This is a genomic window from Gemmatimonadota bacterium, from assembly GCA_021295815.1.
In the GTDB taxonomy this organism is placed as follows: Bacteria; Gemmatimonadota; Gemmatimonadetes; order Longimicrobiales; family Gaopeijiaceae; genus JAGWBQ01.
In genome coordinates this window covers 1-57,671 of the sequence record JAGWBQ010000016.1, presented here as the reverse complement: position 1 = coordinate 57,671, position 57,671 = coordinate 1, and the positions used below count along the sequence as shown (strand labels likewise).

At 65.7% G+C, this 57,671-nt stretch carries 46 protein-coding genes and 17 tRNA genes (1 of these 63 running past the window's edge); 37 read left to right on the top strand and 26 right to left on the bottom strand.

Going from position 1 to position 57,671, the window contains the following annotated elements; all coding sequences use genetic code 11:
* The 4 genes from J4G12_07960 to J4G12_07945 form a co-directional block, all read right to left on the bottom strand.
* Window positions 1–247: the 5' end (the start) of a (2Fe-2S)-binding protein gene (locus tag J4G12_07960; protein ID MCE2455730.1), read on the bottom strand. It extends 299 nt beyond the left edge of the window; only the first 247 of its 546 coding nucleotides appear in the window; its start codon is at window positions 245–247; its stop codon lies beyond the left edge, outside the window.
* A gap of 45 nt (window positions 248–292) precedes the next feature.
* Entirely contained in the window at window positions 293–3,088 is a 2,796-nt protein-coding gene (locus tag J4G12_07955) for a TonB-dependent receptor (GenBank protein ID MCE2455729.1), read from the bottom strand.
* 102 nt (window positions 3,089–3,190) lie between these two features.
* A complete protein-coding gene (locus J4G12_07950; GenBank protein MCE2455728.1) occupies window positions 3,191–4,042 on the bottom strand; it encodes a hypothetical protein in 852 nt (283 codons plus the stop codon).
* Window positions 4,030–5,721, bottom strand: a complete 1,692-nt coding sequence (locus J4G12_07945; GenBank protein ID MCE2455727.1) for an amidohydrolase — start codon at window positions 5,719–5,721, stop codon at window positions 4,030–4,032. The genes J4G12_07950 and J4G12_07945 overlap by 13 nt, the downstream gene beginning before the upstream one ends.
* A 208-nt stretch (window positions 5,722–5,929) precedes the next feature.
* Between J4G12_07945 and J4G12_07940 the strand changes: the two genes are divergently transcribed.
* From J4G12_07940 to J4G12_07925, 4 genes are all read left to right on the top strand, one after another.
* Complete coding sequence (locus tag J4G12_07940) at window positions 5,930–6,346, top strand: BrxA/BrxB family bacilliredoxin (protein ID MCE2455726.1); 417 nt, start codon at window positions 5,930–5,932, stop codon at window positions 6,344–6,346.
* Between the two features lie 86 nt (window positions 6,347–6,432).
* Window positions 6,433–7,485, top strand: coding sequence for a hypothetical protein (locus J4G12_07935; GenBank protein MCE2455725.1), 1,053 nt, complete (start codon window positions 6,433–6,435; stop codon window positions 7,483–7,485).
* Between the two features lie 10 nt (window positions 7,486–7,495).
* Window positions 7,496–8,389: a carbohydrate-binding family 9-like protein gene (locus J4G12_07930; GenBank protein ID MCE2455724.1), complete on the top strand. Its 894-nt coding sequence runs from the start codon at window positions 7,496–7,498 to the stop codon at window positions 8,387–8,389.
* Window positions 8,386–9,492: a hypothetical protein gene (locus J4G12_07925; GenBank protein ID MCE2455723.1), complete on the top strand. Its 1,107-nt coding sequence runs from the start codon at window positions 8,386–8,388 to the stop codon at window positions 9,490–9,492. Before J4G12_07930 ends, J4G12_07925 begins: the two co-directional genes overlap by 4 nt.
* Window positions 9,493–9,502: 10 nt before the next feature.
* Here J4G12_07925 and J4G12_07920 read toward each other — a convergent pair whose 3' ends face one another.
* From J4G12_07920 to J4G12_07910, 3 genes are all read right to left on the bottom strand, one after another.
* The gene (locus J4G12_07920; GenBank protein MCE2455722.1) at window positions 9,503–9,958 is read right to left on the bottom strand and encodes a DoxX family protein; all 456 of its coding nucleotides are present in this window, start codon (window positions 9,956–9,958) and stop codon (window positions 9,503–9,505) included.
* 112 nt (window positions 9,959–10,070) lie between these two features.
* Window positions 10,071–12,641: a zinc-dependent metalloprotease gene (locus J4G12_07915; GenBank protein MCE2455721.1), complete on the bottom strand. Its 2,571-nt coding sequence runs from the start codon at window positions 12,639–12,641 to the stop codon at window positions 10,071–10,073.
* Between the two features lie 50 nt (window positions 12,642–12,691).
* On the bottom strand, window positions 12,692–13,396 hold the full coding sequence (locus tag J4G12_07910; GenBank protein MCE2455720.1) for a thioredoxin domain-containing protein: 705 nt from the start codon (window positions 13,394–13,396) through the stop codon (window positions 12,692–12,694).
* A gap of 18 nt (window positions 13,397–13,414) precedes the next feature.
* On the opposite strand from J4G12_07910, the gene J4G12_07905 reads away from it, so the two are divergent.
* From J4G12_07905 to J4G12_07895, 3 genes are read left to right on the top strand one after another with little or no spacing between them, the layout of a single operon-like run.
* The gene (locus tag J4G12_07905) at window positions 13,415–14,110 is read left to right on the top strand and encodes an alpha/beta hydrolase (GenBank protein MCE2455719.1); all 696 of its coding nucleotides are present in this window, start codon (window positions 13,415–13,417) and stop codon (window positions 14,108–14,110) included.
* 4 nt (window positions 14,111–14,114) lie between these two features.
* Entirely contained in the window at window positions 14,115–14,375 is a 261-nt protein-coding gene (locus tag J4G12_07900; protein ID MCE2455718.1) for a hypothetical protein, read from the top strand.
* On the top strand, window positions 14,372–15,046 hold the full coding sequence (locus J4G12_07895; protein ID MCE2455717.1) for a cob(I)yrinic acid a,c-diamide adenosyltransferase: 675 nt from the start codon (window positions 14,372–14,374) through the stop codon (window positions 15,044–15,046). Before J4G12_07900 ends, J4G12_07895 begins: the two co-directional genes overlap by 4 nt.
* Here the strand turns inward: J4G12_07895 and J4G12_07890 are convergent.
* Window positions 15,028–16,323 (bottom strand): carboxypeptidase regulatory-like domain-containing protein, encoded by a 1,296-nt coding sequence (locus J4G12_07890; GenBank protein MCE2455716.1) that lies wholly within the window; start codon window positions 16,321–16,323, stop codon window positions 15,028–15,030. The two genes, J4G12_07895 and J4G12_07890, sit on opposite strands and share 19 nt — an antisense overlap.
* A gap of 129 nt (window positions 16,324–16,452) precedes the next feature.
* On the opposite strand from J4G12_07890, the gene J4G12_07885 reads away from it, so the two are divergent.
* Window positions 16,453–16,689: a ferredoxin family protein gene (locus J4G12_07885; GenBank protein ID MCE2455715.1), complete on the top strand. Its 237-nt coding sequence runs from the start codon at window positions 16,453–16,455 to the stop codon at window positions 16,687–16,689.
* Window positions 16,690–16,845: 156 nt separating this feature from the next.
* Here J4G12_07885 and J4G12_07880 read toward each other — a convergent pair whose 3' ends face one another.
* Window positions 16,846–17,013 carry a hypothetical protein gene (locus tag J4G12_07880; GenBank protein ID MCE2455714.1) on the bottom strand — a complete coding sequence of 56 codons (168 nt, stop codon included), beginning with the start codon at window positions 17,011–17,013 and terminating at the stop codon, window positions 16,846–16,848.
* Between the two features lie 183 nt (window positions 17,014–17,196).
* On the opposite strand from J4G12_07880, the gene J4G12_07875 reads away from it, so the two are divergent.
* Window positions 17,197–18,390: a M20/M25/M40 family metallo-hydrolase gene (locus J4G12_07875; GenBank protein ID MCE2455713.1), complete on the top strand. Its 1,194-nt coding sequence runs from the start codon at window positions 17,197–17,199 to the stop codon at window positions 18,388–18,390.
* Here J4G12_07875 and J4G12_07870 read toward each other — a convergent pair.
* Window positions 18,374–18,751, bottom strand: coding sequence for a hypothetical protein (locus J4G12_07870; protein ID MCE2455712.1), 378 nt, complete (start codon window positions 18,749–18,751; stop codon window positions 18,374–18,376). The genes J4G12_07875 and J4G12_07870 overlap by 17 nt on opposite strands.
* Window positions 18,752–18,904: 153 nt before the next feature.
* Here J4G12_07870 and J4G12_07865 point away from each other — a divergent pair, with 153 nt between their 5' ends.
* Together J4G12_07865 and rocF are read left to right on the top strand one after the other, a co-directional pair.
* Window positions 18,905–19,612, top strand: a complete 708-nt coding sequence (locus J4G12_07865) for a DUF1707 and DUF2154 domain-containing protein (protein MCE2455711.1) — start codon at window positions 18,905–18,907, stop codon at window positions 19,610–19,612.
* Window positions 19,609–20,526 carry an arginase gene (gene rocF, locus J4G12_07860; protein MCE2455710.1) on the top strand — a complete coding sequence of 306 codons (918 nt, stop codon included), beginning with the start codon at window positions 19,609–19,611 and terminating at the stop codon, window positions 20,524–20,526. The genes J4G12_07865 and rocF overlap by 4 nt, the downstream gene beginning before the upstream one ends.
* Before the next feature lie 123 nt (window positions 20,527–20,649).
* Here the strand turns inward: rocF and J4G12_07855 are convergent, their stop codons facing one another.
* A complete protein-coding gene (locus tag J4G12_07855) occupies window positions 20,650–22,047 on the bottom strand; it encodes a carboxypeptidase regulatory-like domain-containing protein (protein ID MCE2455709.1) in 1,398 nt (465 codons plus the stop codon).
* Window positions 22,048–22,230: 183 nt separating this feature from the next.
* Here J4G12_07855 and J4G12_07850 point away from each other — a divergent pair, with 183 nt between their 5' ends.
* The gene (locus J4G12_07850) at window positions 22,231–23,079 is read left to right on the top strand and encodes a helix-turn-helix transcriptional regulator (protein MCE2455708.1); all 849 of its coding nucleotides are present in this window, start codon (window positions 22,231–22,233) and stop codon (window positions 23,077–23,079) included.
* Window positions 23,080–23,148: 69 nt separating this feature from the next.
* Window positions 23,149–26,508, top strand: a complete 3,360-nt coding sequence (locus J4G12_07845) for an AAA family ATPase (protein MCE2455707.1) — start codon at window positions 23,149–23,151, stop codon at window positions 26,506–26,508.
* Window positions 26,509–26,556: 48 nt separating this feature from the next.
* Here J4G12_07845 and J4G12_07840 read toward each other — a convergent pair whose 3' ends face one another.
* Complete coding sequence (locus J4G12_07840; GenBank protein MCE2455706.1) at window positions 26,557–28,047, bottom strand: alkaline phosphatase family protein; 1,491 nt, start codon at window positions 28,045–28,047, stop codon at window positions 26,557–26,559.
* A gap of 383 nt (window positions 28,048–28,430) precedes the next feature.
* Between J4G12_07840 and J4G12_07835 the strand changes: the two genes are divergently transcribed.
* The 22 genes from J4G12_07835 (at window position 28,431) to J4G12_07730 (ending at window position 39,083) form a co-directional block, all read left to right on the top strand.
* Window positions 28,431–28,504 (top strand) — tRNA-Met (locus J4G12_07835).
* A gap of 197 nt (window positions 28,505–28,701) precedes the next feature.
* A tRNA-Phe gene (locus tag J4G12_07830) sits at window positions 28,702–28,774 on the top strand.
* 26 nt (window positions 28,775–28,800) lie between these two features.
* Window positions 28,801–28,874, top strand: a tRNA-Trp gene (locus J4G12_07825).
* A gap of 19 nt (window positions 28,875–28,893) precedes the next feature.
* Window positions 28,894–28,965 (top strand) — tRNA-Glu (locus J4G12_07820).
* 65 nt (window positions 28,966–29,030) lie between these two features.
* Window positions 29,031–29,104 (top strand) — tRNA-Asp (locus J4G12_07815).
* Between the two features lie 46 nt (window positions 29,105–29,150).
* Window positions 29,151–29,223 (top strand) — tRNA-Ala (locus J4G12_07810).
* Between the two features lie 37 nt (window positions 29,224–29,260).
* Window positions 29,261–29,344, top strand: a tRNA-Leu gene (locus J4G12_07805).
* A gap of 14 nt (window positions 29,345–29,358) precedes the next feature.
* Window positions 29,359–29,442: transfer RNA gene (locus J4G12_07800), tRNA-Leu, on the top strand.
* Between the two features lie 6 nt (window positions 29,443–29,448).
* Window positions 29,449–29,522, top strand: a tRNA-Arg gene (locus tag J4G12_07795).
* A gap of 4 nt (window positions 29,523–29,526) precedes the next feature.
* Window positions 29,527–29,600, top strand: a tRNA-Val gene (locus tag J4G12_07790).
* 27 nt (window positions 29,601–29,627) lie between these two features.
* A tRNA-Ala gene (locus J4G12_07785) sits at window positions 29,628–29,700 on the top strand.
* Between the two features lie 9 nt (window positions 29,701–29,709).
* Window positions 29,710–29,782, top strand: a tRNA-Thr gene (locus J4G12_07780).
* Between the two features lies 1 nt (window position 29,783).
* Window positions 29,784–29,856: transfer RNA gene (locus J4G12_07775), tRNA-Gln, on the top strand.
* Between the two features lie 2 nt (window positions 29,857–29,858).
* Window positions 29,859–29,943, top strand: a tRNA-Ser gene (locus J4G12_07770).
* 11 nt (window positions 29,944–29,954) lie between these two features.
* Window positions 29,955–30,038: transfer RNA gene (locus J4G12_07765), tRNA-Ser, on the top strand.
* A gap of 156 nt (window positions 30,039–30,194) precedes the next feature.
* Window positions 30,195–30,268 (top strand) — tRNA-Pro (locus J4G12_07760).
* Window positions 30,269–30,285: 17 nt separating this feature from the next.
* Window positions 30,286–30,368, top strand: a tRNA-Ser gene (locus J4G12_07755).
* Between the two features lie 62 nt (window positions 30,369–30,430).
* Entirely contained in the window at window positions 30,431–31,753 is a 1,323-nt protein-coding gene (locus J4G12_07750) for a hypothetical protein (protein ID MCE2455705.1), read from the top strand.
* A gap of 115 nt (window positions 31,754–31,868) precedes the next feature.
* The gene (locus J4G12_07745) at window positions 31,869–32,831 is read left to right on the top strand and encodes a hypothetical protein (protein ID MCE2455704.1); all 963 of its coding nucleotides are present in this window, start codon (window positions 31,869–31,871) and stop codon (window positions 32,829–32,831) included.
* Window positions 32,828–34,519 (top strand): ATP-binding protein, encoded by a 1,692-nt coding sequence (locus J4G12_07740; protein ID MCE2455703.1) that lies wholly within the window; start codon window positions 32,828–32,830, stop codon window positions 34,517–34,519. Before J4G12_07745 ends, J4G12_07740 begins: the two co-directional genes overlap by 4 nt.
* Entirely contained in the window at window positions 34,441–35,685 is a 1,245-nt protein-coding gene (sbcD, locus tag J4G12_07735; GenBank protein ID MCE2455702.1) for an exonuclease subunit SbcD, read from the top strand. The genes J4G12_07740 and sbcD overlap by 79 nt, the downstream gene beginning before the upstream one ends.
* 2 nt (window positions 35,686–35,687) lie before the next feature.
* Window positions 35,688–39,083 carry an SMC family ATPase gene (locus J4G12_07730; GenBank protein ID MCE2455701.1) on the top strand — a complete coding sequence of 1,132 codons (3,396 nt, stop codon included), beginning with the start codon at window positions 35,688–35,690 and terminating at the stop codon, window positions 39,081–39,083.
* 234 nt (window positions 39,084–39,317) lie between these two features.
* On the opposite strand, the gene J4G12_07725 is transcribed toward J4G12_07730, so the two are convergent.
* From J4G12_07725 to J4G12_07695, 7 genes are all read right to left on the bottom strand, one after another.
* A complete protein-coding gene (locus J4G12_07725) occupies window positions 39,318–40,487 on the bottom strand; it encodes a DUF2236 domain-containing protein (GenBank protein ID MCE2455700.1) in 1,170 nt (389 codons plus the stop codon).
* A 17-nt stretch (window positions 40,488–40,504) separates the two neighbouring features.
* A complete protein-coding gene (locus J4G12_07720; GenBank protein MCE2455699.1) occupies window positions 40,505–41,902 on the bottom strand; it encodes an FAD-dependent oxidoreductase in 1,398 nt (465 codons plus the stop codon).
* A 31-nt stretch (window positions 41,903–41,933) separates the two neighbouring features.
* The gene (locus J4G12_07715; GenBank protein MCE2455698.1) at window positions 41,934–42,680 is read right to left on the bottom strand and encodes a succinate dehydrogenase/fumarate reductase iron-sulfur subunit; all 747 of its coding nucleotides are present in this window, start codon (window positions 42,678–42,680) and stop codon (window positions 41,934–41,936) included.
* Complete coding sequence (locus J4G12_07710) at window positions 42,680–44,524, bottom strand: fumarate reductase/succinate dehydrogenase flavoprotein subunit (GenBank protein ID MCE2455697.1); 1,845 nt, start codon at window positions 44,522–44,524, stop codon at window positions 42,680–42,682. Before J4G12_07710 ends, J4G12_07715 begins: the two co-directional genes overlap by 1 nt.
* Complete coding sequence (locus tag J4G12_07705) at window positions 44,524–45,327, bottom strand: succinate dehydrogenase (protein ID MCE2455696.1); 804 nt, start codon at window positions 45,325–45,327, stop codon at window positions 44,524–44,526. Before J4G12_07705 ends, J4G12_07710 begins: the two co-directional genes overlap by 1 nt.
* A gap of 10 nt (window positions 45,328–45,337) precedes the next feature.
* Window positions 45,338–47,395 (bottom strand): elongation factor G, encoded by a 2,058-nt coding sequence (locus J4G12_07700; GenBank protein ID MCE2455695.1) that lies wholly within the window; start codon window positions 47,393–47,395, stop codon window positions 45,338–45,340.
* A 189-nt stretch (window positions 47,396–47,584) separates the two neighbouring features.
* Window positions 47,585–48,538, bottom strand: coding sequence for a rhomboid family intramembrane serine protease (locus J4G12_07695; GenBank protein MCE2455694.1), 954 nt, complete (start codon window positions 48,536–48,538; stop codon window positions 47,585–47,587).
* A gap of 858 nt (window positions 48,539–49,396) precedes the next feature.
* Between J4G12_07695 and J4G12_07690 the strand changes: the two genes are divergently transcribed.
* A complete protein-coding gene (locus J4G12_07690; protein ID MCE2455693.1) occupies window positions 49,397–49,720 on the top strand; it encodes a hypothetical protein in 324 nt (107 codons plus the stop codon).
* Window positions 49,721–49,980: 260 nt separating this feature from the next.
* On the top strand, window positions 49,981–50,427 hold the full coding sequence (locus J4G12_07685) for a hypothetical protein (protein ID MCE2455692.1): 447 nt from the start codon (window positions 49,981–49,983) through the stop codon (window positions 50,425–50,427).
* A 106-nt stretch (window positions 50,428–50,533) separates the two neighbouring features.
* Here the strand turns inward: J4G12_07685 and J4G12_07680 are convergent, their stop codons facing one another.
* From J4G12_07680 to J4G12_07650, 7 genes are all read right to left on the bottom strand, one after another.
* Window positions 50,534–51,520, bottom strand: coding sequence for a D-alanine--D-alanine ligase (locus J4G12_07680; GenBank protein MCE2455691.1), 987 nt, complete (start codon window positions 51,518–51,520; stop codon window positions 50,534–50,536).
* A gap of 14 nt (window positions 51,521–51,534) precedes the next feature.
* A complete protein-coding gene (locus J4G12_07675) occupies window positions 51,535–51,906 on the bottom strand; it encodes an energy transducer TonB (GenBank protein ID MCE2455690.1) in 372 nt (123 codons plus the stop codon).
* Window positions 51,899–54,586, bottom strand: coding sequence for a DNA mismatch repair protein MutS (gene mutS, locus J4G12_07670; protein MCE2455689.1), 2,688 nt, complete (start codon window positions 54,584–54,586; stop codon window positions 51,899–51,901). The genes J4G12_07675 and mutS overlap by 8 nt, the downstream gene beginning before the upstream one ends.
* Before the next feature lie 71 nt (window positions 54,587–54,657).
* A complete protein-coding gene (locus tag J4G12_07665) occupies window positions 54,658–55,593 on the bottom strand; it encodes an SPOR domain-containing protein (GenBank protein ID MCE2455688.1) in 936 nt (311 codons plus the stop codon).
* A gap of 12 nt (window positions 55,594–55,605) precedes the next feature.
* Complete coding sequence (holA, locus tag J4G12_07660) at window positions 55,606–56,616, bottom strand: DNA polymerase III subunit delta (GenBank protein ID MCE2455687.1); 1,011 nt, start codon at window positions 56,614–56,616, stop codon at window positions 55,606–55,608.
* 8 nt (window positions 56,617–56,624) lie between these two features.
* Window positions 56,625–57,191 carry a hypothetical protein gene (locus J4G12_07655; protein MCE2455686.1) on the bottom strand — a complete coding sequence of 189 codons (567 nt, stop codon included), beginning with the start codon at window positions 57,189–57,191 and terminating at the stop codon, window positions 56,625–56,627.
* Window positions 57,192–57,315: 124 nt separating this feature from the next.
* Window positions 57,316–57,671, bottom strand: a 356-nt coding sequence (locus J4G12_07650) for a sigma-70 family RNA polymerase sigma factor (protein ID MCE2455685.1), incomplete at its 5' end; no start/stop codon positions are given.

Sequence of the window (57,671 nt, the reverse complement as noted above, 5' to 3'; positions counted from 1 at the left end):
CCAGACCTTCGACGGTGACGACCCGTCTGCCTTCGACTTCCCATACCGGCGTAAGGCAGGCGAGGGTGGGCATGCCGTCCACCAGCACCGTGCACGCCCCGCAGTCTCCCTTGTCGCAACCCTGCTTGGACCCGGTCAGGGACAGTCCGTAGCGGAGCGTCTCGAGAAGGGTGAAGTGCTCGGGTACGGCGACCTCTGCCCGGTCGCCGTTGACCTGAATCCGAACGATCTTCTTGGAAGAGTACACACTTGAAGCTCAACCCGAATCGCCGATTCGGCAAGATGGGTGCCGTTAACCCGCCCCACCCAGGGCGATTGCCGCCTTGGCGTAGACGTAGCCTCCGTTCGACCCGAACGGCGAGTTCGGGCTGTAGAGGTTGCCGGCGATTCTCGCGTTGGGGTTCCGTTGGGGATAGAGGTTCAGGGCGTTGTCGGCGCCGACGGTGACGGCGGTCCGCTCGTCCACGCGGTAACGTAGCTCGAGGTCGACGAGGTGGGCTCCGGGGTAGCTCCGGCCGTCGCGAGAGTCGAACCAGCCCGCATAGTAACTTGCTCGGGCCCGGGCCGAGAGCGAACGCCAGTCCCGCCGCACCGAGGCGGTCCAGCGCGTGGACGGGAGCGCGTCTTGGAGCTGCATGATGCGCAGCTCGTTGACGATCTCGGGGTTGAAATCGGTCACCTCGGTGTCCGTGTAATTGAGGGCCAGACTGAGTTCGGTCCCGGATTCGGGGCTGTCTCGGCCCGCGACCAGGGAGGCCACCAGGTCGAATCCTTGCGTGCGGGTGTCGAAGTCGTTCGCGAAGAATCGAAAATTGACCAGATTCCGCGCACTGGTTATGCCCTCGGAGATGAGACGCTCCGCCTCCTCAGGGCTGAGCTCGAATTCCTGACTCAGCGCGAGCCGATCTGTGACGTCGACCCGAAAGCCGTCGAGCGATAGTGTGAATCCGCCGGTGTTCATCACGAGCCCGACGCTCGCGCTAGCTGAATTCTCGGAGTCGAGCGGCTTGCCTCCCTTGAGCTCAGCCACCCTCGAGGTCGACGGAATCGTTCCGTTGTTCACGAGCTCGCGCAAATCCGGGTTCCACTGGGTCGATACGTTGAAGGCGTTTTGCTGCCCCGGAGTGGGTGCCCGAAACCCGGTGCTCGCACTGGCGCGAACGGCAAGTTGCTCGACTATGGAGATCCGGCCCGCGAGTTTGCCGTTCAGAGTCGTCCCGAAGTCCTCGAAGTCTTCGATCCGCAGCGCGGTGCCCGTGCTCCAACCTCCATCCTCGCCTTGAAGCTCCATGTCGGCGTAGCCGGCCCAGTTCTGGCGATGCCAGCCTCCCGCCGCTATGTCGCTGAAGCCCGGGAAGCCGTTCGAGCCTGAGCTGAAGCCTTGCGGTGCGAGCGGACCTAAGGCCCATGAGCTCTCCTCGCCGATCCCGATCTCAAAGTACTCGTCGCGATACTCCGCCCCGCCCGCGACGTTGAGGCGGTCGTTCACGGCGTAGCTCAGGTCGAGGTTGGCGTTGAGTTCGCGCTGCAGATAGAGACCGGGATCGAAGGTGGTGGGTGACTCCGGCCCGAGGGAGGCGTTCACCGTCTCGCTGATGAAGAAGTCCACGGAGTGCCGGCCCAGGCCTAGGCTGAAGTCCCACTGCGGACCGCCGTGAAAGTGACCTCGCACTCCCGCCAGGATGGAAGCGTCCTGGGTGTCGCCTCCGTACTGAGGCGTGAACCCTCCGGGAAAGAGCTCCTGGAAGGTGAAGCAGTTGGGGTCGGCGAGCACCTGCGAGAGAGCCGTCGGGTCGGGCACCGAGTTGGTGATGGCGACCGTCGGACATGCCGCCGAGCCGTCGAGCACGCCGTCCTGTGCGTCGAGCATGTCTCCAACCAGCAGGGTTTCGCCCCCGTCGATGCTGAACACGCCCTCCCGGGTGTTGGGGTTGCGGAAGAAGAAGCCGCCCTCGACGGTTTCGCTTGCATAGCCTGCGTGACCGTAGATCTGGACGCCGTCGGCGACGAAGCCGCCGAAATTGCCCCAGAGCTTCAGGTCGTCATCGACCGCGTACGATCCCCAGATTTGAGCCGGATCGCGCACATTCGCGTTGCCTGCCGCGATCAGGGCCGCCGCGTCGTCGCGCTGGATGCTGCGGTCGGTGGGATTGGAGGCCCCGAACTCGGCGCTTAGGTTCGCGAAGCCGGTCTCGCCCAGGGGAAGCCCGACGTTTCCGGCCAGCGTGTAGCCGTCACCGCCACCATCCAGGAAGCGTCCGGAACGGAGCTCTACCGAGCCGCCGGAGCGGGCATCCTTCAGGGCCACGTTTATGACCCCGGCGATGGCGTCCGAGCCGTACTGCGCGGAGGCGCCGTCCCGAAGCACCTCGGCCTGCCGCACCGCTATCGACGGAATGACCGAGATGTCCGGGCCCTGGGCCCCGTCGGCGAAGCCGTTTCCGATCCAGGTGATGACCGACGCCCGGTGCCGCCGCTTGCCGTTGACGAGTACTAGCGTATGATCGGGTGCGAGGCCGCGCAGGCTCGCGGGACGCACGAGGCGGGCGGCATCGCCGGGTGCCTGGGGATTCACGTTGAAGGATGGAACCACGGTGCGCAGCAGGTCGCTCAGGTCGGTGTCGCCCTGCTCGATGAAGTCTCGCGCCGGGATCGCGTCGATGGGAACCGCCGATTCGACGACGGTCCGGGGCCGAGAACGGCTGCCCACCGCGACTATGCCTTCCAGCAGAATTGCGGTGCCGAAGAGCTCCGCGTCGAGATGGACGCTAGCGCCGTTCGGTACTTCCACCTCGCGGATCGCTCTGGAATAACCGAGAAGCGTGATGGTGATCTGATGAGGACCCGCAGGGATCCCGGATATCTCGTAGTGACCGCCCACGTCGGTCACGATGCCTCTGCTCAGGGCTTCGATCGACACCTGAGCTCCGGCCAGAGGAGCTCCGGTCGCGGCGTCGCGAACGCTTCCCTCCACCGTTCCGCTCTGTGCTTGTAGGTCGGGCGTCGCCCACGCGAGCGCGAGTCCAGTGAGAAGGGCGATGGGGACGGACGAGATGGGATGAAAGTCACGAGGACGACGGGTCGCCATGGTTTAGCTCCTTGCGCGGTTTGCAGTGGAGGTTTCCGGGTCATCAGGAGCAGCGTCGCGCCAGCTCGGCGGAAGCGCGTCCAAAGTTAAGACGGAACGGCGCTAAGCGGAAAGGTGCGCCGACTCGAACACGGATTGAAGCTCTCCCAGCGGCACGTAAAACCGAAGGTACCGGCGTCCGTCCGACCAGAGCTCGCCTTTTGGGTTTTCGACCAGGACAGTGGCCCGCTTCGTGATCCGGTTGACCCGGCCTTCAAGGCGCTCTCCCCGGTAACTGAACCGCACCTGAGCTCCGACCCCGATTCCCAGCTTCGCCGCCCGAGCGCGGCGGGTCACGAGCTGGTGCGTATGCGCCCTGTGCGCGAAGAGCCGTTGGGCGATCCCCTGGAAGCGTTCGCGGCTGCAGCGGCTCTCGTCCCAGCACAGCCATTCGGCGAGATGGACAAGCTCGTGTTCGAAGAGTCGCTGGAGCGCCTCCAGCCGGTGGCGGCAAGGCAGCCCGCCGACGGTGACCTCCGGGTCGCCCGCCCGAAAGCCGTCGAAGAGGACGGATGCGGCGACTGCAATCTCAAAGCGGGTCGTCCCGTCCGGGCGGCGATACCGGGTGGTTTTCCCGCCCGCGCGCGACATCCTTGTGGAAAGGCGGAATCCCACGCCGTCCGGCCCGAGCAGAGTTCCGCACTTTCCGTCGAGGAAGCGCGCATCGTATGCACGGAACAGGAATTCGATGTCTTCGGCATGAAGGCGCGTGAAGTCGGGTTCGGTGGCGAACCGGGACGCCTCGAGAAGCCGGCGGCCGATGTCGCGTGTCCAATCGCTAATTCTGACCTGCCCCGGATCTCTCGTGAGGAGAATCCGCTTGAGATCGGTCTGTGGCGCAGGCGCCTCTGCCGCCGAAGGTGGAGGCGCATGCCGGCTCTCCGGCGAATTCGGGAGCTCGCCTAACTCTCCCAAGTCACCCTTCCTCCCGCCACCGTGCGTAGAACCGGGATCTCCTTAATCGAGTCCGGATCGGCGTCGTGCGGATCGGCTTCGAGCACCACGAAGTCGGCTAGCTTGCCAGGCGTGACCGAACCCTTCATCTCCTCCTCGAAGGAAGCGTAGGCCCCGCCCATCGTACAGATGCGCATCGCCTCGGCGACGGTGATGCGCTGGCTCGGACCCCAGACTCGACCCTCGAAGTCCTTCCGAGTGACCATGCTCTGGATCGCCATGAGGGGCTCGTAGGGGCCGGGCGTGTAGTCGGACGCGGGCGCGACCGGAATGTCGTAGTCGAGGAAAGAGCGGTGGGCGAACATCCACTCCATCTTCTCGGGGCCGTACTCGACCCACTTGTTGCCGTGGTAGTGGGCGTAGGTGTAGAAGGGAGTGGGCACCGCGCCGGCGGCCTTGATCCGTGCGAGCAGATCGGGGTTGACCAGGGAACAGTGCTCGATCCGATGCCTGGCGTCCGGTCGCGGCCAGAGCTCCTGGACTCGTTCGTATGCGTCCAGCACCATTCCGATGGCGACATCGCCGTTGGCGTGGATGCCGACCTGCCACCCTGCCCGGTGGGCGACCTCGACGGCATCGCGGACAGCCTCGCGGGTCATGGTGAGGATGCCGTAGTCGTCGGGTCGTCCCACGTAGGGGGTGCTCATGCGCATGGTCCGCTCCGACGCCGAACCGTCGGCACCGTACTTGACGCCGCCCACCCGCAGCCATTCGTCTCCGAAGCCGGTCGACACCCCGGCGCGGCGCAGGTCTTCGTAGGGGCCTCGCATCATCATGTAGACGCGGCAACTGAGCTCCTCGTTCCGGTAGGCCGCGCCGTAGGCCTTCACGCTGTTGGCCGAGGTCCCGGCGTCGTGGAAGGAGGTCAGGCCCGCCTGCGCCATCAGCTCCGTGATCAGCTTGACTCCCGCCCTACGGTCGTCATCGGTGTGAACGTTCGGGATCAGCCGCGAGATGACGTAGTTGGCTCGCTCCGCAACCAGGCCGGTGAGCTCGCCGTCCTCGCGGTAGAACTTTCCACCCGGCGGATCGGGGGTTTCCACCGTCACCTCCGCCAGCGCGAACGCGTGCGAGTTGTAGACGCTGGTGTGCCCGCCGCGATGCCCCACGACCGCAGGATGGTCGGGGACGGCCTCGTCGAGGTCGCGCCGGTTGAGGGGCCGCCCCTCGGCGAGCTTGGTGTCGTCGTACTTGAAGCCCCGGATCCACTCGCCTTGAGGCGTCGTGCGCGCACGCGCCGCCATGCGCTCCTTGATCTCGGCGACCGAGCGCACATCGACGTTCACGTCCTTGAGTTCCCTGACGCCCGCTCCCGCCGGATGCGTGTGGGCGTCGACGAACCCGGGAGCGATGACGGCGTCCTCGTGGTCGAAGACCAGGGTGCCTTCCCCTCGCAGAGCTTCGATGTCGGCCCGCGAGCCCACCGCCATGAAGCGGCCGTCTTTCACGGCAAGCGATTCCGCAATCGGATGGGCCTCGTCCATGGTGTGGACGATGCGCCCGTGCACGATCATGTCGGCGACGTCCGCTGAGACACCGGCTCGGGTCCCGAAACTCGACCCGCCTTCGCATCCCGTAAGGAATCCGGCGCCTACCGCGCCGGCGGTCGTTCCCAGAAACCTGCCTCTCGTCAACTTCATGGCGACTCTCCGAAATCACGCGCTCCTCCGTCCCCGGCTCGGCCCTGCGGCGCGTTCGCTGGCCGCGCAACGCCTTGAACTTCTCGAAATCCGACGCACGGAGCAAGCTCAGGCGCGTTGAGGTGCGCGGAGGCGTCGAGCGTCCGGAGGGAACAGCCGTCGCGCCGACCGGTAGTGGTGTGCGAAGTCCCTTCCCCAACCAGACGACATGCCTTATCCCGAGATGATGGTCGCTCCGATGCGACAGGACTTGGTGCGCATCGGTTTCCAGGAACTCCACACCGCCCAGGACGTCGATGATGCACTGGCGCCCGACGGTCAAACCACGCTGCTGGCCATCAACTCCGTGTGCGGGTGTGCGGCAGCGATGATGCGCCCCGGCGTCTACTTTTCTCTCCAGGGCGCCAAGCGACCGCAGAGCCTCACCACGGTCTTCGCCGGCCAGGACCTCGATGCCACCGCCCGCGCCCGCGACCATATAGTGGGCTACCCCCCGTCGTCGCCCGCCGTGGCCCTTTTCAAGGACGGCGAGCTCGTCTACTTCATGGAACGCCATCAGATCGAAGGTCGCCGTGCGGAAGACATAGCTCACGATCTCGGCGTGGCGTACGAGGAGCACTGTTAGAGGAAGCCGGTGGCGACTTGAAGAGCGCCCATCTCACGTTCCAGCCGCAGGAAGCTCGCAGGCAAGCCGCGACTACCCGTTTGGCATTGGCTACCATCGCGCTCATCGCCACATCCTCTCATCTGTCGGCCCAACCGGCTATCACGGTACGCGACTCGATCTTGCTCCAGGAATCCGGCGCCGACTACCTCGTGCTGCCGAGTCGCGTCGTGCCCGATGAATCGGGCGGCTACCTGGTGGCCGACCACGGACAGGCAGGGGTATTCCACTATTCGAACAACGGGAGTCTGATACGGCGATACGGCCGCCAGGGCGAGGGCCCAGGCGAATGGAAGGAAGCCGGTGTCGTCCTGCCTTGGGGAAACGAACACGTCATGGTGCTGTCGTGGAGTCCGTATGCCATCCAGCTCTTCCGGCGGAGCGACGGGCATTTTGAAGAGAGACATCCCCTCAACACTCCGGTCGAGTCGGTGGTACCCGGCCCGGAGGGTCTGTGGTTGAGCGGTGCGCACCACGGGACCTCGAGCGCGATCCGCCGGTTGAGGCTCGGCGAATCCGAGGCCCGTCCCGTCCTCCGCCTCCCCGGCGAATATACGGAGGGTGGTCCTGTCGGTGGCATATTCCCCGAAATGCCGTTCGCGATGTGGGCCGACACGCTGCTTGTCGGGTTCATGCCACTTCCGTATCTGATCGTGGCGGACACCACCGGTCGGGAACTGGACCGTTTTGAGGTCCCTGCGGCCCGACGGAAGGGCGGCACGGCTGACCCTGCAACCGCAATCGACGAGGTTCTCGCAGGCGGTCGCGCGTACTCCGAAGTCTTTGGCCTCTTCTCCGTCGCCGGGGGAGTCCACCGCCGGCCGAACGGTACAATAGTGGTGGTCCATTTCGACATGGGTACCGAAGTCGGACCTGTGAGCACGGTGGGTTTGTGGGTGACTGTGATCGACGAGTCGCGGAAGTCGGCGTGCGTGGATGCGGAGATACCCCTGGAGCCGGGTTCGCGCCCGGCCATCGGATTCGAGGGGGATCTGTTTCTGGTGCTGGAGTCGGTGGTACGGCGGGGAGACTCCGTGACGGTGTTGAGACGGATCGAGGTGGACGTGGACGGCTGTGACTGGATGCCGATCAGCCGTTGAAGTTTCGGAGGTGGCCGGCCGGTCGCTGCTACCGCTCGCGTTGGTAGCGTGGGGGTGCGGCGGCTCGGAGGACTATCGGGTTTCGAGCGCTGCGGACGACCATCCCGTATACGAAGCCCATTGGACCGATGAGCCGGTGGACGTGGACGGTTCGCTCGACGACGAGGCCTGGCGGGCTGCGGAGCCGACTGCGGATTTCATCGACATTCGCGGAGAAGGCTGGCCGGTTCCACCATCCCGAACCCGAGCCTGGATGACCTGGGACGAAGATGCGCTCTACGTGGCGGCGGAGATCGAGGAGCCGCATCTTTGGGCGACCCTCGCCGAGCGCGACCAGATCGTCTGGAGGGACGACGACTTCGAGATCTTCCTTGATCCTGACGGCGACGGTCTGAACTACTTCGAGATCGAAATCAACGCCTTGGGCACCGTGCTCGACCTATTTCTCGCCCGTCCTTACGACCAGGGCGGGAGCGCTCGAATCGATTGGGACCTGGAAGGACTCGAATCCGCCGTGTCGCTGCGCGGGACCCTGAACGATCCGTCGGACGAAGACGAAGGCTGGACCGTGGAGATGGCGATACCCTGGGCAGGGCTCGTTCCACCGCCCGACACGTCGGCAGGCGTTGGCGAAGCGGTCGCTCCTGGGGCTCCGCAGCCGATGGACGAATGGCGCGTCAACTTCTCCAGGGTGGATTGGCCGCTTCTGATCGAAGCCGACGGATACGTCAAGGAGCGGGAGCTCGTGGACTGGAACGATCACCCCGAAGAGAACTGGGTGTGGGCGCCGCAGGGCCGGATCAACATGCACGCCCCGGAGAGCTGGGGGCGGTTGCGCTTCGTGGACGTCGGCCCAACCGGCGCGGACGACGGTTCCACCCTCGAGGAAGGAGGGGACGAATGAAACGCCGAGAGTTTGTCCGGACGATGGGTGGCGGGGCGCTCGGCCTCACCGCGCTGGGCGGATGCGGAAGGGGAGACGAGTCGGCGCCTCAGGCCGGAATCGAGCTTCCCGACCACTGGTCCGCCCTGCCCGCTTTCAGCGTCTGGGCCTGGGTCCACGGCTCGAGCGAGCGCGATCTGAACGGCTGGAGGGAGCACTTTGGCCCGTTGCGCGCCGCCGGAGTCGATGCGGTCCTGGTGGGCGGGGGAGAGGTCGGGCTGGTGTCGGAGGCAGCTCGCGCGGAAGGGCTGGCATACCATCGCTGGTTCTGGACCCTCAACCGGAACGGCGACGGATGGGTGCAGGAGAACCGCCCCGAGTGGTTCACGGTCAGCCGAAACGGCGACTCGTCGCTCGAGATGCCGCCCTACGTGGGCTACTACAAATGGGTGTGCCCGTCGCGAGCGCCGGTGCGGGAGTACCTTGCGCAAAGAGTCGCCGAGATCGCCGCGACCCCTGGAGTGGAGGGCGTTCATCTCGACTACGTGCGTCACTGCGACGTGATCCTTCCGCGTGGCCTGTGGGAGAGCTACGACCTGGTGCAGGACGTGGAGCACCCGGAGTTCGACTTTTGTTACTGCGACGAGTGCAGGGCGCAGTTCGCGGAGTTCGATGGTCGCGATCCGCTGGAAATGCTCGACCCGCCCTCGGACGAGGCCTGGCGCCGCTTTCGGTGGGACTCGGTTACCGGCGCGGTCAAGAAACTCACCGAGTCCGTGCACGACGAAGGCAAACCCATCACCGCTGCGGTCTTTCCCACTCCCACCATCGCCCGGCGACTCGTGCGCCAGGCTTGGGAAGAGTGGCCCCTCGACCGCTTCTTTCCCATGCTCTACCACCGCTTCTATCTCGAAGACCTCGCCTGGATAGGAGCCGGGGTGCGGGAGGGCGTGGCGGCGTTGGACGGACGACCGCTGAATGCCGGACTCTACCTGCCGGACCTCTCACCCAGCGAACTCGCCCAGGCGGTCGCGATCTGCCGGGAGACGGGAGCGTCCGGGGTCTCTTTATTCGAATCGAACGGGCTCTCCGCCGAGCACCTTGCCGCTCTCGGCGGAGCCTGAAACGGAGCTGCTACCCGACGACGTCGCTACTCCGCTTCGCCGACAAGGTGTGATCCACGCTCATCGTGCCCGAACCGTGGGTGGCGAGGAAGGCGAAGGCGAAGAGGAAAAGGAGCGCTCGCTCGCCGCCGTTGCTCATCGGATCCCACATGAAACCCTCACCGTTCTGGAAGAGGTGGAATTTGAGGTAGGCCACGAGCATCATGGCTGCCGTGAGGGTGGCGACCGGTCTGGTCTTGAGCCCGATGAGAATCATGGCTCCGCCGATGAACTCGATGAATCCGGCGGCGATGAACAGGACGTTGTCGAGGCCCTCGCGGCCGGAATCGAAGACGGTGACGCCCTCGCGTCCGAACCATCCTAGGAGCTTTTGCGCTCCGTGTTGCCAGAAAAGGAAGCCGAAGACGGCCCTCATCAGATTGTGGGTCAGCCTGCCGAGTTCGGAGTTGTGGAGCATGGCCATCATGGTTTTCGGACCTCGCGCGTAAGGTGGGTGGTGACGGATCTCACCTTATCTTGGGGGACGGGCGAGCGTGGTGCAAGCGGGACCGGTTCGCCCACCGGCTCGTATCGACCACCTACCAGCCCCAGACGCAGTAAAGGCTCAATTGGGGAGTCAGCGGCCTGCCGAAGTCAGAATCTTCCGCAGACCACCCCAGCCACCTCATCGCCGGCTGGCCGATCGGGCTGCCGGGCGGCATGGAAGGTGCGGTTAGGGTCTCGACGGCATCGTGCGGCCGCGAAAGGAAACGCGATATGTCGGTTGAGAGCAGGAGGTAGTGTGCCAGATCGCCATCGTCGGGCATGGCGCCGTTCGCTTCTTGAGAGAGCCAGTGAGCCGTCTCTTCCAGTTCCAGGGTGGCCACCGCTCGCACCTGCGCTGCCCGTGAACCGTCGGCGAGCGCCATGAGCTTGTCCACGAACACCCTCTCCACGGCCCGTCCGATCTCCGCCTCGTAGGGCGTCGACGGATTCAGCTCGAAGGTTCCCTCCCTAACCCGTGCTATCACCTCGGCCAATCCGGGCAACGAGGGATTCAAGGCCGACTGCTGCACCATGCGCGCCGCCCGCTCCGGATGGAAGAGGAAGCTGAGGGTGGCGTCGGCCGCGGCGGCCGCCGGAGCCACGGCGTCGAAGACGAGACCGGTGTGCCGGGCGAAGAGTTCCCGGTGAGGACCGTATCGGAAAGGACGAGGCGGCAGAGAGTTGAGCACGTCCTCGGGGATGGCGAGCTCTTCGGGATGGATGGTTCGGAGCAGCGCGGAGAGAGCGGCCTCCTGTTCGTTCGCCGGCACCGGCCGCAGAGGCTCCTGTCCGTCGCCCCGCATGGCGTAGGTATAGTAGAGACCGGCCACGACCTTGGACGCGGCCTCCACCTGGTAACGATGGTGGAGGTAGAGCGGCACCAGCGCCTCTTCCATGGTCGCCATGGGCTCGCCGGTGCGGATGGCGGTCTCGCCGAAGCGGTCGAGGGCTACCCTGCGCACGTCCATCATGCGTTCGAGTTCCGCGGCCACGCTCTCGCCGTTGTCCCAGAGGTGGACCTGCGGGTGGGCCGATCCCGCCGGGCGTCCGTCCTGGTCCGAAATGAATGTGATGCCCTCGTCGGCCGCGTCGAGCAGGATGCGTTCGAGTTCGGCGGCTTCGTCGGTCCCGGGAGGGAAGTGGGAGTAGCCGTACCTGATACTGACCTTGTCCCACGCGCCGATCTCGTCGGCATAGGAGTCGCTTCCGAGCGAAACTCTGCCACCGTCGAGGGTGATCACGGGGTGGGGGTACTCCATTACCGATTGCACGCCCCGCCCCACCTGAGCGCTCGCGATGTAGTTGTGCGAGAGCCCGATGGTGTGCCCGATCTCGTGCGCCGAGAGCTGGCGGATGCGTTGGAGCGCCATGGCCTCGATGTCTGCGGGGTTCTCTTCACCGGTCCGATACGGCGCGGTCAATCCCTCACCGATCAGGTAGTCCTGACGGACCCTGAGCGACCCTAGGGTCACGTGTCCCTTGAGAATCTCTCCCGTACGCGGATCCGACACCGAATTCCCGTAGCTCCATCCTCGAGTCGATCGATGAACCCACTGGATGACGTTGTAGCGCACATCCATGGGATCGGCGTCGGCGGGAAGTATCTCCATGCGGAAGGCGTCGATGAACCCGGCGGCTTCGAAGGCCTGATTCCACCATGCCCCACCTTCAAGCAAGGCGCTCCTGACCGGCTCGGGAGTCCCGGGATCGAGATAGTAGACGATGGGCTCCACCGGCTCCGAGCGCACCGCCGTCGGATCTCTCTTGTGCAGCCGGTGGCGGGCGATGTAGCGGACCGTAAGGTCGTCCTGGATCGGCTTCGCGAAATCCATGAAGGTGACGCCGTTGAAACCGGCGCGCGGATCGGCCTGCCGTGGCTCGTATCCCTCGCCGAGAGGCGGCAGTTCGACGAAGGAATGGTGCTGGCGCACGGTCAAGGCTCCGGCCGTGGGCGTGACGCTTCCGACAAGTCCGCCCGGATCCGCGGAAGTGAAGGTCAGAATCACCTCCACTTCGGTGTTCTGCGGAAAACCCTTGGTGCGAGGCATATGGATGGCGCTCCGCGACGCCTCGCCTCGCCAGCTCCCTTGGCCGCGTCCGAGACGGAGCGCGAGGCCGTGCCAATCGTGCATGAAGAAGTCGGTGGCGTCCACGAGAGTTCGGTCATCGGTCTGCGCCGCAGCCGTGAAGCCCCAGAGCACCGAGGTCGGAAAACCGTCTTCGACCGAGCGAATCTCGAGCGGGTCGTCGGAGCTCGCTCGATACGAGTAGTTGGGCTGCTCCATCAGCACCTTGGGACCGATCCGCTTGAAGACGACCACCTGCCGGGACCCGAGATCGCCGCGGTTGAGCCCCAGGTCGTTCTGGCCCATGCCGGCGGGGAGCGACGTGTAGTGGAGCAGCTCCTCGCCCCAGCGCGAGACCTCCAGCCAGATCTTCCCGTCGGTCTCGTCGAAGTAGATCGGCATGAAGCCGTCGACGGCGACCATGCCCTCGACCTTGCTTTCAACGGTGGGAAGGCCTCCTTCTTCCTGCGGCGATGCGGTTGCGGGGGCTAAGCCCAGGGCTGGCAAGACGATGGCTGTCGCGACGAGCGCCGCGAAGATGGGCGAACGGGTCATCATGTGGGTTCTCCTAAGTCTGTGACGGAGGGCCGTGACCGGGCGGAGCGGGTTCATCCCTCACCTCGCGTCACCTCCCTGTGCGCCGCCGTCAGGAAGTCGCGGAATATCTCAGGGGGGCGCGTGCCTTGTAGCGGATAGAATCCGTCGATCAGGAAGGTGGGAGTGCCCCGAATACCGAGTTGTCCGGCCAGCCTGGTCTGGTCGTCTACCATGACTCCGCCGCGATCGGCGTCGATGCACTCGTCGTAGGCCGCCAGATCGATGGCGGCGCGACCGGCGAGCCCGCGAATCAGGGCTTCCGGATCGACGCCTCGCCTCCAGGCCTGCTGTTCCGACCAGAGATCGGCGTTCAACCGCTCGAACTTCTCCGGGTCCTGTTGAGCAGCGCAATGCACCCCTGCGGTGACCTCGCGCGAACCCGTGAAGAGTCCGTTCACGAAAGGCACGAAGGTCCATTGCACCTTGCCGGTGTCGATGAACTCCTCCTTGACCATTCCGAAGGTTTCGAGGTGAAATTGTCGGCAGTAGCCGCAGCCGTAGTCGGAAAACTCCATCACCTTCACCGGAGCGTCAGAGTTGCCCAAGGTGAAACCGAACGAGAAGTCCTCCGCCGTCTGGGTCGCAGGCGGGTCACCCGGTGCACACGAGGCGATCAGCGCCGTCCAGACCGGGATCACGGCCGCGAGGGGGCGCGTGCAAGCGATGGGGCGTGCGCCGCAACCGCCCTTTCTCACCCGAATTCGAATACTTGTCATGTCGAAAGATACTGCTTCATGTTCATCCCAGTAACCCACGGGCGCCTCGAGGCACGACTCCATTTGCCGGAGTCCGAACCGCTCGCCGCCGGGGTTTTCTGCCACCCTCATCCGCTCTACGGGGGCTCGATGAACACCCGAGCCGTATTCCGCATTTGCCGAGCGCTCATGGAGTGCGGGGTCGCCGTGCTCCGTTTCAATTTCCGCGGAGTGGGCGCGAGCACGGGCGGGTTCGACGGAGGAGCGGGCGAACTCGACGATGCCCGGTGCGCGATCGGATGGATGCGAGAGCGATTCTTCGACCAAAAACTCGTCGTGGGCGGATTCTCCTTCGGTTCCGCGATCGGGATGCAGGCGGGCGTCGAGGAGCCGCGGACAGGCCTCCTGATCGGAGCCGGCGTGCCGGTCATCGGACGCGAATACGATTTCTCGCCGGTACTCGAATCAAACCTGCCGCTTTTCGTGGTCCAGGGCGGGCACGACGAATTCGGCACTCCCGAGCAGGTTCGGGAAGCGTTCGAGGGCATGGGTGAACGACTCCACCTTACAGGGATTCCCGGTGCCGACCACCTCTTCACGGGGCGGATGGCGGAGCTGCGGGATGCCGTCAAGGGGCGTTTCCGCTCCGAGGAAGTGAGGCTCCGACTGGCCGCAGCTTGTGGGCAGCCTGCGGACCGTGAGCAGCCGGGAACCGTTCCCCAAGGGCTAAATTAAGGGTGTGCGCCCACGAGACCGAATCATCGACGAGCTGGAGAGAGTCTACCGACGGACCTACGTCGCTCTCGAAAAAGAGGGAGACCAGGCCGCGCTTCTTCGTCTCGACCTGGACTTCCAACGCGACCAGCTCCAACTCGAGGCGCTGATCGACATGCGAGACCTGCTTATGCGGCTGAGCGACGATACCGAGGCGGAGGGCGCGGGCCGGCAGGCGAAGAACCTCATCGACAAGGCGCGCTCCTTTCGCACCCTGATCCGGTGAAGATCTACACCCGCGCGGGCGACGACGGAGGGACTCGCCTGCTGGCGGGAGGAGACCGCGCATCCAAGGCCGACGACAGGGTAGAGGCCTTGGGCGCCGTGGACGCGGTGAACGCGGCGATCGGTTGGGCGGTCGCAGTCATCGTCACCGAGATCCGAGACGGCGCCGGCGACTTATCGGAGATTGCCGACCTTCTCGAACTCGTCCAGAACGACCTCTTCGTGCTGGGTTCGCATGTGGCGATACCGCCGCTCGCCCCGGGTGGCCGGACTCCGCGGGTGCCTCCTTTGCCGGTCGAACGGGTCGAGCAGATGGAAGAGTGGATCGATGCCGCCGAAGAAGAGCTTCCTCCCCTGACCCAGTTCATTCTCCCCGGAGGAACGGCAGCTTCCGCCGCCCTGCACCTGGCTCGCACCGCCTGCCGAACGGCCGAGAGAAGGGTGGCTAGGATGGCCGGAAGGGTGGCGACGAAGGGCGCGGCCTCGGCAATGGGAAGCGAAACGGCGGCGGCGAGGACCGGCGAGGACGACGGACCGGTCGCGCCTCCGTCCGACGCCGAAGTCATGCGCTACCTGAACCGGCTCTCGGACCTGCTCTTCGTGACGGCTCGCCTGGCCAATCGCCGCGCCGGACGGGACGACGTGGTCTGGCGTCAGTTCCCCTTGGTGTAGATCATCAGCACGCCGTTGCCCGAACCGAGCCCGAATAAGTTCCCGGCCTCCCAGGGCTTGTAGACGGTCATGCGGTCGATCGCCTCCGGCGGTATGCGGAGGGCGAGATCGGAGTTGGAGGTGCGGACGCCGTTCACGAAGATCACCATGGGCACGCACCCCTGGTCGTTCATCATCCGCGCCTGACCCTGGGTCGAGCCGACGCAGAGGGTCAGGTCGGCCCGGCGTCTGACGATGACACCGGGCAAGTGCTGGGTCTGCAGCAAGTCGCCCACGTCGCGTATCAGATGACGAACTCGATCGACCTGTTCGCGGGTGATCGTTGTTCCACCGGAAACGCGCTCCGAGACCGAAACCGACTCCACTTCCACCCTAATCGGGGGAAGCTCGATGGGACGATCGTCAAGCCCGATCTCGAGGTCCAGAAGGCTGCCTTGCGGGACGATTATCGAGTCGGCCCGCTCGCCGTAGGCCAGATGGCGGCTGCTGAGCACATGCTGACCGGGCAAGACGTCCGCAAACGAGAATCGGCCCTCGGAGTCGGTAACGGCCGTATGCGACGTGGCTTCGAGCCGGACGAGCACGTCGACGAGGTCGTCTCCGCTCGCGGCATCGGTGAGCCTGCCGCTCACCACGCTCCGGACGAGGGTCTCGACGGTGAAGTCGGCCTCCACGCCGTCGCCCACGACGAGAGATCTGAAGCGCGACGCCCGGTCGAGAAAGTTCGCGCTCAGGGCTACGTTCGTCCCGCCGGGGAGCGCACAGAGAGCGTAGCGGCCGTTTCCGTCGGTGAGCCCGCTCGTGTTTCCGCCGGTCCAACTGGCTGTGACCCGGGCTCCCGGCAGCCTCATACCGGAGCCGGCGTCCGCCACCGTCCCGGAGACGACGCCGCCCGGGGGGTGTCCCTCCATTTGACAGGTCGCGCGGGCGATGGTGACGGTCGAAGGACTGGCCAGGTTTAAGCGAACGCTGTCACTTGAGACAGTGACGGTCCGGGCGTAGGCCGAAGACCCCAGCACGGCGAGGGCGGGGTGGAAGAACGATACCTGGTAGCTGCCCGGGGGAACGCCGGCAATGCGGTAGCGGCCTGCGTCGTCGGTCACTGCGCGATGGGTCGTGTTCCAGAGTGCGACCTGCGCTTCCGAAAAAGGCGCGTTGGAGACGGAGTCGTAAACCGTTCCGTAGACGACCGCGCCCTGCGCCGCGTTCGCTGCAGGTGGGTGCATCGTCGTCACCGATACCATGGCGATAAGAGCGGGAGCGCCGGTTCTGAGCATCAGGGCTTGCCGAAGTACGGAAATACGAAGAGATTACCTCCCCGCGCAGCGCGGCTCACCGGACGGTGCGCCGTTCGCGGATGATCTGGCTTTCTCCATAATCTTACGAAGTGACCGAGGCTCTCGCAGATGACGTATATTATCGCCCAACCGTGCATAGGGACCAAGGACGCGAGTTGCGTGGAGGTCTGTCCGGTAGACTGCATTTACGAAGGTGAGGATCAGTATTACATCCACCCGGACGAGTGCATCGACTGCGGGGCGTGCGAACCGGAGTGCCCGGTGACGGCCATCTTTCCCGATACGGACGTACCGACCGAGTGGGAAAACTACCTCGGGAAGAACGCGGACCACTTCGAAGACTGAGTTCGCCGCACGTGAGCGAACGATCGGTGCGGGGTCCGGAAAAGCCGACCGGCCGCACAAGGGCGAGAACGGACAGGTGCCGCCCTCGCCCGCGATCCCTCTGTCGGGACCTGTGGTGGGAGCTCTCCGGCTTGAAGCCGGTCGAAGACGGGCCGGCTAGATTCCGGCCTCTCGGACCCGCTCCAGAGAGATCGTCGATGGAACGATCTCACCTGCCTGAGCGGCACCCGGCTTGAGGAGTTTGCCTTCGCACGCGCGGCGCGCGATGAGGACGGCGGTAGCTACCGCCGCAGCTCCCAGGATTCCGAACGTGAGTTTTTTCATAGCCCTCCTTCATGGATGGTGGTCGATTCGGGGAGATAGGGCCGCAATAACCGTGCCGTTTTCTCCTGTCTACCGTTACGGGAGAAAATACCGGAATGTTCCAAGCTTCCCACCGCTTATGTGGAGATCCGGGGAGGTCAACGGCGAGGTCGTGCCCTCCATGGTTGTCGGATTTCCGCTCCTGTGAGCGGAGTACGTGACTTTCTGACGCTCCCAACGGTCCGCGCGGGCAATCCCGCAGCCATCGCCCGGGCGCTGGTCCGGCTTCCCTCGGTCAACCCGAGTCTCGACGAAGACGGGTGCGGTGAGGGCGACGTGGCGAACTTCTGCTACGAGCTGCTGGACGGCTGGGGCCTCGAGGTCCACCGCCGCGAAGTCGCACCGGGCCGCCCCAACGTGGTGGCGCGGATGTATGGCGAAGGGCCGGCCCTGCTACTTAATGGGCATCTCGATACCGTGGGCGTCGGCGGAATGGTCGTCGAGCCCTTTGCCGGAGCTTTGAGCGCGGACGACGACCACGAACCCACCCTCTTCGGTCGGGGCTCCTGCGACATGAAGGGAGGAATCGCCGCCATTCTGGGGGCGACGGCGCGTCTGGCCCGATCGGATTCGCCGCGCCCGAACCTCATCGTAGCGTTAACGGTAGACGAGGAGCACGCGAGCCTGGGCATGTCCCATCTGATCGACTCGGGCGTGCGGGCCGAGATGGCGGTCGTGTGCGAACCTACCGGCCTGGCCGTGGCCCCCGCTCACAAAGGCTTCGTCTGGGCTGCGGTGGAGTTCGGAGGGGTAGCCGCGCACGGATCGAGACCCGATCTGGGAATCGACGCCATTCGCAACGCGGGCGAATATCTCGCCGGGCTCGAATCGCTCCATGCCGACCTGTCCGCTCGGGAGCCGCACCCGCTCCTCGGAATTCCATCCTTCCACGCCGGCACCATCCACGGAGGAAGCGCGGATTCGATCTATCCGGAGAGCTGCGTCCTGACCTTGGAGCGCCGCACTCTTCCCGGCGAGGCTCCGGAAATCTTCCTTCGTGAACTCGACGAGGCGGCCTCAGGCCTGCGCAGCGCCGGCCACAGGGTCACCATCCGTCAGACGCTCGCCCGTCCCGCCACCGAGACGCCGGTCGATTCAGCCCTGACGCAGGGCCTTCTCGCCGCCCTCCGGCGATGCGGAATCGACGACCGGGTCGCATCGATGTCGGCGTGGGTGGATGCAGCGTTCCTCAACCAAGCCGGCATCCCTGCGGTGTGCTTCGGACCGGGCGACATCGCCCTAGCTCACACCGCCGCCGAGAGCGTTCCGGTCCGCGAAATAGAGGACTGCGCCCGCGTGCTGGAGGAGTTCGCCGGGAACCTTACCGCTTGGTCGTGATGACGATGGCCCCGCCGTTGAAGCCGGTTCCGTAGCGCAGCGTCGCGTCGGAGGCGCTCATGTACTGGATTTCCTGAACCTCGGAGATCCGGATCGACTGAAGCGCCTCCATCCCTCCCGAGCGCACCGCGCCATCGACGATGACGCCGGGCGTCGCGCCACCTCTCCCGCGGGCCCACCTGGGCCGGAGTCTCTGGATCGCTTGCTCGGCGTCGAGGCTCTGGACGTCGACGAGGTCTTCGGCGGTTAGCCGGTTGGCGTTGCCTCCGCCCGTGCCTCCGCCCCCGGAAGCGCATCCGGCGAGGCCGAGGGTCAGGGCGAGCGTTACGGCGGCCGCAGCTGGGACGAGTCTTGCGCGCATCTCTTTCCTCTTGAGTTTGACGTAACCCGACGCGAGTTACGTAACTTGGATAAGGGCGGTGGGTAGATCCCACTGCACAAGATGGCGTTTCGAGTCGATTTGCGCCAGCGGGGACCAGCGTTGGCGATTCCAGGAGGGCGGAGGGCGGCGAGCTTGGCTGACGGAACTCTGAGGGAACGGGTGGTGGACTCGCTGGGCGAGAGGTTCGCCGAGGACCTCATCACGGTGGAGGAATTCGAACGTCGCGTCGATTTGGCGTACTCGGTATCGTCGGTGCGAGAACTCGAAGCCCTGCTGACGGATCTTCCGGAAGCCCCGGGAACCGCTCCCGTCGTCGTCGGCCAGGGTGTCGCCGCGAACGAGCGTGGTCCGTGGCCGGCGGCCCCACTCGCGGCTCGGCAGGCTGCGGTGAGCGGACACGCGGAAGAGGTCGAGAGCGTGGTGGCGGTTTTCGGCGGCACCGTGCGGGGAGGGAGCTGGCGGCCCGCGCGCAAGACCTTCGCGCTCGCGCTCTTCGGCGGCGCGGACATCGACCTGCGTGAGGCCGAACTGCCTACCGGCGTCACGGAACTCCATGTCGTGGCCGCCTGGGGAGGAGTCGATATCGTGGTCCCGCCCGACTTGGTGGTCGAGATCGGCGGTATGGCGGTCTTCGGCGGGTTCGACCGGACGGTGGACGGTGGATCGGCTCCGGTGGCGAAACCCGATTCTCCAGTGCTTCGGATCAAGGGGCTCGCCTTCATGGGAGGGGTCGATGTGACCGCGCGCTATCCCGGCGAGTCCGTGCGAGACGCCAAACGTCGGCTGAAGATCGAAAGGAAGGAACGGAAAATTGCGGCCAAGGCCCGACGGGGGAAATGACCGTTAACGGAAGTCTGGCGCTCATCTCCGTGTCGATCGACCTGGGTGCCGGTCGTCGCGGGGTGGACATGGGTCCCTCGGCCCTCCGCATTGCGGGAATTACCGACAGCATTGGAGCAATCGGCTACCGGGTGGTCGAGGCCGGAAGCGTCACTGCGGGCGGATTCGAGGTCTCCGACCCCGGGGAAACCTCCCTGCGCTTCCTCGACGAGGTGCTATGCGTCGCCGACCGAGCGAACCAGCTGGTGGCCGACAACTTGGACGAAGGACACTTCCCGCTGATCCTGGGGGGCGATCACTCGCTCTCCATCGGCACGGTCGCCGCCGTCGCAGGCCACTACCGCAGGAGAGACGAGCGCATCGGCGTCATCTGGGTGGATGCCCATGCCGATCTCAATCAGGGACACACCACCCCCAGCGGCAACATCCACGGTATGAGTCTGGCCGTGCTCCTCGGGTGCGGCGACGCCAGGCTGACCGGCATCGGGGGACCCGAACCCAGCGTCCGGCCCGAAAACACCTGCGTTCTTGGTGCGCGCGAGCTCGATGAGGGGGAGAGGAAAACGATCGAAGAGCTGGGCATCCGCGTCTTTACCATGCCTGAGCTGGACGACCGCGGGGCGGGACGATGCATGGAGGAAGCCATCGCCCGGGCCTCGCAGGGGACCTCGGGCTTCCATCTCTCCTACGATCTCGACGCGCTCGATCCCTCGGTGGCGCCGGGGGTGGGAACCCCGGTCATGGGTGGACTGACCTACCGGGAGGGACACCTGGTGGCGGAGAAGGCGGCAGGTTCCGGCAGGCTGCTCTCGCTGGAACTGGTCGAACTGAACCCCGTGCTGGACGACCGCAACCGTACGGCCGAGGTGGGTGTGGGGCTGATCGCATCGGCCCTGGGTCGCAAGATCCTTTAACGAGACACCGGATCGCCTCTGTAGCCAGGACCGCGAGATCGTCCGCGGACGATAGCGGGCTGTCAGCCCCCCGTGGCCTCCGCGATATGGATCGCGACCGTGTACGCTGTGTGCGCGCGGCGGTTACCTGGCAGTAGTGTAGATCAGGATCGCGCCGTTCCCCGCGATCGTTCCGAACTGAAACTGCGCGTCTATCGGGCTCAGAACCTCGAGACCTTGGATCGCCTGCGGGTTCAGGTCGCGGATCAGCTCATCGGGGAAGGGAACGAGGACGTCGTTTAGGAACACGGCCGCCGGCTGGCATCCCTGCCCGCCCGAGCGGCGCGAAACCTCGATGCAGTAACCCTGCATGCGAATACCCAACGGACCTTCCACCCACACGTCACGGACGCGGAGCCCTGGCGTGTTCATGTTGCGGAGCAGGTCCACGGTGTTCGTGCTGCGCACAAGAAGCTCTTCGATACTCTCGCGGTCCAGGAAGTCGGCGCGCTTGGCATCGCCGGCAAGGCTCGACCTGCCGAACCTCGAGCGTCCCGTGACCACGAAGCCCTCGAGCTCGATCACCTCCTGCGCGAGGCGCACCTCGATGTCCACCGTCTCCTGACCCTGAATGGTGACGGAGTCCGTGCGCTGCTCGTAGGCGATGTGATCGGTGACGACCAGGTGTCTGCCTGGTGGCAGCTTGTCGAGCATGAAATCCCCGGCGGCGTTCGTCAGAACGCTCGCGTCGGTTCCCAGCACCTGGACGGTCGCATTGGCGACCGGTTCGCCGGAGAGCGGGTCGATCACGTTCCCGCGCAGCGTCGCTTCCGCCGCCAGCAGCATCATTAAATCCACCACTGCCGCAGCGCCCGGCTCGAGCCCGAGAAAGACCGAGCGTCCCCTGCTCTGCGCGAATGACGCCTGGAGGGTGAACTCGGAAGCCGGCGCATCGCACATGCGATAACGCCCCGAGTCGTCGGTGCGGACGCTCACCGGGTCGCCCCCGACACCGCCGCGCCTAGGTGGAGACGCGGTGACCACGGCTCCGGGGATGGGGACCCCCGTGAGAGAATCCGTGACCGTTCCTGAAATCGCCGCAGCTCCCGGTCGCCTCTCCTCGGCCATGCACCAAGCGCCGAGAAGCGTGGTTCGGGAAGGTATCGCGAGCAGCACCTCGTCGCTGTTCCCTTCGCGGAGGGTTAGCTGTCGAGACGGTGCGCTGACGCCCAACTCGCCGAGCCGTTCGTGATAGAACAACACCCAGTGCGAGCCGGCCGGAACATTCGAGAGCAGGAAGCTGCCGTCCTCGGAGGACGTGGCGACGGCGTTCGTCCCCAGCACCGCCACGCGGGCTCCGGCCAGGTAGCTCATGGTGGTGCTGTCGAACACCGACCCCGTAATCCGGGCTCCTCCGCCGTCGGAAGCCGCAGCCACGGTTCCCTCCTGAGCCCCGGCGGCCAGACCGGGCTCGGCGACGAGGCCGACGGCTAGGACGGCCGTGCGCAAGGCGCTCCTCGGCTTAAAGGAAAAGGTGTCCATGAGCTGTCCCCGGGTGAACTGAGCAGGGTCCGAACCAATCAAAAAAATACACCGCGCGAAAGTGATGGATCCGAACGACGAAGAGGCCGATGTCCCGAATCGAACGGTCGATGCCCGACACTGACGGTTTGCTGACGGACCGGGAATATGATTGCCCGCCACTCTTCCCAGGCCCTGCCTACCATGCCGACAAGTCCGACCCAACGGGTGCATCTTCTCCACCCGCCCTACCACAACCTCACCCCTATCGCGGACGAAGCCGTCGGCTGGAACACGATCTCCGTGCAACCGGGTTCGGCTCTTGTCTGGCGTATTCGCAAGACTGCGGAGGGCGTAGCCGGCCGGATCGCTTCCGGGAGGCCCGGCGGCGTCCCGCTCATCGTCGTCCTCCCTCCGGCTCCCGAACTGATCGCGTCGCCCTCGACCTGGGCCGTGGTCGGCAGGTGTCGCCCGCAGTCGGTGCTGCCGTTCCACGACGACCTGGCGATCAGAGACCTCTCACGGTTGTTGCGTAGGCCGCCGGAGGACCTGGGAGCGGCGATAACCGACTATTTGGCCTGGCGCGGAATCCCCCTCGACGCCGATACCATAAGAATCGTGCGGCGGATGATCGAGCTGTCCAGCGATCTCTCCTCGGTGACCTCGCTCGCGCGATGTCTGTACATGTCGCGGCGGCAGCTGGGCCGACGATTCTCCTCTCGAGGCCTCCCGGTTCCGTCTCACTGGTTACAGCTCGGCAGGCAGATTCGCCTGGTCATCGCACTTCAGAATTCCAAGAAGAACCTCACGTCCGTAGCTTGTTCGCTCGGCTTCACCGACGGCTACACGGCGAGCAGCCAGATGTATCGGCTCCTCGGTCTTCGCCCTACGTCGGTCAGGTCCCGGCTCGGATGGGAATGGGTCGTCGAACACTGGTTGCGTCGCGAGGCCGAGAGCGGCGGCCTCGTTCCGGACACGGAGTTCGGATCTCATGGTGGAACGAAACAAGGCGAGTCGTACAGACGGGAGTTGACGAAAGCGAACACTCCATAAGGTCGGCAGGAGCATCCCTTGCAGGGGTTCGAACGTTCCGGGGGGAAAGGGCCGCGGCCCCTGGTGCGGGTGCGCGTTTTCAAAGGTGCCGGGGTGGAGGTCGAAGGCAGGCCGGTGGTTCTTTCGCCGCACCAAGCAGCCCTGATCGCCCTCGTGTTCGGCCATTCCTCGACCGGACCGACCCGTACCGAGGTCGCCGCCAAGATCTGGGAACGCGATGTCGGTCCGGTCGTTCGGCAACGGCTGCGCCAGCTCATCCTGTCCACCTCCGGGAAGATCGGCCATAGGGTGATCGCGACCGAAGGCGATGTGCTTGTCCCAAATTATCGGATAGCCGCCTCGGACTACGAGGATTTCTCGGTCAGCCTGCGCGAAGGTAAGATGGTCGCGGCCGCCGACCTGCTGGGGATGGGGTTCATGTCGAAGAGGGTTCCCGTCGTATCGCGGGCCTTCGAAGATTGGGTTAGGCAGCGACGTTCGACTCTTGAGGGGAACCTGATTCAAATGGCGGCCAGAGGGTGGGACGAAGGCAGGGCGGCCAATGACTGGGAACGGGCGCTCGATTGCGCGGAAGCGCTCTTTCGCATGAAGCCGAGGGACTCGGCCGAGGTGGCCAAGGTCATGGAGGCCAGGGTTCGAAACTCGCAGCCGACAGCGGCCAAGGCCGCCTACGCCCTCCACCTGGAAAGGCTGGAACCGGACGAGGCGCCCGACCCCGATTTGCGGAAATTCGCTGCGAGGATCGACAACATCGACTTCGCACAGCCGCTTCCCATCCGTTCACCCGGCTTGATCGGGGAACGAGCGTCTCTCGTGGGGCGCAGTCGGCACATGAAGGAGCTGGTCGGTATTCTCGACGCGGCGCTCTGTGGCGTTCCGGGAGCGATCCTGTTGCTGGGCCGGTCCGGGGTCGGCAAGTCGCGGCTGCTGGATGAGATGCGGACCGAGGCGCAGCTCAGGGGTTTCGCGTGGGTCGCGGTCGAGGGGGTCGAGGCCGACCGCGAGCGACCCTTCGCAGCGGTTTCCGCAGCCCTGTCTCAGATCCCAAACGTCGGCAAGTCACCGCAAGCGGAGTCGCGGCCGGAGATCGGTCTGAGCTACGGCGACCACCAGGCGCCATGGACGCGACCCCAGTGGGTTGCGGAGCCCCGAACGACGAGAAGCGCGGACGCCGGAGCGGAGAGCCCGATACCGCCCGGCCTGCTAACGGACTCTCTCGCCTTTCTCCGGAGAGCCCTCGACCGACTCACGAACGAAAGCCCCACGGTGCTTTGTGTCGACGACCTCGAGTGGGTGGACGACGCCACCGCGAACCTGCTCAGAGTGGCCACGGCCCGTTGGAAGGTGCCGGGCCTCGTCATCGCCTCCGCTCTTACCGACGGCGCGGATTGCAGCGCGGAAGTCCGCAAGTACCTCGGCGAGTCGGAAGGCTCGACGCTGCGGGTGGGTTCGCTCGGCGACCGGGACGCCGGCGAGCTCGTTTCTTCGCTGACGGAAGGATCCGTCCCGCGAACGGAGTCGGAGCGCATCCGTGTTCTTGCAGAAAACCGACCGCTGGAGCTCATCGCTCTGACCGCGGCCTGGCGGTCCGGTGACTTGTCCACCGGACTTCCGCTTACACCCGTAAAGCTGACCCCCACGCTCGAGGCGCGTTACGATCGAGCGCTCAGGGCCCTGAAGCCGACCGCCGTCAGGGTAGCCGCACTGGTCGCGCTATCCTACGCCGCGATCCCGATCAAGTCGTTGCGACGGGTCGTCGGGATCGAGGACAGTCTCCTGACCGGGTCGCTGACCCGCCTCTCTCGCTCCGGCCACATCCGAGTCACGGACGGCATGGTCGGCATCACCCAACCCCTCTTTCGCTCGGCGGTAATCGATTTTGTCGGGCCGCTCGAGTGCGCCGCACTTCACCGCGCCCTCGCTCGGCGCATCGAGCGAGAAGGCGGATCGCTCCCCGCGCTGGCCGCTCACCTGGTCGGAGCAGGCGACACCTGCGGAGCCTTGCGGGTAGCGCACGAGGCGTTGGTCGCTCTCTCACCGGGCGGAGACAGGCCGGTCGGAGATCGCCCAGGGCTGCTCATGGCACTGGATACCGTCGTCCGCTGCACGACCGATGCCGGCGACAAGGCGACCGAGGCACACCGGGCAGCCGGGTCCCTGATGGAGAATGGCCTGCTGGTCGAGGCGCTCCCGTTCCTGGAGGTTGCGATTTCGGGGTTCCGCGAGACCGAAGCCTTCGAGGCGGCTGTCGACGCCGGGCTGACGCGGGCCCGGGTTCTGCTCGAGACCGCGAACGAGGGTGCCGACCAACTGAGAAGGCGCCTCGCCGATATCGATGAAGAGGCTTCGGCGCACGGCCTGTTCGATTTGACGGCCGCAGCGCTTTCCCTCCAGGTGCGCCTCGCTGCCGAACACGGCGAACCTGCGACCGACGTTCATTCTCGGCTGCGACGACTGGCGAGGCCCGGCCCCCGGGGGTCGCGTGGCGACGACCGGACCTGGGTCACCGCGCTCTGCGCGCTTGCGTTCGGAGGCGTCGGAGATCTCGCCCGCCGAGGGGCGCGTACCGGAGCCGACGGCCGGCTCGACGGCGATCCCTGGGCCGGTCTGGAAGATGTACGCAAGGCGCTCCAGCTCACCGAGAGCTCGGAGCCGACTTGGCGAGCCGAGGCCCTGCTCGCGCTCCTGAAGCAGGTTCGCCGACAGGGCAGGGCGGCCGCGCCCGCCCTCAGACCCTTCCTCAACGAGGCGCGGAAGGCCGCCGAGAGCGGGGCCGATCCGATAACGAGTTGCCGGATCCGTCTGGAGTTGGGCCGAATCGATTTCGACACGGGACGCCTTGGCGAGGCTCTTTCGCACCTCAACAGGTGCGACACCGCCGCTGAGAAGCGAGGTCTCCGGCTCATTCGTTTCAGTTGCAGGATCGCCCGGGGGGAGGTCCGTCTGGATATGAAGGAAGTTGAGAAGGCCCGGGCCGAGTTTGAAGGCCTGCATCGCGAGCTCGACGGTTGCTCCCCGCCTGCCCTGCGGGGGATCGCCCAAGCCGGGATTGGTTCGTGCGACCTGGCGACAGGAGCGATCAGGGCCGTGATCGGTCGCAAACGGAACTCTCTGCCGGAAGAGGGTCGCCGTCCCCTTCACTTCCTCCAGATCGCATACCGAGCCCGTCTCGAGGCCGCACGGAAGCGCCCGGCCGAAGCCGTCGAGGCGCTCGAACGGGAGAGCGATTTCTTCCTCGACCGGAACCTGCCGACCTGGATCAGATTGAGGACCCTCGAAGCCGCGCTCTCGCTCCGGCACCGTCTTCCCATGAAGATCGACCGTCTGCAGGAAACCCTCAGGGTGGCGGAGAGCCTGGGATTTGCGGACCGGGCCGGGGAGCTCGAGGTGCTGGTGAAGCGAGCCTCGTTCGTCATTCCGGCTCGATAGTCGAGTCGACCGGCCGGCAGACGCCGGGCCTTGCGCGTTCTCGCGCCCTCACCTGCCGGCGAGCGGCTTCCCGTCGAGATCGTCAGGGGTGGGTATTCCGGCCAGCAAGGCCAACGTCGGTGCGACATCGACGGTTTTGGCGGGACGCCTGTCCACCCTCGCCTCCACAAGGCCTCCGAAGAAGATCACCGGTACCCACCGGTCGTAACGATGAGGGCTCCCATGCGTGGTCCCGCGGGACCCCCAGCCCCGAAAATCGCCCGGACGCCTCAAGATGTCGACCCCGGCGACGGCCAGGGGATGTGTGAATCGTTCAGGGTGCCAGGAGTTGGCGAAGAGCGCCGCGAAAGAGTCGGGAGCGGGGTCCGCGAGAATCTCGGCATGGGTGTAGGCCCTTACGAAGAGCTCGCTCTCGTTGAGGAGCCCGGCCAGCCTTCCAGGCAGATCGTCGGAACCTTCGCCCTCCTCCGAAGCGCGACGATAGATATCGAGAATCCGTTGACCCTGGGCCCCCTGATCCACGCGGTCGGCGGTCGCTCCCCACTTCGCACCAGCCTCGGGAGTGGTGGCGACGCCATGGTCGCTGGAGAGGGCCGCTATCCATCTGCCCTCGCCCACAGCCAAGTCGAGATAGGCGATGAATCTGCCCAGGGCCTCGTCCAGATGGATCAGGTTGGAGAGCTGTTCCTGACTGAAGGGGCCGTAGTCGTGGCCTACGTAGTCGGTCGCCGAGAGCGAGATGGCGAGATAGTCGACCGATCCGCGACTTCCGAGTCGGAGCTCCTCGACCGCCTGTCGTGCAAAGGCGAGCACGACGTCGTCCGCCTTGGGCGTGCGAAAGAGCCAGGCCAGACGGTCGGCTTCCGTATCTCCCGCCTCCTGCGAGCTGAGATGCGGGAAGGTGGTGTGGACGCCGTCACCCTCCTGATCGGCGGCGTCCTCGCGGGCGAGTCCGGCGACGTCGGGCCACACCATGGACTCCCAGACGGTATCCGTGACCAGGGTCGGCATGACTTCGGAGTTGAAAGCCTCGACCCAGTGCGGCAGCACGTCGGCGTAATAGCTCGAGGTCACGATCCGCCCCCTCCTCGGGGACACCCAATACGCCTGCCCGGAGCGCCCGGCCAGGGTGATCGCCGACCGATCCTTCACCGATACCGCGATTGCCAGTGCGTTGGAATCGTGCGCCATCGTCCAGTCCCCGAGCCCGTCCCGTTCCATGTTGAGGGGTGATCGTCCCCAGGACGGACGCTGACGAACCAATTCGGCACCGGGCTCGGCCAGGCCGACGAGAGGCGAGGATTCGTCCACTACCGCGTACCTGGAGACCAGCCCCTCGTCGCTTCGTTCCTGCCAGGTGTTGGCGACTATTCCCGAACGCGCGGGATGAACCCCGGTCGCGAGCGCCGTGTGCCCGGGAGCCGTGTGGGTGACCGCGTGATCGTGAGCGGCGTCGGGGAAGACCAGACCTTCGTTCAGCAGGGTGGCGAGTCCTTCCCGGAAGGCCGGCGTGTAGTTCGTCGGCGCTTCAGCGTCCATGAAGTCGCCGCGCATTTGGTCGACGGATAAGAGAACGACCAGCGTGGGCTCGGTATCCGTGCAGGAAGAGGCCGCGAAGGTCGAGACGGCCAGGGCGAGGGCCTGTGGGCTACCGAGGAAGGGCGACCGGGAGCGGGATCGTCGGGGGCGCATGGGTGTGGAGAGGGGTGGAGGAGAGGTGGAGCGGCTCGGCCGCTCGTGACCGGCGAGTGGAACGCGGCGGGGTGACCGGACATGAGGAAGATAGCCGAACGGGTCGGTTGCTGGACCGGTGGACCGGCCGACGACGGGACCCGCGTCTACCTGACGGCTTCCCCCGTGACCGGAGGACGTTACGTCGTGGTTGACACTCCTGGGCTTTCCCTTTACTTTCTTCGGTCAATTGCGGGGTGGAGCAGTCTGGTAGCTCGTCGGGCTCATAACCCGAAGGTCGCAGGTTCGAATCCTGCCCCCGCTATCTCGAGAGCGCCGCAGTGGCCTGACGCCTGCGGCAAGCGATCACCATCCGACGGAGAATTCGATGCCGAGCTTCCTCGCGTCCGATACGTGGAGCCCGCTTGCGGGGGCAAGCGGGGGAGGGCCCTGAAAAGGCGCCCGCTCCGCTGCGATCCCCCGTCCGAGTCGAACCAACGGCTCGGGCGGTTTTTTTTCGCGGGCCAGGTAGCTCAGTTGGTAGAGCACATGACTGAAAATCATGGTGTCGGCGGTTCGATTCCGCCCCTGGCCATCCGAGAGGACATCAAGCTGAACACAGGGTCTGTAGCTCAACTAGGTAGAGCACCGGTCTCCAAAACCGGCGGTTGGGGGTTCGATTCCCTCCGGGCCCGTTCGGGGAGGAGATCGACTGCCCCGGTCGTCTAACGGTCAGGACTCCACTCTTTCAAGGTGGCGGACGGGGTTCGATTCCCCGCCGGGGCGTAGGAGGGCGCGGCGAGCCGCGTCGGCCAAACAACGAAGGTATCGGGGCCGAGAGCCCCGGGAAAGGGGCTGTAGCTCAGTAGGTTAGAGTGCCGGTCTGTCACACCGGAGGTCGCGAGTTCGAGTCTCGTCAGCCCCGCTTTTCGGCATTCCGCGCGAGCGGATGGCTTTCTGGGTCGTGCGAAGGGGCCGTAGCTCAGTTGGGAGAGCGCTTGAATGGCATTCAAGAGGTCAGGGGTTCGACTCCCCTCGGCTCCATTTCGCCGAACGAAGGCGGTTCGGCGCGACGGTCGAAGCTCGGGTGGCGGAATCGGTAGACGCGCAGGATTCAGGATCCTGTGGGGGCAACCCCGTGAGGGTTCGAATCCCTCCTCGAGCATCGCTGTCGAGAGAGCCCACGTGCTGGAATTGGTAGACAGGCTGGTTTGAGGGACCAGTGCCGGAAACGGCGTACAGGTTCGAGTCCTGTCGTGGGCATCACATGCGCCCGTAGCTCAATTGGATAGAGCGTCTGACTACGGATCAGGAGGTTGGGGGTTCGACTCCTCCCGGGCGCACTCGGGGCGCGTAGCTCAGCTGGTTAGAGCGCTACGTTGACATCGTAGAGGTCAGAGGTTCGAGTCCTCTCGCGCCCATGGGCCGGGGTCCCGCCCCGGCCGCGAGGGGCCGTAGCTCAGTTGGGAGAGCGCAGCGTTCGCAACGCTGAGGTCAGGGGTTCGACTCCCCTCGGCTCCACTTTCGATCGCCACCTTAGCTCAGTTGGTAGAGCACGTCACTCGTAATGACGGGGTCGTCGGTTCAAATCCGACAGGTGGCTCTGCCCCGTGGTGTAACTGGCAACACGCCGGATTCTGGCTCCGGAGAGTCTAGGTTCGAGCCCTAGCGGGGCAATCGGAGGGATGGCCGAGTGGCTTAAGGCGGCGCCCTGCTAAGGCGTTGGACTTCGCGTCCGCGTGGGTTCGAATCCCACTCCCTCCGCTGAAAGGCCGGGACGGGTGGCCGAGTGGCTTAAGGCGCACGATTGGAAATCGTGTGGGCTAACGCCCGCGTGGGTTCGAATCCCACCCCGTCCGTGAGCGTGAGCGAACAGGGGGGGGGCTGGGGTTCGAACGGAGTCGAGCCGAAGGCCGGCGCGCCCGCGAGGGGGCGGCGGCCGGAGACGGTCGAGCGGAGCTCGGGCCATCCCACCCCGTCCGTGAGCGGGCTCATATCGCGCGATCCTCAATCCCCGGGGTGTGGCTCAGTCCGGTAGAGCGCTGCGTTCGGGTCGCAGAGGTCCCCGGTTCGAATCCGGGCACCCCGATACTCTCTACCGTTTCAGGAGCGGTGGCAGAATGGCTATTGCACTCGCCTCGAAAGCGAGCGTCCGCGAGGACTTGGGGGTTCGAATCCCTCCCGCTCCGTTCCCCCGGTCGATCCGACCCGCCGGAGCCTTTCAACCAAACCTGGCTAGGACGCTCCGGACTTGAAGCTCACACAGCTGACCATCGCCCGCTTCTGGGCGCCGCTAGCCTCCACCTGGCTCATGATGGCGCTCGAGGGGCCGATACTTGCTGCGGTCGTCGCACGGCTCGCCGAGCCGGAGTTCAACTTGGCCGCGTACGGGGTCGCACTCGCACTGGCGATCCTGATCGAGGCTCCGGTCATCATGCTGATGAGCGCGGCAACCTCGCTGGCCAGAGACCGGGCTTCCTTCCTGCGTCTGCGGCGATTCGCCTGGGGCCTCTGCGCGGGTACGACGCTGATTCTGCTGGTGATATTGATTCCGTCGGTGCACGAACTCCTGATGCGAAGGCTCATCGGCCTGCCCGACCCCATCGCGGACCTCACCTACGGGGCTCTCTGGTGCTTCCTGCCTTGGCCTGCGGCGATCGGCTTTCGCCGTCTCTATCAGGGCCTCCTCATCCGAGCTCGCCAGACGCATCTGGTGGCTCGCGGAACCTTGATCCGTCTGTTCTCCCTATCCTTGGCGGCGGGCTGCGGATATTTGTGGGTGGACCTTCCCGGCGCATGGATCGCTCCGGCCGCGCTCTCGGTCGCCGTGGTCTGCGAGGCTGTCGCCGCCCGGCTCATGGTGAGACCGGCCCTTCGCGAGCTGCTCTCCAACAGCGGTCGCCGTCGGAGGAGGGCGGCCACGCCGATGTCCTACCGGGAGATCGCGCATTTCTACTTCCCACTCCTGCTCACGCCGGTGATCGGGATGGCCATGCAGCCGATGCTCGCATTTTTCATGGGTCGCAGCGTGTCGCCAATCGAGTCCCTGGCGGTGTTCCCGGTCGTCAACTCGGTGGGTTTCTTCTTCCGCTCGATATCCATCGCGTACCAGGACGTGGCGATCGCGCTCATGGGCCGACGCTTCCGCCATTTCGTCAAGCTGCGAACCTTCGCGATCACGTTGGGCTCGGTCACGGCCGCGGGACTCGCGGCAGTGGCGTTCGTTCACCCGGTGTCGCACCTCTGGTTCGTGACCGTCTCCGGCTTGACGGTGGAACTGGAGGGGTTCGCCATCGACGCCACCCGGGTCATGTTCCCGATTCCCTTTCTCGCGACGGTGCTCTCCCTCCAGCGGGCGATTCTTCTTGAGGGTCGACGCACCGGCCCCATAACGGCGGCCAGCGCGGTTGAATTAGCTGTGGTGGGCGTGTTCTTCATCGTGTTCGGATGGGGGATCGGCATGGTCGGAGCGACAGCCGCCTTCGCGGCTACCTTGTGCGGGAGGCTGGCCGCGAACGCCTACCTTCTGCGGCCATGCGAATCGGCGCTGAGCACGGGTCGTGCGGGCCGGTGAGGGGATCGGCAAGGGCGCGCGCTCCCCGGCCGGGGAAACGGTTCGACCGAGATCCCGGCATGCTCGCGACGGCCGGCGGTTGCGTGCGCCACTTTCCAGGACGACCTTACCAGCCATGACTGAACCACGACGAGCTCCTTTCATAGGTGTGGAGCCCTTCGACGTCGAATACGGCTCCGGGTTTCAGGCGGACGCCAAGGACGGGACCGATATCGAGTGCAGCCTGGTGGAGGACGACGGCGATTTCCGCATCCACAGGCCCGAACCCATTCAACGTCCACCCCGCCTCTGTTTCGTTGACGGGGTGCGCAGGACCGAAGCGCACCTGACCCGAACCGAGGGCGAGACCGTTCGCGGGATCGCGGGGGCATGGGGAGCCGGGGCTGTGCTGATCGAGGGTCGTGCCGTCATAGACCGGGTCGAGACCGGTCGCGCCGTCATCTTTGCGGGAGGCGCGCAGGTTCCGCTGCCCGACCAGGGGCGCGTGTGGAAGTGGAAACCTTGCTCGGTCGAGGGCGACGAGCCGGATGCGCCTGGGCAGCACCTGCAACAGCTGATGCGACAGGCGGAGGCGGTAATCGGCGAGCGGCTCTGCGACGAAGGATGGTTGACGGTGTTCGACGGTCCTTTGCACCACGTCCGCAGCGCGCGCGGGATTCCGGTGATGGGCTACGTCAAGACCCACCACCGACGGCTGCTCGCCATGGAGCATTGGCGCCGTGTGCCGCAGATCGACGTCGGTGAACGAACGGGCCTCTTCGCCCTGAGGGACGACACGCTGGCCTGCTACGTCCGCGTAGGCGACCCCGGACCTTGGTCGAGCCCCTGGGCGGGGATCGCGCGTATCGACGTGACGGCGACGGCCGGGCGCGAGACCGCCGTGACCTCGGTAGATCGGGCCGCAGGCTGGCTGCCCCGTTTCGCCTCCACGCCCCACCGGGACCCGAGAGCTCCGGTGAACCTGACTCCCGTTGCCGGGTTGGAACGCCGGCTGCATCATCTTCTGGGCGATGCCCACCTCGCCCTGCGCGCCGTGAGAGACGCGGTCATGGAATTGAACGTCGGAGAAGCCGCGTGACCTCGCCCGACAACCATCAGCCCTTCGTCGGTCGCGTCCTGGGCACCGAGCCGGCTACCCCGCTCGAGTTCTGGGTCGCCATCGCGGACGGCCACTACCTCCAACTGGACGATGTGGTACTGCTCGAGCGTCGTCTTCCCGGCGTCGCAAGACCCGTGAAGATCTTCGGCATCGTCACCGAGGTAAGGGCCCGACACGAAGGCGCCCGCTTCGACAGCGACGTCTTTCTGATCGAGGACGGGGTGCTTCCGGGCGAGGTCGCGGAAGCGGCCAAGATCATGGCCATGCGTTTCGAGCCCGAGGTGTTTGTCGCACCCATGCCCGGCGAGGTCGTGTCCAAGGGAACCGGCGAAGCTCGTGATCAGGCCCTTTTCTTCGATGGAATGAAGCGGAAGGTGCCGGTCGGACTTTCGCGGGACGGGGAACCCGTCTACGTCAACACGGAGTTCATCGACGGGAGTCGCGGGGCGCACTTCAACATCAGCGGGATCTCCGGAGTCGCCACCAAGACGAGCTACGCCGTCTTCCTCCTCCACAGCCTCTTCAACTCCGGCCAGCTCGGGCCCGCAGCGCACAACACCAAGGCGCTGATCTTCAACGTCAAGGGGGAGGATCTGCTCTTCCTCGATTCCGAGAACCGGGAGCTGGACGACGAAAACAGACAGAGGTACGAAGCCCTCGGGCTCCCGGCCGAGCCCTTCAAGAGCGTGGAGCTCTGGGTGCCGCCGCGTCCCGGCGATTCCTCGGGAGCTCCTCATGCGGGAAGCCGGCTCAAGGGGTTGAACCCCTTTTGCTGGACACTCCTCGACTTCTGCCGGGATGGGCTGCTCCCCTTTCTGTTCGCCGACGCCGACGACGAGCGCCAGCAGTACACCATCGTCCTGCACAACGTCACCGAAAAGCTGAGGAAGGAGGCCAAGGACGGCGGCGAGGGCGCGGTGATTCTTGAGAAAGCCCCCTGCCGGACCTTCGAGGATCTCATTGCGATCATCACCCAACGCCTCGAGGAAGGCGAGCCCGGATGGACGGGCCGGTCGATTGGCACCGGTACCGTCAACGCCTTCGTACGGCGACTCCACTCGGCGCGTCGAGATGTCGGTCACCTGGTCCGCGCCGACTTGAGCAATCCGGAGAAACGTCGGCTCGACTTCCAGGCCCAAGTGGCCGTTGTGGACATCGCCAAGCTATCGAGCCGAGCCCAGCGTTTCGTGGTAGGTGCGGTCCTGCGCAGGGAGTTCGAGAGGAAGGAGGAGGCCGGCTCCCGAACACCGCTCCTCTTCGTGGTTCTGGACGAGCTCAACAAGTACGCGCCCCGCAAGGGCAGAAGCCCCATCAAGGAGATCCTTCTCGACATCGCCGAACGCGGTCGGTCCCTCGGCGTGATCCTCATAGGAGCTCAGCAGACGGCGAGCGAGGTGGAACGGCGCATCATCGCCAATTCTTCGGTACGCGTGGTCGGACGGCTCGACAGCGCCGAAGCGGGTCGGCCCGAGTACGCATTCCTACCCTCCGCCGTCCGCCAGCGGGCGACCATCGCCAAACCGGGCACCATGATCGTGGCCCAACCGGAGCTTCCCGTACCTCTCGTGCTCAACTTCCCGTTCCCGGCGTGGGCGACGCGTCTCGACGAAATGGGATCGGGGGACGGCGGCGAGGACGAGTCCGACCCCTTCGACGACCTCGGTTAGGAGCAGCCCGACTGAAGATTCTGCACACAGCCGACTGGCATGTCGGCAAGACTCTTCGCGGGCGCAGCAGGGCCGACGAGCATCGAGCCGCACTGGACCATGTCGTCGACATCGCCGAGCGAGAGGCGGTGGACCTGGTTCTGGTGGCGGGCGACCAGTTCGACGGCGCCGTACCCAGTCCCGAGTCGGAGAGGATCGTATACGGAACCTTGCTCAAGCTGGCGCAGATGGGAGCGCGAGTCGTGGTGATCAGCGGCAACCACGACAACCCCAGGAAGCTTGCCGCGCTGGATCCTCTGCTCGAGATCGCCGGAGTGACGGTCGCCTCCGAAGTGCGGCGCCCGAACGAGGGCGGCGTGACACGGATCACGACCCGCTCCGACGAAAAGGCGGTGATAGCCCTCCTCCCGTTTCTTTCGAAGAGGAAGGTGGTAAGGGCGCAGGCGCTCATGGAGGAGGACGCCGACAGGCATCAGGTGGAGTACGCCGACAGATGCCGCCGGATCGTCGAGCGTTTGTGCGAACCGTTCGGAGACGACACGGTGAACCTGGTCGTTGCCCACCTGACGGTGCTCGGCGCTCGGGCCGGAGGGGGAGAGCGGGGTGCGCACATCCTGGACTACTACGTGCCGGCCACGATCTTTCCGTCGAACGCCCATTACGTCGCCCTAGGTCATCTTCACGGCAGCCAGTCCGTCCCCTTCGGCGTCCCCGTCCGGTACTCGGGGCCTCCCTTCGCTCTGGATTTCGGCGAGAAGCAGGAGGAACATTCGGTCCTGATCGTGGACGTCGAAGCGGGCAGTGGGGCCAAGGTTCGACGGGTACCGATCACCGGGGGACGACGGCTTCGCACCATAAGGGGTTCAAGAGCGGAACTGGAGGTCCAAGCCGGGACCACCGGAGACGACTACCTGCGCGTGTTCGTGGAAGAGGCCCTGGCTCCCGGAGAGGCCGACGATATCCGCGACCTCTTTCCCAACGCGGTCGACGTGATCGTGCGCCCACGCGAGAAGTCGGAGGGGCGGGAGCCGTCACCTCCCCCTCCCCCTGACGGAGATCCGGCCACGCTCTTCGACAAGTACCTGGAAGAGAGGAACATCCCGAGCACAGAGCTCTCCAGGTTCTTCAAGGAGCTCTTGGAGTCCCACTACGAGGGCGAGCTGTAGCCGTGCGTCCCCTTACTCTCGAGCTGGACGGCTTCACCTCGTTCCGCGAACGGACCGAGGTCAGCTTCGAGGACACGGACATCTTCGTGCTGACCGGGCGGACCGGCTCGGGAAAGTCGAGCCTGATCGACGCGATGGTGTTCGCGCTGTATGGGACGGTGCCGCGCTACGAAAACCGAAACCTGGTGGCCCCCGTGATCAGCCAGGGCAAGGTCGAGGCGCGAGTACGTCTTGACTTCGAGGTGGGTGGCAGGCGGTTCACGGCGGTGCGGGTGGTCAGGCGCAACGCCTCGGGTGGGGCTTCGACCAAGGAGGCCGTTCTCGAGGAGGTCGGCGCAGACGGCTCGACCACTCTCGCCAACACGGCTGACGAGCTTACCGGGAAAATCGAGGACGAAGTCATCGGCCTCAGCTTCGACCACTTTACCAAGTGCGTCGTACTCCCCCAGGGTGAGTTCGCCACCTTCCTGCGCTCCAGGCCCGCTGTGCGCCAGAGGCTGCTGGAGCGTCTGCTGGGGCTGAACCTCTACGAGAAGATCCAGCAAGCCGCGAACCGGCGTGCCGTCGAGCTGAACGCCCGGGTCGATCTGCTCGAAAGGATGCTGGAAGGCCTCGCGCATGCCACCGCCGACGCAGTGGACCGGCTCGAGAATAGGGTTGCGACCCTCGAGGAGCTCCAGCGGGAGGTTCGCGATACCGAGAAGAGGATGGGCGAGATCGTTCGCGGGGAGGAGCAGGCCCGGGATCGGGTCGAGGCGATCAAGGGAAGGCGGGCTCGGCTGACCCACGTTTCCGTTCCCGCCGGAGTCGAGGATCTCGTAAGGCGTCACACGAACGCGGAGCGGGCGCTTCGCGAGGCCGAAGCCGCGCTCGAAGCTGCCGGGGACCGCCGCAGGGCCGCCCGGGAAAAACGCAGGGAGCTTCCCGAAAGAGCCGTCCTCTCGCGTTTCAGGGAGAAGCGGCAGGAGCTCGCCGACGTAACGGGCGAGGTGGGCCGGACCGCACAGGAGGTGGCGGAAGCCGAAGGGACTCTGGCGGAATTGGCCGACGCGACTCCGCGAGCGGTTGCGGAGGCCGAGGTTCGCGTTGGCGCCCTGGAGGCATTGCGATCCGAGGTGGAACGCGAACAAGCCGTCTCGAGAAAGCTCGCGGACGAAGAGCGGGAGCTGCTGAGTAGAGCGGACAACGCTGCAGCGACCTTGGACACCCTTCGTTTGAACGATTTGCCGGAAGGAGCCCGTGCGGCGGACCGGCTTCGACGCAAGACGGTGGGGGAGCTCGGCGATGCCCACGATCGACTCGACGAGGCCCGCGCCGGTGTGGCGGAAATCGAAACGGCCCAGTCCTCGCTCCCGGAGCGGGCATATCTCGAGAAGATCCGGGAAAGACGCGAGGAGATCGCCAAGACCGAGAGCGCGATCGCCGATCTGGCGGACATGTTGGCGGAGCGGGAGAAGGATCTCGAACAGGCGCTGGCTGCGCAAAGAGAGACGGCCGACCTGGAGAAGGCTGCGGTGAGGGATCTCGACCATGTGCGTCGGCTCCACGGCGCGGCCGACCTCGCCCGCCATCTCGAAGCCGGCGAGGCGTGTCCGGTGTGCGAGCAGGTCGTGGACAAGTTGCCTGATCGACCCGGCTCTCCCGGGCTCGATGCCGCCGAAATGGCGCTGGCGGCGGCGAAGGAAGCACATGAATCAGCTCGCCGGCATCTGGAAGGCGCCGGTCGTAGGAAGAGCGAGGCTGCGGTGCTCCTGAACGAGAAACGAAGCTCGGCGGCCGACCTCCTTGCGTCCCTCTCCGGTCATCCCGGACTTGATGAGATAGAGGCCGGAGCGGCCGCGCTTGACAAGGTGGCGAATCGGCTCGGACGGGCTCGAGCCGAAGAGGAGGCTGCGCAGGCGGCTCTTGAGGTGGCTCGCACCAACGCGGAAAACGCGGAAGCCTCTCTCAGGCCCTGGTGGGACAGCTTCAGGAAGCTCCGAGACAGGGTGGCCGCGCATGCGCCGCCGCAACCGACGGAGGATATCGAGGACTCCTGGCGGGAATTGGTGCGATGGACGGTTCTGAAGGCGACGGAGGTGGAGGCTCGTCGGGACGAGCGCCTGGAGGAGGCTGCGGCGAAACGGAAGACGGCCGAGAAGGGAATGGAGTCGCTCCGGCAGAGGTGCCGGGATCATGGAGTCCCGGTTTCCGCATCGGAGTCGCCTGCCAGTCGGTGTGCCGAGGCGCTGGGCGACGCGAGCGCGAACGTCCGCAACGTCCGTGCGAGGCTCGGTGAGCGCCGACGGGTCGAGACCGGTCTTGCGGCGGCCCAACGCCGTGAGGAAACGCTCGCCGAGCGCATACGGAAGCTTGAGCGGGAGCTCAAGGGTGCCCCGAGCCCTGCGGAGATCACCGAAACATTGGGGCTCGTCAGTGCCGCAGATAGCGAGCTGGAGCAGGCCGAGTCCACCCAGGCGGAGGCCGACCGCTTACGTGCCGAATACGCTCGGGAGCACGCCGACCTGACGGAGCAGGTCGATGAAGACCATAGACGCTTCAGCCTAGAGCGCGATCGTCTGGCGGAACTGGGACCACCACCACCGGAAGGCGATCTGGTCGCTCTGTGGACCTGCCTAAGGGAGTGGAGCGAGGCGAAGGCGAGGGAGCTGGAAGCCGAAGAGGAAGCCACCCGGCGGAAAGCGGAGGCCAGGAGAGCGGAGGAAGCCGAACTGCGTACCGGTCTGGTGGAGTCTTGCCGGATCGCGGGACTCGATCTCGAAAAGGACGGCGAGCCCGCAAGCCTATGCGCCGAGGCCCTCGGGGCGGTGAACGAGCAGCGTCTGAGCCTCGGAGCGGATCTGGAAAAGCGCCGGGAAACCGAGCGTGAACTGGTTTCGATCCGGCGTTCCGCTGCGGTCGCTAAGGAGCTGGGCGAGCACCTGAGCACCCGGAAGTTCGGTCGCTGGCTCCAGCATCAGGTGCTCTCCTGGCTCACGGCTGGAGCGACCGTACGGCTGAAGGAGCTCTCGGGCGGCCAGTATTCGCTGGAGGTGAGTGCCCAAAGCGAGTTCCTGGTCGTCGATCACCGGAACGGGGACGAGCTCAGATCGGCGAAGACTCTCTCCGGAGGCGAGACCTTTCTCGCGTCGCTGGCCCTCGCGCTCTCTCTTGCGGAGCACGTCGCGGGGCTCGCGTCCCGAGGAAGCCCGAAACTCGAAGCCCTCTTCCTCGACGAGGGGTTCGGCGCGCTCGACCCCGAGACTTTGGACACCGTGGCGACGAGCATAGAGCAGCTCGGGGCCGATCGGATGGTCGGGCTGGTGACCCACGTCACGGAACTGGCCGAACGCATCCCGGTCCAATACCGGGTCCGGAAGGTCAACAACGCCTCCAGGGTAAGGCGGGTGGAGGGGTGAGCTGGCAGGATCACACGGCGCAAGATGCCGCGAGGACGAAAAGGCGAGCGCCGACACGGTTGCATGGCTCTCCGTGAGACCCGGTCTCATCCATGTCGTCTCCCCGAAGGACTCGGCTCGGCCCGGGCGGGTACGCCGAATTGACGCGGAGGTCCTCTCCTCAGGCTATCATGGAGCCACTGGACTTGGCCGCACTTCGCGGCGAGGAGAAGCGCCGAAGGGAATACGCGGCCGCTACCAGTCTTCGGAGTCCTCTTCGTGGAGGGCGGTGGGGAGCTTGTAGGAGTGTTCCAGCTCTTCGAAGCTGGCGAAGGCCACCAGGGATTTGAAGCGGGCCAGATCGTGCTTCCTCGCCGACGAGGGCAGTGTGTTCCGCAGGATTCTCCTGCTGCGATTCTTGAACCGCATCCACGGTATCACCTTCCGGCGGCGCTTGGGGAACCGGAACGTGTCCGCCAGTTCGTCGCCGATCAGCTCTCTGGAGGCTTGGGTCACCACGCGGGCCATCTTCCTCCGCTCGGCAGGCTCGCTGACCCCAACGATGACCGGCGCGCTGTTCACGATGCTGTTGGCCATGATGATCGCGTCGAAATCCGCCGGAGGTTCGCACATCGCACCGACCCGAAAAATGCGCCGCGCCGAGGCTTCGTCGTGGAAGAGGATCTCCTCGGGAATGCCCATGAGCAGGCCCGCGTATCTCCAGACGTGCACGTAGGCTTCCCGCTCCTCCCGGGTTAAGTCTCCCCCGAGCGCCGCGACATGCCGCATGAGGCGGCCGGAGAAGGCGGCACCGGCCAGGAGCAGGTGGGCGGCGCTGATCGGCATGCCGTACTTGTTCCAGTTCCACTCGTCCGAACTGATGAGAAGGCGTCTGGACTGCGCGTGCACCAGCCGAACCCGGAGCGTCAGCCTCCATCCGTCGCCCCCGGGTTCCATGCCGCCGGGCAGGTACTGCTCGACCAGCTGCATGCCGTTCGCCTTGAGGCGGCGCACCCCGAGGTCGATGACCCGGCCGCGAATGCGGAAGGACTTGCTGATCAGCGTAGCAAACCCCTCGACGATACTCCCGCCGACGAGGGCCGCCAGGACGATGTCCGAGTTGCGCAGAAAGGCCTGCGAGGCGACCCTAGCGAGCCCTCTGTCGAACCAGTCCGGAACGGTGTTGGCCTCGACGAGGAACTCGCGAAGCGATTCGGGAACACCGGTAAGCGGCGCACCGGGATCGTTCAACGCCTTGGCGAGCATCGCGTGGACTTCGTTAGGGGTCAGTGCCGACAGATCCTCAGCCACGGCGTCCGCCGCCGGGTCGCCCTCGGTCGTATGGCGGATATAGGCTTCCGCGAGCTCGGGGCATTTTTCTCGTGCCTTCCGATATCCCGGCTGGAACGCTCGTGGGATTCCCATGGCGCTAGCGTCCAATGCTATTTCGCGAACCGGCGAGCCAGGAAGTCCGCCACCTCGTCGGCCGCGTCGACGCCGCTGGCGAGGGCGCCGTTCACCGAAGGCGCACGCATGTAATCGCCCGCGAAGAAGAGGTTGCCAATCTCGCGACCGCCGCCGCGACGCATGTCGGCGATGGCGCTGAACATGCCGGGGCGTCCCATGCACACGGCCTCCCGCCAGCGGTACACGCGCGTAAAGATCCCCTCGTCGTCGCTGGGAAGGGAGGAGCCGGGAGGAGGGAATCGGCGCGCGTCGCGAAGCAGTTCTCCAGCGATCTCGTCGTCGTCCAGCGACAACAGTCCCTGCCCGCGGTCGCGCCCGACGATCAGGTCCAGCGTGCTCTTGCCGGGCGGCACGACGGAGGGCAGGTTGATGGACCGGTCCAGCAACAGCGGCGTGTCGTCCTCCGGGTACAGCGCACCGTGCCAGCCGGGGGGCAGAGGCGGGTGGTCGAGACCGATGACCACTCGACATCCGCTCGAGTAGGTCACCTTGCCGAGCGCGTGGCGGATAGGGATCGGCAACTCGGGGATCAACTCCGGCACTTTCGTGGCGGGCACGGCGCAGACGACCGCGTCCGCCTCGATGGGACCGTCGTCGGTCATGACGCGAGTCACGGCTCCGTTCCGGATCACCACACGACGGACGGCGGTCGAGACGCGGACGGTGTCGCCGCACGCTGCGGCCAATGCCCGAGCGAGAGCGGCGGCTCCCTCCTCCGGCACACGGAGTTTGTCCGCATTGACCAGCATCTCCGCCAGGTACGTTCGCATGTACGCCTGTCCGGAGAGCTCGACGTGTCCCATCGTCATCTCCAGGAACCCCTTCAAGCTCACCTTCAGGGGTTCGGGTGCGCCAAGCCGGTCCAGATAGGCGCCGAAGGTCTCGTCGCCGTCCAACTCCGCGAGCCGGCTATCGCTGGAAAAACGGAGCTGCGCGGCTTGGCGGGAAATGTCGCCGAACAGCTTACGGGCGGCCCGAATGGACCCCAGCGACAGGAAACCCAGGGACCGGGCCGCCGGAAGATTCCTGATAAGGCTGGCGGGGAAAGGGCCCGGCGTCGTCGTGGCCCACCGACCGTTCCGAAACCAGCCGAGCTTCATTTTCGAGCGGACGAGCGGTACGCCCAGTTCCTCGCAGATTCGGAACGTCACGTCGTAAGAGGGACAGAAGAAGTCCGCGCCCGTATCCACGAGGAAACCGTCGATCCTGTCGCCTGCCAGGCGTCCCCCGGTCCTGTCATTGGCCTCGAGCAAGATCGGTTCGATGCCGTGCTTCCTTAGGGTCCAAGCGGTAGTCAGTCCGGCCGCTCCCCCGCCAACTATGACGACTCTTGGGCTCGACGCGACGATGGGGTGATTACGCCCGCTGCTCATCCGGTCGATTCCTGTTGCCGGTTCCCTTGGGTCACTTTTTCCCCGTCAGCTTCCTCGCCAGCATGGTCAGCGGATCGTACGACTGGTCGACCACCCTCTCCTTGAGCGGGATGATGGCGTTGTCGGTGATGGTGATACCTTCCGGGCACACCTTCGTGCAGCACTTGGTGATGTTGCAGTAGCCGAGCCCGAACTCGTCTCGCAGTTCGGCCACGCGGTCGCCGGTGTCCACCGGGTTCATCTCCAGATTCGCTGCGTAGACGAAGTGGCGCGGTCCCGCGAAGCGGTCATGCATGTGGTGGTCGCGGAGCACATGGCACACGTCCTGGCAGAGGAAGCATTCGATGCACTTCCTGAACTCCTGCGAACGCTCCACGTCGTACTGTTCCATGTTCCAGGTGCCGTCCTCGTGGTCGGCCTCCCGAGGCGCGAACCGGCTGATCGACTCCTTGACCTCGTAGTTCCAAGACACGTCGGTGACCAGGTCCTTGACTACCGGGAACGTGCGCATTGGTTCGACGCGAATCGGACGCGAGTGGTCGAGGTCGTCGACCTTGGTCATGCACATGAGCCGCGGAGAGCCGTTTATTTCGGCCGAACACGAACCGCACTTGCCCGCCTTGCAGTTCCATCGGACAGCCAGGTCGCCGTCCTGATCGGCCTGGATCCGGTGGATGGCGTCGAGCACCACGTAGCCGTGGTCGAGTTCCACATCGTAAGCCTTGAGCTCGCCGGCTTCCGATGTGCCGCGCCAGACCTCGAATGTCGCTCTCTTCATCACCCCTGCTCCTCAATGATCGACCGCAGCTCGGCGGGCATCTCGGGAATCGCCTCTCTGCGCACAGTGAGCTCGCCGTGTTCGTCCTTCGCGATGACGTGGTTGAAGCCCGCCCACTCGGGATCCTTGTCGGGAAAATCTAGCCTCGAGTGGGCGCCCCGACTCTCTCGCCGCGCCTCGGCGGCAAGAGCGACGGCCTCCGACACCGCCATCAGATGCTCGAGATCCAATGCCGTGTGCCAGCCCGGGTTGAAGGTGCGCGAGCCCCTCACGCTCGTCTCCTCCGCACGTTCCTTGAGAGCGCGCAGATGCTTCAGAGCCTCGGTCAGCCCGTCCCGGTCGCGGGCGATCCCGACAGCGTCCTGCATGATTTGCTGGAGTTCGTTCTGAAGCCTGAAGGGTCCGACGTCGTCGCTGTCCCGCTTGAAGGGCGCCAGCGCAGAGACCTTCGCCGCTTCGATCTCGCCCTTGGAGAGGGCCGTGTCCGATCGCGTTCCCGCGAAGGCCGCCGCATGCTCGCCGGCGCGCTTTCCGAAGACGAGCAGGTCGGAGAGCGAGTTGCCGCCCAGCCGATTCGCCCCGTGAAGCCCGGCTGCGCATTCGCCCGCCGCGAAGAGTCCCGGCACCGTGGTCGCCATCTGCGTGTCGCCGTCCACCCGAATGCCGCCCATGACGTAGTGCGTCGTCGGCCCCACCTCCATCGGCTCCTCGGTGATGTCGATCCCGGCGAGTTCCTTGAACTGGTGGTACATGCTCGGGAGCTTCTTTCTTATGTGCGCCTCGGAGTCCTTGACGTGCTCCCTGATCCAGGCGATGTCCAGGAAGGCGCCGCCGTGCGGGCTCCCACGACCTTCCTTCACCTCTTTGACGATCTTGCGGGCCACGTGATCGCGAGTGAGCAGCTCGGGAGGCCGACGTGCGTCGCGATCTCCGCGCACGTAACGCCAGCCCTCCTCGGGGGTGTCGGCGGTGGATTTGACGTAGAGCGGCGGCACGTCGTCGAACATGAAGCGTCTGCCCTCGCTGTTCTTAAGAACACCGCCTTCGCCGCGCACCCCTTCGGTGACCAGAATGCCGCGTACGGAGGGCGGCCACACCATGCCGGTCGGATGGAACTGGACGAACTCCATGTCCACGAGCTCGGCTCCCGCGTCCAACCCGAGGGCGTGTCCGTCGCCGGTGTACTCCCAACTGTTGCTGGTGACCAGGTAGGCCTTGCCGATCCCGCCGGTCGCCAACACGACGGCGTTCGCTCGAAAGACGAGGAACTCGCCGGTGGTGCGAGAATAAGCGAGCGCGCCTGCGATCCGGTCGCCGTCCTTAAGGAGGCGATAGACCGTCACTTCCATGTGCGTGTCGATACCCTGATGGATGCCGTGGTCCTGGAGAGTGCGGATCATCTCCAGCCCCGTGCGGTCCCCCACGTGCGCCAGACGAGGGTAGGCGTGACCCCCGAAATTCCGCTGGTTCATGCGCCCCGCTGCGGTGCGGTCCATGAGCGCACCCCAGGTTTCGAGCTCGCGAACGCGGTTTGGGGCTTCCCGGGCGTGGAGTTCGGCCATGCGCCAGTTGCTAAGATACTGACCGCCTCGCATGGTGTCCGCGAAGTGAACTCGCCAGCTGTCGCGATCGTCGGCGTGAGCCAGTGCGGCCGCCACGCCTCCTTCGGCCATGACGGTGTGCGCCTTGCCGAGCAGGGACTTGGTGAGCAGGCCCACGCGGGCTCCCGACGAAGCTGCCTCGATGGCGGCCCTGAGCCCGGCCCCGCCCGCTCCGATGACCAGGACGTCGTGCTCTTGGTCGAAGTTCGCGGGTCCGGCGGGGCTGTTGACCGGAGGAGTCATCAGAAGAACCTGAAGTCGGTGATCGCGCCCGTCGCGCACATACGCACGTAGACGTCGGAGAACGCCACCCAGAGGAGGCTCGCCCACGCGAAGCGCATGTGACTCCTGTTGCACCAGGTGACGCAGGCGTAGGCCTTCTTGCGGACGGGTCTCCGCGAAAGAACGTCAAGTCCGCCCCCGACGATGTGCCTCAGCGAGTGGCAGCCCATGGTGTAGCCGCCGAGAAGGATCACGTTCGTGGCCAGTACGAGCGTGCCGACGCTCAATCCGAACTCCTTGGCTTCGCCGGTCCCGAACTGGAGCGCGTACCATACGTCCATGGTGAGGAAGACGAGGAGAAGAAGCGCGAAGGGAAGCGTGTAGCGGTGGATGTTCTGGACGATGAGCGGAAGATGGCGCTCGCCCAGATACTTCTTGCGAGGCTCGCCGACCGAGCACGCCGGGGGATCCGCCCAGAAAGCCTTGTAGTAGGCGCCACGATAGTAGTAGCAGGTGAGGCGGAAGCTGACCGGCGCCCAGAGGATGAGGATGGCGGGTGAATAGGGCAGCGCCGCCGGCCACCAGCCGGGTTGCGCATCGCCGAAGAGCGAGTGCGGCGACGGCCCCCACAGGTCCGGCGAATAGAAGGGAGAGAGCAGGCTGCCGGAGTAGTAGTCGGCGCCCTGCAGGGCCGCCCAAGTGGCGTAGACGATGAAGCCGCTGAAGACGACGAAGGTGATGGCTGGCTGCACCCACCAGCGATCGGGACGAGAGGTCGCGCCGAATGCGGGACGAACCGGAAGACGCTCGACTCGTGAAGGCATGCGGTTCTCCTTACTCCTTCGCCCTTTCGGCGGCCACCTTCTGGGCCACCTCGTGGGGAGCGGGCTCGTAGCCTCTGATTTTGCGAGTGTGGAAGGCTCTTCCCTGCGTAATCGACCGGAGGGTAGCCGCGTACTTGTAGAGTTCGGACTGGGGGACGAGCGCCATGATGGTCGTGCGGCCCGACGCGGGCTCCATCCCCTGGACCCGGCCGCGGCGCGAAGTAAGGTCGCCCATGATGTCGCCGACGTACTCGTCCGGGGTCGTCACCGAGACCTCGACGATGGGCTCGAGCAGCACCGGCCCGGCCTTGACGGCGACGTTCCGAAAGGCGAGCGATCCCGCCAGCTTGAAGGCGATGTCCGAGGAGTCCACCGAGTGGTACGATCCGTCGTAGCATTCCGCCGCGAAGTCGACCATCGGGTAGCCCGCCAGCACGCCGTTCGTGGCCGCTTCCTGGATGCCGCGATCCACCGAAGGCAGGTACTTGGAGGGAATGACGCCGCCTTTGATGGAGTCCACGAACTCGTAACCTGCGCCGCGCTCCCGCGGGGTGAGTCGGATGCGGCAGTCGCCGAACTGACCGCGGCCGCCCGATTGCTTCTTGTGGCGGCCCTGGCCCTGCGCCGGGCGTGAAAGCGTCTCGCGGTAGGCGATCTTCGGCTGCTCGGTCTCGACGTGCACGCCGTACTTGCGCGCCATCCGTTCGAACTGGACCCCGAGATGAAGTTCGCCGAGGCCGCGTGCGATGGTCTGACCCAGCTCTCCGTTGAACGCTGCGGAGAATGTGGGGTCCTCCTCGTGCAGGCGGTGGATGACCTCGCCCAGCTTGTCGTCGTCCGACCGAGCCTTGCCTCGGATGGCGATCGAGATGTCCGCCGTGGGGAAGACGATGGGGTCGATGCGGGTCGTGGTGCCCTTGGCGGACAGAGTGTCGTTGGTGCGGGTGGCCTTGAGCTTGGAGACGACGCCGATGTCTCCGGCGACGAGCTTGTCGACCTCCCGCCGCTCCTTGCCGAGCGGTACCGCCAGATGGGCGAGTCGTTCGGTCTCGCCGTTCGTGGTGTTCGTCAGCTCGGTCCCGTTCTCCAAGGTGCCGGAATAGACGCGGAAGAAGGAGAGGTCGCCCACGTGCGGCTCCTGGGTCGTCTTGAAGACGAGAGCCGTCAGCGGGCCGTCGGCGTCCGCTTCGATCGTCTCCTCACCGGCCTTTTCCGGCCCGGCGTCGACAGGACTCGGGAAGAGTTCGACGATCTTGTTGAGGACGGCTCGTATCCCGTAAGTGAGGTGCGAGGACCCGCACAGGACCGGGTAGGCGTCCCGGGCGGAGACGGCGGTCGCCATCGCCGAGAGCGCCACGTCCCTCGGGAGATCGAGTTCCTCCAGGTAGAGGTCGAGGAGTTCTTCGTCGGTCGTGGCCACGGTCTCCATGAGCTCGGTGCGCCATTCTTCCGCCATCTCGGTGAGCTCGGCCGGAATCTCGGCCTCGTCGTACTCGCCCTTCGACGTTCCGGGTTTGAAACGCTGAAGCTTGTCCCTGAAGAGTGTGACGATGCCCGAGAAGCCGGGGCCGGCGCCCACGGGGATCTCGACGGGAAGAGCCTTGCCCGAAATCTCCTTGATCTGTTCGAAGACCCGCTCGAAGTTGGCGTGCTCCTTGTCCATCATGGAAATGAAAAAGAAGCGCGGGATGCCGCGTTCCCGGCAGAACTCCAGCACCCGCTCGGTACCGACCTCCACGCCGGCCGTGGCGCTCACGACGATTATCGCGGCGTCGGCGACTCGCAACCCTGCCAGAGTCTCTCCGGTGAAGTCGAGGTAGCCGGGCGTGTCGATGATGTTGATCTTGTGATCGGCGAACTCGGCGAAGGCAGGTGTGGTCTGGATCGACACTCCGTGGGCGTGCTCTTCGGGCGCGTGCATGGTGAGCGCCGTGCCGTCGTCGGCTCTGCCGTGCCTGCTGGAGGTGCCGGCGACCCAGCACATGGAATCGATAAGGCTCGTCTTGCCGCATCCGCCGTGACCCAGGACGACGACGTTGCGGATACGATCCGTGGTATAGGTCTTCAAGTAGCTGCGGTTGGGGTTGGAGGAAGGTCAGGCGTCCGGGGACGCACGAAGGTCCTGCGGACGTGGGAACGGCAAGAGGGGATATTCCGGCAAGATGCGAGATTAGTCAAGGTAGGGACGCACGAAGGTCCCTACAGGTGCGAACGGTCCGGCGCCGCCGGCGATTCGGCCGGACTGCATCTCGGGCTCTCACCGACGGCGACCCGCTCCTCGTTTAGACATGCGGTCGAGCAGGGAGCGCTCCTCCTCGGTGAGTGAACCGAGGCCCTGGGCGGAGATCTTGTCGAGCACGGCGTCGACCCGGTTGTGGAGATCGTCGTCGGAGCTCGTGAAAGGGACGTTCCAGATGCGTCCACCGCCGCGTCGTCCGGGTCGGTTCGCCCCGCTGCCGTCGCCACCGCCCACCGTCCAGCCGCCGCCTCCGCGTCCGGCACGCGGCCGAGGCCCGGTGCGGGAGGCCGGTCCGACCCGGCCGGGCTGGGGTTTGCGCCCTCCGAGGAAGCTCCCCGCGCCGAGGGAGGTGAGGCGGAGAGCGGCTGCGGCTGCCACGAGTCCGCCGAGGTGGGCCCAGTGCGCGACACCGTCGTTGGCTCCGGCCTGGGCGTTCAGGAGGGTCATGACGAACATGCCGGCGGCCACCCACTTGGCCTTGATGGGGAAGAGGAGCATCACGAAGATGCGGGCGTCCGGCCACAACGCGGCGAAGGCCAGGAGAATGCCGTAGCCGACGCCCGAGAATCCGACCACGGTGCTTTCCGGCTGGGTGAAGGAGAGCAACGCGCCTCCGAAGGCCGCCGCGACCGCGAACCAAGCGAACGCTCGACCACCCCAGCGTCGCTCCAGAGGAGGGCCGAAGAAGAAGAGCGCGAGCATGTTGACGAGGAGATGGCCCATGCCTCCGTGGACGAAGGCGTAGGTGACGAGTCCCCACGGTTGCAGATGAGCCCGGTCCGGCGTAAGGCCGAGCCAGGTCACCAGAAACCCACGTGCGCCGAGCATGGCCAGGACCTCGAGAACGCAGCAGGCGATGAGCATTCTCTTGACCATCGGCGTCATCGCGGACCCCCAGTAGGCTCCGGCGTTCGCCCCCATGCCTTCTTGCGAGGGAGGCGGGGTCTGCGCGTACGATCTCCATGCTCTCATGAGGGGTGCGTACACCGGAGGGGTATGGGATTTCCGCATGGGTGGTCGGGTGAGCCGCAGCCGGTCTCGCGGCGCCGCGTCCCGGCCTGACTAGTGAGGGAGACATTGGCCGAAAGGTGCCGGACTGATCGGGTCGTCCTGTGCTCGGGCCGAAGCAAACGGTCTCCGCACGGCGACCGAATCGAGCTATCTTCCTGCCCCTCGGCTTCAGGGCCGCTGATCGGTTCGGACCCAATGGACCACTCTGAGGCCATCACCTGTAAAGAGAAACCGGACACTCAATTCGATTCGGATACCTTTCCATGCTTCCTCGCTCGGTTAACCTTGCATTCTGCTACCTGCTGTGCTGGGTGCTGCCAGCTTCTTTGGCACCCCAAGCTCCCGTCGTCGAGCTCCCTGCGGAAGATGTCGCCCTGTCGGCCAATTTCGATGAGGTGTTTCGGGTGGGAGACGGAGGCGCGGACTGGGAACAGTTGACGTCGGTCACTTCTCTGGGTTCGACGCAGATGGCAACCTGCACATCGCTGCCGTCGTTGGCACCGTGGTCGCCGGAGGTGAATTGCGTGTCCTGGTCGTTGATTCCTTAGGCGCATTCGTGACGACGGTCGGTCGACCGGGAGAGGGTCCAGGCGAGTTTCAATTGGCCAGATCGGCAGTCACTTTCCGGGACGGAACGACGGTCGTGCCCGACTTCGGGCACAGGGCGTTCCATGTCTTCCGGCCCGGGCGGGAGCCCCGGATGGTTAATTTTCCAGCCGAAGCCGGCAGCGAACCTGAGCGGCCGGAAGCGTACGCTGGCTTTCCGGAAGGCACGAGGGCTTACCTCCTGAGAGCGGAAGCAGGAGGAACGTTGCTCGGTTGGCCTTACAGGAGATCGACGACCTAAGAACCACCTGGTCTGGCGGTGTCTGGGTACGACGCACTCCCGACGGCGGCTACCCATGGGAGGACCACATACTCGGTAGCGTTGTGACCGGAGTGTCGTTCAGCACCTCTCGCCCGCCCGACTCGCCTATCGACGTCATCAGCCCGGACGGACAATACGTGGGGACTTTCCCCCAACAGAGCGGTGCTACCATGTTCTCGGCGTTCGGCCCCAACGGTTTGGCCGCCTACGTCGAGACGGACGAGTTCGACGTGCCTACCGTAGTGGTCAAGAGGCTTCCGCCCGAGGTGAGGTAGCGCCCGACCTACAGGTTGCACCGCTGTCCTCTTCCGGCTGCGCCAGACCTGCGCTGCCAGCGTTCTGGCGGATAGAGGGCACCCGCCTCCGCAACGAGTGTACGGCTCGAAGCCTGTCACCCCACCCCACGCCCGCCATGCTGCCAGCGCGCACGCCTTTCCGCCGTTTCGCCGTCTTAGCCTTACTTATCGCGGCCCTCGCGCCCGGCAGTCCGGCGGGAGCTCAGGAGGCGGAGCCGCCTCAAGCCGATCCCGCCGACGTGGCCTCGATCGACGCCATCATCGCGGCGGTCTACGACGTGATTTCGGGAGACGCCGGAGTCGAGCGGGACTGGGACCGGTTTCGCTCGCTCTTCGCACCGGGAGCCACGCTGAACCCGGTCGTGGGGCGCCCCGACGGCGAAGGCTTCCAGCGAGTCGTCATCACACCTGCGGAATACGCCGAACGTGTCGGCGGCATGCTCGAGCGGGACGGCTTCCACGAGGTCGAAGTACATCGGGTCACCGAAGAGTACGGCGTGATCGCGCACGCGTTCTCGACATACGAGTCGCGACGCAGCGTAACCGATCCGGAGCCTTTCGCGAGGGGCATCAACTCCATCCAGCTCCTCGACGACGGCGAGCGCTGGTGGGTGATCTCCATCTACTGGCTGAGCGAGAGCGAAGCATTTCCGATCCCGGCAAGGTATCTGGGCGGTGTCGGCTGAAGCGGGATCAGGCTACCCCAGGGGCGTTACCAGCAGGTGCACTTGGGATTCGGAAGGAGGGGTCGTCTGAAGGGAGTGCGTGCGCCTTTGAAGCCGCGTGGAGGCGTCACCCGCGTTCCGCAGCCAGGCGAGCCAGTCGGTCGCAGAGATCGGGAAACCCGATACCGGCTGCGGCCGCCGCCTTGGGGAGCAGAGAGTTGGCCGTCATACCTGGCGAGGCGTTGGCTTCCAGGCACCACGGTCGGTCTTCCCCGTCGACCATGAAGTCGACTCTTCCGTAGTCGCGCATGCGGAGAGCCTGGAAGACGTCGAGAGCGAGTTCCTGGAGTCGTGTCGCCAGCCCGTCATCGATCCCGGCCGGAAAGATCTCTTCGGCCATCCCGGTCTGGTATTTGGAGATGTAGTCGAAGTATTCGCGCTTCGGCACGATCTCACCGACGGGAAGCAGGTCGCCGCCAACGACGCCCACGGTGAACTCCCTCCCCGGATGGTAGCGTTCGCAGATAACCACGTCGTTCCAGGAGCGGCTCTCGCGACGAACCAGCGCCAGTTGCTCCCTGTCCTTGGCGAGGGTCAGTCTCAGAGACGAACCGCCGTTCGCCGCCTTGACGATGACCGGAAGACCGAGGGCCCGTTCGATTTCCATGTCCGAGCACTCGTCGAGCAGACGCCAATCGGGCGTGGGCGCACCGGCCTCCCGCAAGAGTCTCTTGGTTACCTCCTTGTCCATCGCCAGCGAACATCCCAGTCTGTCGCTGCCGGTGTAGGCGACTCCGGCCATGTCGAGCAGGCCTTGGATCGAGCCGTCCTCGCCGGCTCCTCCGTGAAGGGCGAGGAAGAACACGTCGGCGTCGTGAGTCGGCGGGGCGAGAGCGAGCTGGGAGACGCGAGCGTTGGAGAGGCGCGCAAGACGGTCGCCCGCCGGGGGGCTGCGCCCGACCCCGCCCGCAAGCAACCTGCGCTCCTCGGCCTCGTCGAGCGCGCCGGCGACCGTGTCCACAGCCAGCGCCTCGTGACCGGCCTCGCGTAGTGCGTTGGCGACCTGCGCTCCGGAAGCGAGCGATACCTCGCGCTCGTCGGAGAGACCGCCCATGAGGACGACGATCTTCACGGACCGTGCTCCTCGGAAACGACGGAATCCTCCCGCTCGAACCGCACCGGCACCGAGACCCAGGCTGCGATCTCCTCGTCCGCTCGCCTTGCGGGCTCGAAGAGCAGCTTCCACGCATCGACCAGCGCGGCGGAGTCGAGGGCCGGTTTTCCCGATGTGGTTTGGAGCTCGACCGAATCGACCGTGCCGTCGGGGGTCACCCGCACTCTGAGCATGACCTCTCCGACCGTGCCCGCGTCCCAGGCCGGAAAGGGGTAGCGGACGGACTCCTGCTCGTCCAGGAGAACGGGAGGCTCGACATCGCCGCACCCGATCGCCCCGAGGACGACGAACGCCGACGCCCGGGAAGCGGCCCGGGCTCTACTCATCGTGCTTCATGGTTTCGCGGACGAGTCGGTAAACGAGTTCGAGGGCCTGCCTGGGCGAGAGGTCGTCGGGGTTCAGAGAGCGAAGTTCGGAGACCACGGGATGGTCGGCGTTGAAGACGGAGAGCTGGAACTGTTTGGTGGGTTCCGGAAGCATGACCGCAGTTCCGTCCCTACCTTCGAAGTTTGTGAGCAGCGCCTTGGCCCGGTTCACGACCGCGGTGGGAAGCCCGGCGATTCTCGCAACTTGAACGCCGTAGGAACGATCGGCCTCTCCCTTGGCGAGCTTGCGAAGAAAAACGATGTTCTCGTCGACCTCTTTCACGAGAACCTTGAGATTGCTCACGCCCCGGAGCCGTTCCGCGAGCCTGGTGAGCTCGTGGTAGTGCGTGGCGAAGAGCGTCTTGGCGCCGATGCGGTCGTGGATGTGTTCGGTTACCGCCCAGGCAATGGATACACCGTCGTAGGTCGATGTGCCGCGCCCGATCTCGTCGAGCAGGATCAGGGAGCGAACGCCGGCGCCGTTGATTATGGCGGCGGTCTCGTTCATCTCCACCATGAAGGTGGAATGGCCCCGGGAGAGGTTGTCGGAAGCGCCCACCCTGGTGAAGATCCGATCCGCGACCGGTATGCGGGCATGGGTGACGGGCACGAAGGAACCGGTCTGCGCAAGAAGCTGGATAAGGCCGATCTGGCGCAGCACGGTGCTCTTGCCCGCCATATTGGGTCCGGTGAGGAGGACCACGTTCTTCTCCCTGTCCAGCACGACGTCGTTGGGGATGAACTCGCCGGAAGGCATCATGGCCTCCACCACCGGGTGGCGCGACCCGCGGACCTCGAGGGCGTAGCCTTCGTGCATGCTCGGTCGGACGTAGCGACGGCTCACGGCCACCGAAGCGAAAGAGGAGAGGACGTCGAGCTCGCCTATTCTCGCGGCGCTCTTCCGGAGACGGGGGACGAAGGAGGTCATCCGTTCGCGAAGCTCGGCGAAGGCCTGGGCTTCCAGATCGGCCATGCGCAGTTCGGCGTCGACGACCTTCTCTTCCCACTCCTTGAGCTCCGGGGTGACGAAACGCTCGGCGGCCTTAAGGCTCTGGCGTCTCAGGTAGTGTTCGGGAACCTGATCCAACTTCGGACGGGTGACCTCGATGAAGTACCCGAAGACGCGGTTGTAGCCCATCTTGAGCGAAGGGATGCCGGTCGCTTCGCGCTCCCTCCGTTCCATGGAGGCGATGAAGTCCTGGGCTCCGTCGCGGGCGGCTCGCAGCTCGTCGAGTTCCGGGCACCATCCTTCCCGAATCACCCCGCCTTCGGCAAGACTCTGAGGAGGTCGGTCCGCGAGGGCCGAGTCGAGCAGCGAGAGCGCATCGGCAACGAGATCAAGATCGGCGGCGGCCTCGAGCAGATCCGTTGCGGCGGTCCGTTTCCGGCCGGTGTCGGGAGGCGCGTCTGTGTCCGGCGGCGCGCCATCGGCTCCCGAAGGCCCGGCTTCGAAGAGGGCGGTCGCCCGAAGCGAGCGCACGGTGTCCCTCACTCCCGGCAGCGAGCGCAGCGAATCTCGCAGCCAGGCCAGATCACGAGGAGCCCCTCGGCCCAGACTGAGCTTCCCGGCGAGTCGGTCGAGGTCGCCGACGCCGGAGAGTTCCGACGCGAGCTTCTTTCGTCCGGGGCGGTCGGAAACCAGACGTTCCACGGCATCGTGGCGCCGGTCGATCTCCTCGAGGCTCAGGAGCGGTTCCAGAAGCCAGCGGCGCAACAGGCGAGCGCCCATCGGCGTGGCCGTGTCGTCGAGAACCGAGAGCAGGGTGACATCGGTCTCGCCGGGACGCAGCGGGGTCACGATCTCGAGATTTCGCCGGGTCATCTCGTCCAGGAGCATGGTGTGTCCGGATCTGACCACCCGCAGCCGTCGCAAATGTCCTCCGACGGTCGGCTTGACCTCCTTCACGTAACGGATCAGCGCCCCGACGGCGGTGATGATCGCCGCTTCGGAAGGCTCCACCCCCAGCCCGTCCAGCGAGTGGAGTCCGTAGGCCCGCAGAACCTCCTCTCCGCAGCTCTCGGGGTCGAAGTACCAGTCTTCGCGCAGAGTTCGTGGGGCGGGCGCGGCCTCGAAGGATTCCGCGAACGAGGGCTCCTGGGACAGCGAGCGAGGGAGAAGAAGTTCGGCTGGTTCGAGCTTGCCCAGCTCGGCCTCGAGGTCGTCCGCCGGGAAGCGCATGCCGATCAGCTCTCCGGTCGTGAGTTCGAGCGCGGCCGAGCCATAGGAGTCGCCGCGCCCCTTCACCAGCGCGACCAGAAAGCTGCTTCGCCCGGCGTCGAGCAGAGCGTCGTCGAGGACCGTACCCGGAGTGATCGTCTCGACCACCTCGCGCTTGACGACGCTTCCGAGGGCTTGGGCGGGGGTCTCGGTCTGCTCGCAGATCGACACCCGCTCACCTAGTTGGACCAGCTTGCGCACATACTCCGGCAGGGCTTTGGCCGGGAAGCCCGCCAGCGGGGTCTTGGCGGCGTTGCCGTTGTTCCTCGCCGTCAGGGTCAGCGAGAGCAGCGGCGCAGCCTTTTCGGCGTCCTCGTTGAAGAACTCGTAGAAGTCACCCACACGGAACGCGAGCAAGGCCGAGGGATCCTTGGCCTTGGCCTCGCGCCACTGCTGCATGAGCGGAGTGTCGTGGTTCGGCATGCCTCCAAGATACATCGTGCAAGGCGGAAAGGCCTTAGGGAACCCGCCGAAAGCCTGGTTCGAGCGCGATCCTACCTGGCCGGCCTTTCCTCGTGAGCATCTCGAACCACGAAGGTTCGAAATCCGAGCTCGGTGAGCCGGACCTGGAGCTCGTCGGCCTCGGCCGCGATTCCGTACTTCCCCACCCGCACATAGTGAAGCTCGCTCTCGGGCAAACGCACGATTCGGACCTCGAGCCCACGCTCCACCGCCCTGTCCATGAGCCTCTCGGCACGGGAAATCTCACGAAAGGCGCCCAGCTGGACGGCGTAGCGAGCTGCCGGCTGGCCCGCCGGTGAACCGGCTTCCGTTCCCGAGTCCGCCTCGGGTGGCGGGTGTTTCGGGTTCACGTCGCTCCTTTCCAGGCCCTCGCCGCCCATCTCGGCGTCGCTCGTCGAAGCGGTCATGTCGTCCGTGGCGTCCAGAGCAGGCGCCGCGGCGAGCCGGCCGGGAACGACGTCGAACCTGCCGTCCATCAGCACGGCAGCTTGGAGCCGGACCTCCTCGCCCCGCGCCCAGGCCAGTGACGCCTGGTGGCCGGGAGAGCCGGGATAGCCTCGGGCGAGAGATTCCAGGTAGTTCTCTTCGGCCACGGAATCGCCGCTCGCCCGCGCACCCTGCACCAGACGAAGGAGGGCCAGGTCGGCGTAGGGTCCCGACGGGTACTCGACCAGCAGGCGACGAAAATCCCGCGTGGCCGCCAGTGGGTCGGTCTGGAGCCGTGCGCGCCACCAGAGCGCCCGCTCGACCGATCTCGGCATGGCCTCGCCCCGCTGGGTGCTCCACCAGTCCGCGAGCTGCGCACGAGCCTCCTCGGTGCGGCCGGTTGTTGCGAGCAGCGTTATGTCCGAGAGAAGCTCTTCGGGTGTCGGAGGCGTCTGAGGAGACCCGTCGAATGGCGAAACCAGGAGGACCGCAAGGGCCGCAGGAAGCGCGAAGATCCGTACCGAGGGTGTTCGCGGACTCATGGCGGACCCGTTTTACGCCGCCGGGCGGGCGGCCCGCACCGAGGTGTGCGCCTTGCGAGCGAGCAGCCACTCCTCCAGGTAGTGAACGTCGGAGTGGGCGCTGGCCTTTAGAAGCCGGTCGAGCCTGATCAGGCCCTCGAGGGCCGCCTCGATCTCCGCCGCACTCCACCTTCGGCTCTGACGCACTATGCGGTCGACCAGCCAGGATTGGCGTGAAAGCGCGGGCGCAAGCTGTCGGCGTCCACCCTCGGCGGCAAGACCGAGCCGGAGGAAGTGAGTCGTGAGACCGCTTACCAGACCGACCACCGACTCCGAGCGTCCGGTCTGGCTCTGGTTGAGAACGTCCCAGAGCGAGTTCAGCGCGGCATCGAACGACCGATCACCGATCAGATCGAACCACCTCCACCGGTCCATGGCGGGCACGCGGACGCCTGCCGCCCGCACGGTATCGACGGTAACCGGACCGTCACCGGCGACGCCGACGAGCTTGTCGAGCTCCTGAGCCAGTATGCCGAGATCGTTGCCGGAGGATGCGGTCACGGCCCGTGCCGCCTCGGGCTGGATCTTGCCGCCGAGCTCGCCGACCCTAGAGATCACCCATTCGTGCAACTTGTAATCGGAGAGCTGGTTGAATTCGGCGCTCGCCGAAGCCTTGCGCAGATCCTTGAAGAACTTGGGCTGCCTGCCCCGTGACAGGGTGTAACTCATCACGACGACCAGCCCCGCAGGCATGGACTCCACCACGGCGAGCAGCGCGCGCCGGGTCTTCGCACCGGATGCCAGCCGCTGCGTGTCGCGCAGGAGAACGACTCGCCACTCCGCCATCATCGGGGGTGTGGTGAGCACCGCGATCAGGCTCTCCGGCCCGATCTCGCCGCCCCGCAAGAGGTCGAAGTTGAAGTCGCGGGTGGCGGGGTCGAGATAGCGGTCGCAAAGAGCGCGTTCGACCTCGCTCTTTCTGAATTCGTCGTCACCATGGAGAAGGAACGACCCTCCCCGCTCGTGGTCGAGCCGTGGGGGCATCCGTCCGGTCAATGATCGACGGCCGTGTTCAGCTCGCTGACAGGGTCCGCCTGATAGCGGCGCGCGACCGGGGAAAACCGGTAGAGAAGGTGGTTGGTGTCCCCCCAGAGCGCCGCCGGGAGCGCGTTCGGATCCTGCTGCCGGGATACCCGAGCCGCCATGCCGCTCGGCTGCCGGGAGGGCTCGGTCGAGACCGCCATCCTGAGGTCCGCGTCAGCCGATACCCCGTGCTGAACGGTCGAATCGGTACGCATCTGCTTCCACAAGGTGGGCGACCAAGCCAATACGATGACGATCGCCGCCATGGAGAAGAGCGTCGCTCCGGAGATCGCCGAAGTTCTCGTCGGCCGGAGTCGTTCGTTGTACATGCGATGCTTCAGCCGACCCAGAAAATCGTGCGAAGGGACGACTTCGGGCAGGCTTCGCAAGATTCCAAGCGCCCGGCCCAGCACTCTGTGGTAGCGGCGGCAGCTCGAGCACTCGCGCAGATGTTCTTCACACGCCGCGAAGTCCGAAGGTGCCAGATAACCGTCGAGAAACTCGGAGTATCGGGCCAGAAATTTCGTGCAGGACATGCCAACTACTACAAATCCGGGCACCTCCGGTTCCGGAGCCGGAGCCCGAAGCGCGGCTGTCGCGAATCCCGGGGCCGCCCTCCGAAGCCGTCGCCTATTCGATAAGGTCAGTCGACCATCAAGGTCAGTCGACCATCGGCGCCACGATGCGGGCGAAGTTGTTGCGGGCTCGGTTCAGCCTGCTCTTTACGGTGCCCAGGTTGCAACCGACGATCCCGGCGATCTCCTCGTAGGACTTCCCTTCGAACTCGCGAAGCAGGAAGACGACCCGGTGGTCCGGCGAGAGCTGAGCAACGGCATCCTCGACCCTTCGCACGAGAAACCGCTTCCGATAAAGGTCGTCGGGTCGGTTGCGCGGATCTTCCCACTCCAAGGGACGGTCCTCCTCCTTCCACTTGGACACGAGACTCTGAAAGAGGAATACCGGGTTGCGAGAACGGTTCCGGAGTTCGTTCTTGGCCAGGTTGCCGGGGATGGTGT

Coding starts and splice junctions, on each gene's coding strand:
- J4G12_07955 (MCE2455729.1), bottom strand. CDS start 3,088: ATGGCGACCCGTCGTCCTCGTGACTTTCATCCCATCTCGTCCGTCCCC.
- J4G12_07945 (MCE2455727.1), bottom strand. CDS start 5,721: ATGAAGTTGACGAGAGGCAGGTTTCTGGGAACGACCGCCGGCGCGGTA.
- J4G12_07940 (MCE2455726.1), top strand. CDS start 5,930: ATGCCTTATCCCGAGATGATGGTCGCTCCGATGCGACAGGACTTGGTG.
- J4G12_07925 (MCE2455723.1), top strand. CDS start 8,386: ATGAAACGCCGAGAGTTTGTCCGGACGATGGGTGGCGGGGCGCTCGGC.
- J4G12_07920 (MCE2455722.1), bottom strand. CDS start 9,958: ATGATGGCCATGCTCCACAACTCCGAACTCGGCAGGCTGACCCACAAT.
- J4G12_07915 (MCE2455721.1), bottom strand. CDS start 12,641: ATGATGACCCGTTCGCCCATCTTCGCGGCGCTCGTCGCGACAGCCATC.
- J4G12_07910 (MCE2455720.1), bottom strand. CDS start 13,396: ATGACAAGTATTCGAATTCGGGTGAGAAAGGGCGGTTGCGGCGCACGC.
- J4G12_07905 (MCE2455719.1), top strand. CDS start 13,415: ATGTTCATCCCAGTAACCCACGGGCGCCTCGAGGCACGACTCCATTTG.
- J4G12_07890 (MCE2455716.1), bottom strand. CDS start 16,323: ATGCTCAGAACCGGCGCTCCCGCTCTTATCGCCATGGTATCGGTGACG.
- J4G12_07885 (MCE2455715.1), top strand. CDS start 16,453: ATGACGTATATTATCGCCCAACCGTGCATAGGGACCAAGGACGCGAGT.
- J4G12_07880 (MCE2455714.1), bottom strand. CDS start 17,013: ATGAAAAAACTCACGTTCGGAATCCTGGGAGCTGCGGCGGTAGCTACC.
- J4G12_07870 (MCE2455712.1), bottom strand. CDS start 18,751: ATGCGCGCAAGACTCGTCCCAGCTGCGGCCGCCGTAACGCTCGCCCTG.
- rocF (MCE2455710.1), top strand. CDS start 19,609: ATGACCGTTAACGGAAGTCTGGCGCTCATCTCCGTGTCGATCGACCTG.
- J4G12_07855 (MCE2455709.1), bottom strand. CDS start 22,047: ATGGACACCTTTTCCTTTAAGCCGAGGAGCGCCTTGCGCACGGCCGTC.
- J4G12_07850 (MCE2455708.1), top strand. CDS start 22,231: ATGCCGACAAGTCCGACCCAACGGGTGCATCTTCTCCACCCGCCCTAC.
- J4G12_07840 (MCE2455706.1), bottom strand. CDS start 28,047: ATGGACGCTGAAGCGCCGACGAACTACACGCCGGCCTTCCGGGAAGGA.
- J4G12_07745 (MCE2455704.1), top strand. CDS start 31,869: ATGACTGAACCACGACGAGCTCCTTTCATAGGTGTGGAGCCCTTCGAC.
- J4G12_07725 (MCE2455700.1), bottom strand. CDS start 40,487: ATGGGAATCCCACGAGCGTTCCAGCCGGGATATCGGAAGGCACGAGAA.
- J4G12_07720 (MCE2455699.1), bottom strand. CDS start 41,902: ATGAGCAGCGGGCGTAATCACCCCATCGTCGCGTCGAGCCCAAGAGTC.
- J4G12_07715 (MCE2455698.1), bottom strand. CDS start 42,680: ATGAAGAGAGCGACATTCGAGGTCTGGCGCGGCACATCGGAAGCCGGC.
- J4G12_07710 (MCE2455697.1), bottom strand. CDS start 44,524: ATGACTCCTCCGGTCAACAGCCCCGCCGGACCCGCGAACTTCGACCAA.
- J4G12_07705 (MCE2455696.1), bottom strand. CDS start 45,327: ATGCCTTCACGAGTCGAGCGTCTTCCGGTTCGTCCCGCATTCGGCGCG.
- J4G12_07695 (MCE2455694.1), bottom strand. CDS start 48,538: ATGAGAGCATGGAGATCGTACGCGCAGACCCCGCCTCCCTCGCAAGAA.
- J4G12_07680 (MCE2455691.1), bottom strand. CDS start 51,520: ATGGGCGGTCTCTCCGACGAGCGCGAGGTATCGCTCGCTTCCGGAGCG.
- J4G12_07675 (MCE2455690.1), bottom strand. CDS start 51,906: ATGAGTAGAGCCCGGGCCGCTTCCCGGGCGTCGGCGTTCGTCGTCCTC.
- mutS (MCE2455689.1), bottom strand. CDS start 54,586: ATGCCGAACCACGACACTCCGCTCATGCAGCAGTGGCGCGAGGCCAAG.
- J4G12_07665 (MCE2455688.1), bottom strand. CDS start 55,593: ATGAGTCCGCGAACACCCTCGGTACGGATCTTCGCGCTTCCTGCGGCC.
- holA (MCE2455687.1), bottom strand. CDS start 56,616: ATGCCCCCACGGCTCGACCACGAGCGGGGAGGGTCGTTCCTTCTCCAT.
- J4G12_07655 (MCE2455686.1), bottom strand. CDS start 57,191: ATGTCCTGCACGAAATTTCTGGCCCGATACTCCGAGTTTCTCGACGGT.